Source organism: Leifsonia sp. NPDC077715, from assembly GCF_040686855.1.
Lineage (GTDB): Bacteria > Actinomycetota > Actinomycetes > Actinomycetales > Microbacteriaceae > Leifsonia.
On the sequence record NZ_JBFBOG010000003.1, the window covers coordinates 549,245 to 606,915 of the forward strand.

Below are 57,671 nucleotides of genomic sequence, written 5' to 3' on the forward strand. Positions count from 1 at the left end.
GGGTGGGGCGGGAGCGGGCCGGCCCCACCCCCCCCCCCGCGGGCAGCGCCCGGCCCGCCCCCCCCCCCCCCCCCCCCCCCGGGCGCCGGGGGCCCCCCCCCCCCCCCCCCCCCCCCCCCCCCCCCACGAATCTTCGCGGGTCAGGAGTCGCGTCGCGGGATCCCGAGCGGGTTGCCGTCGCGGAGCTCGAGGGGGAGGACCGCCTCGGGTGCATCCTGGTACGCGATCGGGGTGAGCCAGCGGCGGATCGCCGTGGCGCCGACCGACGTATGCACGCTCGCGGTGGTCGACGGCCAGCCGCCGCCGTGATGCTGCGCCCAGCCGATCGCGACGCCCGTCGGCCAACCGTCGAAGAGGAGGCGGCCGGCGACAGCGGTCAGTCGCTCGGCGAGCGCGGAGACGTCCTCGTCGGCTCCGCGGTGGATCGTCGCCGTGAGCGACGGTTCGAGGGTGTCGAGCATCGCATCGAGCTCGCCGTCGGCGTAGCGCACCAGCACGGTGACCGGGCCGAAGCACTCTGCGAGGAAGGCGTCCGGCTCCGCCCGGAACGCAGCGCTGTCGACCACGAGCACCGTCGGCGTCGACTCTCCGTCGGCGGCCGATCCGGTCAGCACCTCCGCGGAGAGCGACGACCGCTCCGCGACGCCGCTCACGAAGCCGTCCGCCATGGCGGGGGTGAGCTGCCTGCTCGGCGGGGCGTCCGCGAGGGCGTCGCGCACGGCGTCCTCGATCCCGTGACCCTGCGGTGCGAACACCAGGCCCGGCTTGGTGCAGTACTGGCCGGCGTCCCGCGTGAAGGATGCGACCAGACCGGCGCCGATCGCCGCCGAACGCTCGGCCGCCGCTGCGCGGGTGATCACGACGGGGTTGATGCTGCCGAGCTCCCCGTAGAACGGGATGGGGTCGGGACGCGAGACCGCCTGGTCGAACAACGCCCGCCCGCCGCGCACCGAGCCGGTGAATCCGGCCGCGCGGATGCCGGGATGCCGCACCAGCTCGACGCCGGCCTCCATCCCCTCGACCAGCCCGAACCATCCCTCGGGCAGCACCGCCTGCGCGAGGGCCGCGGTGCGCCGGGAGAGTTCGGGATGCCCGGGATGCGCCTTCACGACCACCGGGCATCCGGCGGCGAGCGCCGACGCGGTGTCGTTACCGAGCACGGAGAACGCGAAGGGGAAGTTGGAGGCCGTGTACACGGCGACGGGTCCCAGCGGCCGGAGCATCCTGCGGAGGTCGGGGCGCGGCGGAACGAGAGTCGCGTCGGGCGCCTCGACCACCGCCTCCAGGTAGCCGCCCTCGCGGACCACGCCCGCGAAGAAGCGGAGCTGCGACGCCGTCCGGGTGACCTCGCCGTCGAGCCGTGCGGTCGCGAGGTGCGTCTCCTCGTGGGCGAGGGCGTCGAGCGCGTCCCGGTCGGCGTCGAGCGCGTCGGCCAGCTCCTCCAGCCAGCCGGCCCGCTGGTCGCGGGTCGTCGGCGTCCGCGCGGCGCGGTCGGCAGCGGCGACCGCCGCGTCCACCTGGGACCCGCTCATGCGAACGCCGCCAGCCCGGTCAGCGCGCGACCCAGCACCAGCGTGTGGATCTCGTCCGTGCCCTCGTAGGTCCGCACCGACTCCAGATTCGCCATGTGACGCATCACCGGAAATGCGCTGGTGATGCCGTCGCCGCCGAGGATGGTGCGGGCCTCGCGCGCGATGGCCAGCGCCTCGCGGACGCTGTTGAGCTTTCCGACGCTGATCTGCGTCGGGGTGAGGCGGCCGGCCTCCTTCAGGCGGCCGAGGTGCAGCGCGAGCAGCGTCCCTTTCTCATACTCGACCAGCATGTTCGCCAGCTTCTCCTGGATGAGCTGGGTCGCGCCGATCGGGCGGCCGAACACCTCGCGCGTCGTCGCGCGCGCGATCGAGACCTCGAGGCAGTCGCGCGCGGCGCCCATCGCACCCCAGACGATCCCGTACCGCGCCTCGTTGAGGCAGGAGAAGGGCCCCGACAGTCCACGCGCGCCCGGCAGCTGAGCGTCGGCCGGGACGCGGACGTCGTCGAGCACGATGTCGCACTGGATGGACGCGCGCATCGAGAGCTTGCCGTCGATGGCCGTCGCCGTGAAGCCGGGGGTGGTCGTCGGGACGAGGAAACCGCGCACGCCGTCGTCGGTGGCGGCCCAGACGACGGCGACGTCGGCGATGGCGGCCAGGCCGATCCAGCGCTTGGCGCCGGTGATCACCCAGTCGTCGCCGTCACGCCGCGCCCGGGTGCGCATCGCGGCGGGATCGCTGCCGCCGTCCGGCTCGGTCAGGGCGAAGCAGCCGATCCGCTCGCCGCGCGCCATGGGCGGCAGCCACTCGGCCTTCTGCTCGTCGGAGCCGAACTTCGAGATCGCGCTCATCGCGAGCGAACCCTGCACGGAGACGAAGGTGCGCCAGCCGCTGTCCGCCGCCTCCAGCTCGTGACAGACGAGGCCGTACGCGACGGCGCCGGCGCCCGCGCATCCCTCGTCCTTCAGGTGCATGCCGAGGACGCCGAGCGCGCCGAGCTCCGGTACCAGCTCACGGCGGAAGTGCTTGTCCTCGAAGTCCTGCTCGATCACCGGACGGATGCGCTCGGTCGCGAAGGCGCGCGCCTTGTCGCGCCAGCCGCGCTCCTCGTCGGTGAGCAGGTGGTCGATGCTGAACGCCTCGTCGAGCGTCGTCGTCACGGTCGGTCCTCTCGGTCGGTCTCGTCGGCCCAGCGGGCGTCGTGCGCGCCGAGCAGCGGGGGCGGGGTGCGGTGCACGGCGGGGGCCGTGTCCAGGTGGATGGGCGTTGCCGGCTGGCGGGAGCGGCGTCCGGTGGCGTGGTCGGTCGTCTCGACCACCGCGGCGAGGCCGAGCGATTCGGCGAACTCGAAGGCCTCCGCGACGCCGTTGACGAGCCCGGCGGGCACGCGCGCGGCGGTGAGGGTGTCGACCCAGTCGGCAGCCGGAAGGGCGGCGAGAAGCGGCGCGAGCTCGCCGCGCAGGGTGTCGCGGTGCGCGACCCGGGCCTCGTTCGTCGCGAAGCGCTCATCCTCGGCGAGCTCCGGCCGGCCCAGCACGGCGGCGAACGCGGCGAATTGCCGGTCGTTGCCCACCGCCACGACCAGCTCGCGGTCCGCGGCCGCGAACAGCTCGTACGGGGCGATCGAGGGATGCGCGTTCCCGAGCCGGGCGGGGGAGCGGCCGGTGGCGAGCGTCCCGGAGGCCTGGTTGGTCAGGGCGGCGAGCAGCGAACCGAGGAGTTCGACGTCGACCCGCGAGCCGTGGCCGGTGGCGTCCCGCTTGCGCAGGGCGAGGAGGATGCCGGAGAACGCGTTGAGGCCGGTGAGCACGTCGACCAGGGCGACGCCGACCTTGCTCGGCTCGCCGTCCGGGGCGCCGGTGATGCTCATCAGCCCGCCGACCGCCTGTACGAGGAGGTCATAGCCGGGCAGTGCGGCGCCCGCGTCGCGTCCGAAGCCGGTGATGGAGCAGTAGACGAGGCGCGGATTCGCGGCGCGGAGGGTCCGCTCGTAGAGGCCGAAGCGCTCCATGACGCCGGGGCGGAAGTTCTCGACCACGACGTCCGCGGTCTCGGCGAGGCGCGTGGCGGTGTTCAGCCCCTCGGGGGTCGTCAGGTCGCAGACGACCGAACGCTTGTTGCGGTTCACGGCACCGAAGTACGTGGACTCGCCGGCCTCGTCCACCGGCGGTCGCCACGCGCGGGTGTCGTCGCCGTGCGGAGGCTCGATCTTGATCACGTCGGCGCCGAAGTCGGCGAGCATCATCGTGGCGTAGGGCCCCGCGAGGACGCGGGAGAAGTCGGCGACGCGGAGCCCGCTCAGGACGCCCGGGGTGCCCTCCGGGAGGACGTCGACCATGCTCGCTCCTTCGCTCACGCGAATTCATCCTATAGCGAATGATTCGGGCGGGATATCGTGGGAGGCGTGACCGCGTCCTCCGCCCCCGCCCCGCGCACGACCCGGGCCGCTCCCGGCGCGCGCGACGCGGTGTTCGCCCAGCTCGCCGACGCCGGCCGGGCCGAGCAGGTCGCCCGCCGGCTCGCCGACGCCATCGTGCTCGGGGTGCTGGCGCCCGGGGAGCGCCTACCTAGCGAGGCCGAGCTCGCGCGCCGCTTCGGCGTGGCCCTGGTGACCACGCGAGAAGGGCTCGGGATGCTGCGCCAGGCGGGTCTGGTCGAGACCCGCCGCGGACGCGACGGCGGCAGCTTCGTCGTGCAGCCCGGCGACCCGGACGACGCCCTGCTGACCACCCGGTTGCGCGGCCTGTCGCAGGTCGAGCTGAGCGACCTCGCCGTCTACGTGACGACGATCGCCGCCGGCTGCGCGGACCGCGCCGCGGAGCGCTCCACGCCCGAGGACGACGAGCGCCTGCGCCGCTGGCTGGACGCGGCCGACTTCTCGGCCGCCGCGGAGGCGCGGCGCAATGCGGGCGGCTTCCTGCTGGAGCTGGCCGTGCTCAGCCAGTCGACCCGCCTGGTGCGGGAGCAGTTGCGGCTGCAGGCCGAGTTCGGGCCGCTGCTGTGGCTCGGGATGCGCGACGAGGCGCTGCGGGCGGCGGCGGCGGCGAGCGCTGCGCGGATCGCCGATGCGGTGGCCGGCCGGGACGGCGCGACCGCGCGCGCCGAGGTGAGCCGCCTGATCGACGCGGTCTCCCGCTGGCTGCTGCAGGCGAAGGCCAGGGTCGAGGTGGGCGGGTCGATCGATGGGTGAGAGCGCGATTCTCCGTCCGCAGGTCGATGCGGAGGCCGTGGCGGACCGGGTGTCGGAGCTGTTCGGGGGTATCCACGACCTGATCGCCGGGTGGCGGACGTCGATCCTCGAGGTGGTCGCCGAGGACGGACCGACCGATCCCGGCTCACTCGACGAGCGCATCGCGGGGCTGGTGCTCCCGGAGCTGGAGGCGGACGACCCGCTGCTCATCGGCGCCGGCTTCATCGCCGCGCCGGAGACCACCCGCACCGGCGGCCTCCACTTCGCCTGGTGGTTGGGGGCGCTGGACGACAACCCGGTGTTCGGAGCGACCGCGGGCCCCTCGCGGCTGGACCTGGCCTCTCGCGCCTATGCCGAGTATCTGCGCGACTTCCCCTCGCTGGAGTGGTACCGCGTCCCCTCGTCGACGCATCGGACGCACGTCACCGGTCCGTACGTCGACCACCTGTGCGCGTGCGACTACATCGTGACGGTGACGTCCCCCGTCGAACGCGGAGGCGCCGTGCTCGGGGTCGTCGGCGTCGACGTCTACGTGAAGCGCCTGGAGCGGGAGCTGCTGCCGGTGCTGCTGACGGCGGGCGAACCGCTTGCGGTGCTGAACGCCACGGGCCGGGTGCTCGTCTCGGGCGATCCGGCGGTCGTCGCGGGGTCGGTGGTGACGGTGCCGGACGACGGTGTGGTCTCCGCGGGGACGCCGTTCGTGGTCGTGCGGCCGGAGCGCCCGTCGGCGTGACGCGGACAGGTACACTCGCATCGAACCCCCACCCCGGCACGATCAGGAGGAGCCGACGATGACGAGCGGCTTCATCCGGTACGCCCCCACGTCCGGACCGTCGCGCTGGCTGCTCATCGCCGGCCGCCGGTTCGTCGCGGCGGTCGAGAGCACGGTCTCGGACGCGATCGTCGACCAGGTGTTCTGGCTCGCCGACTCGGAGCTCGCGACGATCGAGTCCGTCGTCGGCGCGTTCCCGCTCGCCGGGACGGACAGTGTCCGGTCCTTCGCGGTCGCCGAACTGGCGGAGCCCAACGCGGCCGGTGAGGTGACCGTGACCGCCGTCGTCCGCGGCTCCGCGGCGATCGACGTGTTCTCGGTCGGCGGGTCGCGCCGGTTCTCCGCGGGCGGAGTCCAGCCGTGGGTGCTCGCCGAATTCCGTTCCGTCACCGGTCTCGTGCTGCAGGGGGACGACGCGCAGACCGGTCCGGTCGCCCGGCTCTCGATCGGGTCGCTGCCGCTCGGGATCGGCGTCGCCGACGGCGAGCTGCTGACCTGGTCGCTGCAGCCCATCGAGCGCGCGGAGCGGAGCGCGTCTGCGGCTCCGGAGCCGGCCGCGGTGACGGCCGAGGCGCCGGACGGACCGGCCGCCGACGAGACGATCATCCGCGAGCGCGGCCGCAGCTCCAGCCTGTTCGGCCACGGCGCGGAGCCGGTCGTCGCCGACCCGGAGCAGGTGCCTCCCGCGGCACGCCCCGCAGCGCACGAACTGCCGGGCGCCGTCGACATCGAGGAGCCGGAACCGTCGCGCGACACGCCCGTGATCCCCGCTGGGCCGCTGACCCTGCCGTCCGCCGACGCGTTCCCGCCGACCGAGCCGGTCGTCCTTCCACCGCCTCCTGCCGCCTTCGCCGCGCGCCTGCCATCGGGGGACACGCTCACCCTCGATGCGCCCCTCCTCGTCGGTCGCCGTCCGACGTCGCAGCGGGTCGAGTCGGGCATCACGCCGCGGCTCGTGACCGTGGCCTCGCCGACGCAGGAGGTCTCGTCGACCCACGCCCGCATCGAGCAGTCGGGGGACGCCGTCGTCGTCACCGACCTCCGCTCGACGAACGGGACGGTGGTGACGGGTCCCGCGGGCAGCCGGCGACTGCGACCGGGGGAGTCGGTCGTGGTCCTCGCCGGGGCGAGGGTGGAGATCGGCGACGGTAATATCATCGAGATCACCGCCCGCCGAGGAGAAGGACGCGAGTGACCCAGATCGGTCGCAGCAGCAGACGCCACACCGTGGCCGTGCCCGGCGATCCCGACGCGCGCATCAGCCTCTCGTGGGCGGCGCTCAGCGACACGGGCTACCGGCGGAGCGTGAACGAGGACAGCCTCCTCGCCCGTTCGCCGATCTTCGCCGTCGCCGACGGGATGGGCGGCCACACCGCGGGCGACTTCGCCAGCACCGCGGTCGTCACCCGGCTCGCCGAGAAGGTGAAGGCCGACTACGTGAACGAGCTCGCGCTCACCGACGCGCTGCGCTCCGCGGTCGACGACATGAGCCGCGGCGTCGGCCAGACCGACCTCGGCACGGGCACGACGGTGACCGGCATCGCGCTGACGCTGGTCGACGGCGCGCCCTACTGGCTGGTGTTCAACATCGGCGACTCCCGCGTCTACAGCTACCGCGACGGGACGCTCGAGCAGCTGACCGTCGACCACTCGATCGTCCAGGAATTGCTGGACGCCGGCGCGATCACCCCGGCGGAGGCCGAGGTCCACCCGCACAGCAACGTCATCACCCGCGCCGTCGGATTCAACGAGGACCCGGTCCCGGACTACTTCCTCCTGCCGATCGTCGCGGGCTCCCGGCTGCTGGTGTGCTCCGACGGCCTCACCAAGGAGCTCACCGAGCACGGCATCCGCTACTTCCTGGGCGAGGGATCGTCCCCGCTCGACGCCGCGCAGCAGCTGATGGACGCGGCCCTCGGCAACGGGGGACGCGACAACGTCACGGTCGTCGTGGTCGACGTGCTGGCGACGCCGGAGTCCGGCTCGCACCGCGACGGCGAGTCCCGACGGGCGGCCCGCCGCCACTGACGTTGTCCCCCGAGTTGGGGGTCATCGAGTTATCCCCAGTACGGGTCCCGGCCAGGCCAGGCTCAGGGGCCGCTGCCTACAATTGTCAGACGCTTTTCGCACTCTGCGCGCTGCGTTTTCGCCGACGAACGGGAGGGATCCGATGGCCCGGCGTTTGCCGTCCCAGCCGCCCAACCTCCCCGGCTTCTCGTACGTCCGGGTGCTCGGTTCGGGCGGTTTCGCCGACGTGTTCCTGTACGAGCAGAACATGCCCCGCCGGCAGGTCGCGGTCAAGGTGATGCTGGCCGAGGTGGTCACCAGCCAGGTCAAGCAGATGTTCCAGGCCGAGGCCAACCTCATGGCTCAACTGAGCACGCACCCCTCGATCCTCACCGTGTACCAGGCGAGCGTGTCCTCCGACGGCCGCCCCTACCTCGTGATGGAGCTGTGCTCGGCGGCGATCGGCCAGCGGTACCGCAGCGACCCGCTGCCGGTCCTCGAGGTGCTGAGCATCGGCGTGCGCATCGCGAGCGCGGTCGAGACGGCGCACCGCGCCGGCGTGCTGCATCGCGACATCAAGCCGTCGAACATCCTGAGCACCGCCTACGGGCATCCGGTGCTGAGCGACTTCGGCATCGCCGCGACGCTGAGCGAGGCCGATGTGACCGAGGCGATCGGCCTGTCCATCCCGTGGTCGGCGCCCGAGGTGCTGCTCGACGAGACGAGTGGCACGATCGCCAGCGAGGTCTGGTCTCTCGGCGCGACCATGTACTCGCTGCTCGCCGGCCGCTCGCCCTTCGAGGTGCCGGGCAAGGAGAACACCGCCGCCGAGCTCATCCAGCGCATCACCAAGAGCCGGCCGCTGCCGATCGGCCGTGCCGACGTTCCGCCGCGGCTCGAGCAGGTGCTGCTCAAGGCGATGTCGCGCAAGCCGTCGCAGCGGCAGCGCAGCGCTCTGGAGTTCATCCGCGAGCTGCAGGCGGTCGAAGCGGAGCTGGGTCTCCCGCAGACGCCGATCGAGGTCGCGATGGACGACTGGGCGCTCGCCACCGCCGGCGACCCGGAGGACCGCACCCGGGTCAAGGGCGTCATGGCGGTCGACCCCGGCGCCCGCCGCCGGCGCCGTCGCGCCGCGCCCGCGTCCGCGACGGTGACGCGCGCACCCACCCACACGGTCGTGCGCGAGAGCGCGGGCAGCGCACAGACCCCGCAGCAGGCGCCCCCGTCGAAGACGCCGCGCGCCCTCGTCATCGCGCTGATCGCGTGCGCGACGCTGGTGGTCGTGCTCGGGATCACCGCGTCCCTCGTGCTGGTGCGGGCGGGATCCAGCAGCGACATCCCGACCGTCCGCGACCTCAGCGGCCGCGTCACCGGCAGCACGATCGTGTTCAGCTGGAGCGACCCGGGCCTCCAGGACGGCGACACCTACCAGGTGGCGGTGCAGGACCAGCCGCCGAGCAGCCAGCATGCGACCGAGTTCCGGGTGGATGCGAAGCCCGGCCAGACCGTCTGCGTCACCGTGACCGTCAACCGCGACGGCCGGACCGGCACGCCCAGCGGACAGAAGTGCGTCGAGAGGGCGGCAGGGACGTGAGCCGCGCCGCCGCGTTCTGGTCCTGGCTGACCGCCCACAAGTCGGTCGCCGCGACGGCCGTCAGCGGGACGGCCGTCGCAGCCCTGGTGACCACGCTCGCGGTCGTCTCGGGCGGGTACAGCGCCCAGCATCTCCAGCTGAACGACGCCGCGGTGTGGGTGGCCAGCGATGCCAAGAAGTCGCTCGGGCGCGCGAACACGGAGATCGACAAGCTCAACTCGGTCGTTGCAGGCACCGGCGAATCCCTCGACGTCGTGCAGGACGGCACCGACGTCCTGCTGATCGACCGCGAGGCGAACACGGTCGCGGTCGTCGATCCGGCCACCGCCGAGGCGGGGAAGTCGGTCGCGCTGCCGCCTCGCTCGCCGCAGGTCTCGCTCGCCGGCGGCCACGTGGCGCTGATGTCGCGCACGACGGGACAGCTGTGGCTGACGTCCGTGAAGCAGCTGGACACGTTCAACTCGGGTTCGGCCGCGACGGTCGATCTGGGCGGCCGCGCGGTCTTCGCGATGGACCCGTCGGGCGTGCTGTTCGCCTACCAGCCCTCGACCCGGACGCTCGTGCGCGCCGACCTCAACGCCGCCGAGCCGTCCACCACGACGACCGACGTCGCCACCAAGGGCGACGGTGCGAACGTGTCGCTGACCTCGGTCGGCGGCCACTGGGCGCTGCTCGACCCCGACGAGCGGACGCTGTGGGTGGACGGACGCGCGGTCGATCTCAGCGGCGTCCTCCCGGAGGGGGCGGAGCCGGTGCTGCAGCAGCCCTCATCCGGCGGCGGGGCGGTGTGGATCGCCTCCGGCACCGGTCTCGTGCGGGTGCCCCTCGACGGCGGCAGGCCCACGCGTCCCGTGACCCAGGGCGGTGGGGCGGCCGCGGCTCCCGTCACGGTCGCCGGGTGCACCTACGCCGCCTGGAGCGGTGGGAGCACGTGGCGCTCGTGCGGTGCCTCCGGCGCGGGGGAGCGGTCGACGCTGAAGGACGTCCCGTCAGGGGCCACCCTCGACTTCCGGGTCAACGGCTCCCGGGTCGTGCTCAACGACGGTCGTTCGGGTGTGGCCTGGGCGGTCCAGAGCGGGAACACGCGCATCGACAACTGGGACGAGCTGGTCTCCAAGAAGACGACGCAGGAGCTCGTCAACCAGACCAAGCAGGACACCGCGCCGCAGTACGAGAAGCAGGAGCAGCCTCCCGTCGCCGTCGACGACTCGTTCGGCGCCCGGCCGGGTCGCGTGACGCCCCTGCCGGTGCTGCTCAACGACTACGACCCGAACGGCGACGTGCTGACGATCGACTCGTTCACCGGTGTGCCGGCGTCGCAGGGCACGCTCGAGCTCACCAACGCCGACCAGCAGCTGCAGATCTCGCTGCCGGACACGGCGACCGGCTCCATCGCGTTCGACTACACGATCTCCGACGGGCGTGGTGGAACGGCGACGGCGCACGTCGTCGTGGCCGTGCGGACGGCGGGGGAGAACGCGCCACCCGTCTGCGTCCGGAACGCCAAGGCCGTCGTCCAGGCGGGAGGGCGCGTCTCGGCTCCGGTGCTCGGCGACTGCTACGACCCGGACGGCGATTCCTTCTACCTGTCCGCCGCCTCCATCCCGTCGCCCGATACCGTGACCTTCACCCCGCAGGGGCAGGTCGCGTACTCCGACCACGGCGACGGCGCGGGCGTCAAGGATGTGGCGCTGACGCTCTCCGACGGCCGCGCCGAGTCCGCCGGGCTGCTCGCCGTCACCGTCCGTCCGCCCGGGCAGGTTCCGATCATCGCCGACCCGTTCGCGGTGCTCGCCTACCAGGGCCAGGAGGTCACGGTCTCGCCGCTCGACCACGTGCGCGGAGGCAACGGCGTCGTGCGCCTCAGCACCGTGCCGACGAAGGCCGACGCGACCATCACGCCGGACTACCAGGGCGGCACGTTCCGTTTCGAGTCCGACCAGGCTGGCACGCACAACATCGAGTACTCGGTGACCGATGGCGTGATCACCGCCACCGGCGTCGTCCGGGTCGAGGTCAAGGCGCCGCCCGGGGCGAAGACCGCTCCGATCGCCGTTCCGCACACCGCGTTCATCCGCGAGCAGTCGACGCAGGACGTGGACGTCCTCTCCACCGACATCGACCCCTCCGGCGGCGTGCTGCTGGTCACCGGGGTCACCGATCCGGAGGCGTCGACGGGCGTGCGCGTGCAGGTCCTGCAGCAGCGCACGCTACGCGTCACGCTGAGCCGCCCGCTCGAGGGCCCGGTCGACTTCCATTACCGGCTGAGCAACGGGCTGGCCGACACGGTCGGCACGGTGACCGTGGTGCAGCTCCCGCCGCTCACGGTCCACCAGCCGCCGATCGCCGCACCGGACTCGGTGTCGGTGCGCGTTCGCGACGTGGTCGACATCCCGGTGCTGGCCAACGACGTCCAGCCGGACGGCGACAAGCTGACTCTCGACCCGACCCTGGCGACGCCGCTTCCGAGCGGCGCCGGCCTGCTGTTCGCCAGCGGCGACCACCTGCGCTACCTCGCGCCGTCGAAGCCCGGCAACTACACCGCCGCCTACCGCGTGTCCGGCGAGGACGGGCAGTGGGCGACCGCCGAGGTCACCATCGCCGTGCGCGAGCGGGATGCGGCGACCAACAACCCGCCGGTCCCGAAGACCGTCACCGCGCGCGTGCTCGCGGGCGACACCGTGCGCATCACCGTGCCGCTCTCGGGCATCGACCCGGATGGCGACTCGGTGCAGTTCATCGGCCAGGAGACCAACCCCCAGAAGGGCGCGGTGATCGCCTCCGGCCCCGACTGGATGGACTTCCAGGCGGGCGAGTACGCGGCGGGCACGGACACCTTCACCTACGCGGTCGTCGATGCGCTCGGGGCCCGCGCGACGGGGACCGTGCGGGTGGGCATCGCCGCGCGGGTCGAGGGCGCGCGGAACCCGATCGCGGTCGAGGACGACGTGACGGCGAAGCCAGGCCGCACCCTCGGGGTTCAGGTGCTCGCCAACGACAGCGACCCCGACGGGAGCCCGCTGAGCGTCACCGCCGTGACGTCGCTCGACGGGAAGGCCAAGGCGAAGATCAGCGGCGACGTCGTCACCGTGACCGCGCCGAAGACTCCCGGCGCCTACGGCTTCCTGTACACGATCCAGAACGACCGGGGCGGGACGAGCCAGGCGTTCCTCCGCCTCACCGTCGACGAGAAGGCGCCTCCCGCGCGTCCGGTGGTCTCCGACACGACGCTCGGCCTCTCCGACATCCTCGGCAAGCAACGGGTCGACGTGAACGTCTTGGCGAACGTGTTCTTCGCCGACGGCCCGGTGTCGAGCCTCAAGCTCTCGCTGGTGCCCGGGTACAACGCGGACGCGCAGGTGACCGCCGCCAAGCGGCTGCGGGTCACGATCGGCGCCAAGAGCCAGATCGTGCCGTTCAAGGTGGCCAACCCCGAGGACGAGTCGGTCGTCGCGAACGGCTTCGTGCACGTCCCGGGCTACGACGACGCGCTTCCGCAAGTGAAGCGCGGGGCGCCGAAGCTGACGGTGGTGAGTGAGAAGACGCTGACCATCCACCTGAACGACTACATCGTCGCGGTCGGCAACCGGAAGGTGCGGCTGACGGACGCCGCGACCGTGCGGGCGACGCACGCCAACGGCGACGACCTCGTGGTCGGCAACGACACCCTGCAGTTCACCTCGTCGCCGCGCTACTTCGGCCCGGCGTCCATCTCGTTCCAGGTCACCGACGGGTCGAGCGCGACGGATCCGGACGGCAACGTCGCGACGATCGTGCTCCCGATCGAGGTGACACCGCGCGAGAACCAGCCCCCGGTGTTCACGGGCGCGCTCATCGACTTCGAGCCGGGGCAGACCAAGACCATCGACCTGACCAAGGTGACCAGCTACCCCTACGCCAAGGACCAGAACGAGCTGGTGTACTCCATCCAGAACCCGCGGCCGAGCGGCGTCACCGCGACCATCGACGGGCAGAAGCTGACCGTGACCGTGGCCACCGGCACGCCGAAGGGCACCACGCCGTCGCTCTCGATCGGCGTGAAGGATGCGGTCAACGCCGGTCAGGCGGGGCGCATCGACATCCAGGTGGTGCCCTCCACCCGCCCGCTGGCGAGCCCGCAGCCCGACCGCGTCATCGCGCCGCGCGGCCAGACGACCACCGTCGACGTGCTCGCGAACGACGGCGCCACCAACCCGTTCCCGGACAAGCCCCTCCGCGTGATCGCGGTGCGCGGCCTGGGCAGCGGCCTGCCCGACGGTCTCAGCATCACGCCGAGCGCCGACAACTCCGAACTGCAGATCTCGGTCTCGCCCACCGCGGCGCCGGCCGACACCACGCTGCAGTACGAGGTGGCGGACGCCACGGGCGATGCCGACCGGTACACCTGGGGCACGGTCACCGTGTCGGTCCAGGACCGGCCGGCTCCCGTCTCCAACGTCCAGATCGGCACGATCGCCAACCGCAGCCTGACGCTCAGCTGGATCCCCGGTGCCTTCAACAACTCGCCGATCACCGGCTTCCAGGTGACGATGGCGAACGCCGCGACCGGGCAGGTGATCTCCACCACTCCGTGTGCGACGACGACCTGCGCGATCACCACGCCGGGCAACGGCCCGTCGAACGCGGTGACGCTGACGGTGCGCGCGCAGAACGCCCTCGGCCTCTCCGATCCCACCTCGTACGCCGAGCCGGTGTGGTCCGACGTGATCCCGAACGCGCCGTCCGCCGTGTCGTCGACACCGCTCGATCACGGGCTCCGCATCACCTGGACCAAGCCGGCCGACGCACCCGGCGCCAGCCCGATCACCTCGTACCTGGTGTCGCTGGGCGGCGTGACCAACGCCCTGCAGGTCTCGGGCTCCGATCCGGTGGGCACCGGCTACGCGCTCAACGTCACCGACCCCGGGATCGCGAACGGCGCGGCCATCGGGTTCACGGTCGCTTCGCGCAACGAGTTCTACCAGGGCCGCACGACCTGGAATCAGACGCAGGGGAGCGGCGTGCCCGCCGGGGCGCCGACGACCACCGGTGTCGCACCGGTCGCGACGCCGGACACCCAGGCGGGCACCAGCGCGACGCTGAGCTGGTCCGGCGTCTTCGGCGACAACGGCAAGACGATCACCGACTACTGGGTGGCGGCGTTCCAGGGCCGCAACCCGACGTCCTGTCAGGTCACGGGGGTGGATTCCGGACAGCCGTCGTTGTCGACGAACGGCTTGCGGCGTGTGCAGGGTGGCAGCACGGTCATCACCGGGCTCAGCCCGAACCAGACCTACGACTTCATCGTCTACGCCTACAACGGCCAGGGCTGCACGCCGGCGGCGATCGTCAGCGCGACCCCGCGGCAGTCGCCGGGCGACGTGACCGGGATCGCCGTGGTGTCCCGCGTCCTGAACCAGAGCGCGCGGACCGCCGACTTCAACGTCACCGTGTCGTACCGCGCAGGCGGCGGATCCAACCCGCGGTTCGACTACCAGCTGCTCAGCGGCGGCGCGGTCGTCGACTCGGGCACGCTCAGCGGCACGAGCGGCGTGCTGGACGCCTCCGGCGCGAACCACTACGGCGTCCCGCTGACCGTGCGGATCACCCGGGTCTGCGAGGGCTACCCCGACGGCTCGTCGCTCTGCACGGCCCAGAGCGCGACCCAGGACCTGGGGGTCGCGGTTGATCTCAAGATCGGCGGCGCCCGGTACGACCCCGCGAGCCAGGTGTTCACCTGGACGAGCTGGCCGACGGGCGCCTACGACGCCGTCACCTACAGCTGCGACGGCACGACGCAGCTGCCGATGCCGGCCGCGGGCGAGACGGCGTCCTGCACCGCGCCGGCGAACGACCCGGCCCCGACCCTGACCGTGACCGTCGTGTCCGGTGGCGACACGTTCTCCACCGACTATCCGGGATCGACGTTGCCATGATCCGCGGACGGCATACTGTCTTCAGCCGCACCGCGCGGCGCACACCCCCTTCCCTGCGGCCTCTCGCGCCGCGCCCCGAACCGAAAGAGGCCGGAGCATGACGATGACCCCCGAGCAGGCCGGCTGGTTCTCCGGAGTGTTCGAGCGCCTCGTCGCGAACATCGACAAGGTCCTGCTCGGCAAGTCCCACGTGATCCGGCTCGCCCTGACCGCGCTGTTCAGCGAGGGGCACCTGCTGCTCGAGGACTACCCGGGCACCGGCAAGACGTCGCTCGCGCGCGCGATCGCCGAGAGCGTCCGCGGCTCGACCAACCGCGTCCAATTCACCCCGGACCTCCTGCCCGGCGACATCACCGGCGTCAACGTCTACGACCAGCGTTCGGGCGCGTTCGAGTTCCACCGCGGCCCGGTGTTCGCGAACATCGTGCTCGCCGACGAGATCAACCGCGCGAGCCCGAAGACGCAGTCCGCCCTCCTGGAGGTGATGGAGGAGCAGCAGGTCACCGTCGACGGTGTGCGGCACTCGGTCGGAGCGCCGTTCATGGTCATCGCCACCCAGAACCCGATCGAGCAGGCGGGCACCTACCGCCTCCCCGAGGCGCAGCTCGACCGGTTCCTGATGAAGGCGTCGATCGGCTACCCGGACCACGAGGCGACGCTGCGCATCCTCGAGGGGAGCGAGCGCAAGGCGCACGAGGTCGTCGTGCCGGAGGTCATCTCCGCGGCGACCGTCGTCGAGATGGCCACGATCGCGCGCGGGGTGCACGTCGACCCCACGATCAACGACTACGTGTCACGTCTGGTCGAGGCCAGCCGTACCGCCGACGAGATCCGTCTGGGCGTCAGCGTGCGCGGCGCCCTCGCGCTGCTGCGCGCCGCCAAGACGCTCGCCGCCGCGTCCGGCCGCTACTACGTGACGCCCGACGACGTGAAGGCCCTCGCCGAGCCGGTGCTCGCCCACCGCCTCGTGCTCGACCCCGAGGCGGAGTTCGAGGGCGTCAGCGCCTCCAGCATCGTCGGCCAGCTGCTCATCGAGACGCCGCCGCCGAGCGATCGGGCCGCCGTGTGACCACCGTCACCCGTTCGCAGACCGAGCTCACCAACGCGCGCGCCCGCATCGTCGGCGAGCGCGAAGGGTTCCTCGCGGACGCGATCGTGTGGGTCGTGCGCAGCTCCGCCACCGCCGGCCGGGCGGTCGCGACGCTGGCGCGCCGGGTCGGCTCCGTGGTGACGGCGCTCGGCTGGTCGATGCTGCTGCTCGCGGTGCTTGCCCTCACAGCCGGCTACGTCTGGGGGTGGGTAGAGGCGGTCGTCGCCGGCTGGGCGGCCGTGGTGATCCTGGTCGTCGCCTCCGGCTACCTGATCGGGCGCACCGCGTACGACGTCGGGCTCTCCCTCCCGGCGAACCGCGTCGTCGTCGGCGATCGGGCCCCCGGCGAGGTGTCGGTGCGCAATCCGCTGCGGCGGAGGCTCCCCGGTGTGCGCGTCGAGGTGCCCGTCGGTCACGGGCTCGCCGAGTTCGCGGCTCCCTCGCTCGCCCCGGCCGAGGAGCACTCGGACGTCTTCGTGGTGCCGACCAGCCGCCGCGGGATCGTGCCCATCGGCCCGGTGCGCACCGTCCGCGCCGACCCGATCGGGCTGCTGCGGCGCGAGGTGGTCTGGGCGGACTCCCTCGACCTGTTCGTGCACCCGCGCACCATCGCCATCCCGAGCATGAGCACCGGCTTCGTCCGCGACCTCGAGGGGTCGCCGACCCGCGACCTCACCGCGAGCGACATCGCCTTCCACGCGCTGCGCGAGTACGTCCCCGGGGACGAGCGCCGCTTCATCCACTGGAAGTCGACGGCCAAGACCGGCAGCTACATGGTCCGACAGTTCGAGGAGACCCGGCGCAGCCATCTGCTGGTGGCACTGAGCCTGTCGGCGGCCGACTACGCGACCGACGAGGAGTTCGAGCTCGCGGTCAGCGCCACCGGCTCGCTCGGGGTGCGGGCGATGCTCGACTCCCGCACGGTCTCCGTGGTCGCCTCCGCCGCGACACCCGACTTCGCCAAGCGGATGCTGTTCACCGTCCGCCGTCTGAGCACGGTGAATCGCGGCCGGCTGCTGGACGACCTCGCCGGGGTCGAGACCGCCGACGCGGCACTCCGGCTGCCGGAGCTCGCGCAGGTCGCCTCGGACGACGCAGCCGGCATCTCGATCGCGTTCCTCATCTGCGGGTCGACGCCCACCGCCACGCAGCTGCGCGCGGCCGCGGCGCACTTCCCGCTCGGGGTGGATGTGGTCGCGATCGTCTGCGACGAGGGTGCGGTGCCGTCGCTCCGGCGCGTGGCCGACCTCAGCGTCCTCACCATCGGCTACCTGGAGGACCTTCAGCGCAGCCTCGCGAAACGGCTGGCCACCTGATGCCCGCCCGTCGTTCCCCCCGTGCGCTCGTGGACGTGCTCTTCGCCGTCGTCGCCGTCGCGCTGGGCGCGTGGTCGTTCTGGCCCGTGTACCAGTCGAGCGCGTTCATCGTGATGCTGGTGGCGACCCTCCTGCTCGGCACCGCAGTCGCCGTCGCCGGATGGGCGTGGCGCCTGCCGAGCATCGCGGTCGTCGGCCTCATCCTGGTGGTCTACCTGGGCGCGGGCGTGCAGCTCGCCGTACCGTCCGAGGCGGCCGCCGGGGGACTGCTGCCGAGCCCGGAGGGCTTCATCGACCTCATCCAGGGCACATGGCTGAGCTGGAAGCAGCTCGTGACGATCAGCGTCCCGGTGGGCTCGTATCAGGCGCTGCTGGTGCCCGCGTTCCTGCTGACGCTGCTGGCGACGGTGCTGACGGTCACCATCGCGTTGCGGTCGTCCCGCCCCGAGCTCGCCGCCATCCCGCCGGTGCTGCTCGTCGTCGCCGGCATCCTGCTGGGGTCGTCGGTGGCGTCCGTTCCGTTGCTGCTGCTCTTCGCGCTGTTCGTCGTCCTCCTCGCGTGGCTGATCCGGTTCCGGCTGTCGCGGCGCTCCGCCGCCGTGCGGACGCTGCGCGAGCAGAGCGGCCAGCTCGTCGAGAGCAGGAGCGAGCGCGTCTCGACCGCCGCGCTCACCGCGGCCGGGGCGACGGTCATGGTGGTCGCCGCGGCCGCGGGCGGCATCGCGGCCGCCGCACTGCTGCCCCCGTCGGGTGACCGGCAGGTCGTGCGCACGGCGGTCGAGCAGCCGTTCGATCCGCGCGAGTACCCGAGCCCGCTGAGCGGCTTCCGGTCCTACCTGGAGCCCGCGAAGGCGGACCAGAACATGCTGACGGTCGATGGCCTGCCGTCGGACGGGCGTCTGCGGATCGCGACACTCGACACCTACGACGGCGTGACCTACTCGGTCGGGAGCGCGGAATCGACCAGCGCGTCCGGATCCTTCACGCGCGTCCCCTACCGGCTCGACCAGGGCGCAACCAACGGCAAGCGCACCACCACCACCGTCGTGGTGAACGACTACCGCGGTCCCTGGCTCCCCGGCAGCGGGCAGCTTGAGCAGGTCCAGTTCGGAGGGTCGCGCGCCTCCACGCTCGCGGGCGCGTTCTTCTACAACGACGTCACCGGCACCGGTGCGGTCACCACGGCGCTGCGGAACGGCGACACCTACACCGAGCAGTCGGTCGTCAAGCCGCTCCTGACCGCTGCGCAGCTCCAGAAGGTGCAGCCGGGCTCGGACTCGGTGCCGCGTCCGGCCGTCATCCCCGACGAGCTGCAGTCCGCGCTGCAGAAGTACACTGCCGGGGTCAGCGGTGCCGGACCCAAGCTGGCCGCGGCACTACGGGGTCTCGCGCAGGACGGCTACATCAGCCACGGGATCGGCGCGAACGAGCCCCCGAGCCGATCCGGTCACGGCGCTGACCGCATCACCGAACTGCTCACCGACGTGCCGATGCTCGGCGACCAGGAGCAGTACGCGGTGACCGCTGCGCTCATGGCGCGGCAGCTCGGCTTCCCGGCCCGCGTGGTGGTCGGCTTCGTCGCGCCGGAGGGGGTCACGGGCGACGCGGTCACCTTCAACGGCTCCGACATCTCGGCGTGGATCGAGGTGCAGACGACGGACGGCTGGGTCACCGTGGATCCGACGCCGCCGATCCGCCCCGTGCCGCCGAAGCAGCCCGACCAGCCGACGCAGATCTCTCGTCCGCAGACCAACGTCCAGCCGCCTGTGGACGACAATCCGCAGCAGAACGACGAGCCGCCGCAGGCGCAGGTCGATCCGTCGAACCAGCCGAAACCCGATCCAGCGCTCGAGACGCTGCTCACCGTGCTGGTGATCGTCGGCTGGACGCTGCTCATCCTCGCCCTCATCGCGTCCCCGTTCCTCGCGGTGCTCGCGGCCAAGTGGCGACGACGCACCCTCCGCCGCCGTGCCCCGACCGCACGCGAGCGCATCGTCGGCGGCTGGCGCGAGTTCGCCGACGCGGCGGTCGATCACGGCTACGACCCGCCGCCCGCCGCCACCCGCGTCGAGTTCGCCGACACCATCGGCGGCTCCCGTGCCAACGCCCTGGCGAAGGTCGCCGATCGCGCGACCTACAGCGGCATCGCGCCCACCCCGGCCGAGGCGGAATCGGTGTGGAAAGCCGTCGACGACCTGCGGGGTCAGCTCGCGAAGCGCGACACGCGCTGGAAGAGGCTGCTCGCGGCGGTCTCGCTGCGTTCGCTCGGCTACCGTGGGAGGGGAAGCGGAAAGGGACAGAGCCGATGAAGTGTCGAGTGTGCGGGACCGAGCTGGCTGAGGGGACGCTGTTCTGCCCCATGTGCGGCAGCTCGGTGACCTCGTCGCGGCTGCGTCCGCCGGAGGTGGCCGACTCGCGACCCTCCGACACGTCGATCATCTCCGACCGCGTCGCCGAGCGCCCGCCCGCGCCCGCCGTCGCCGGTCGCTTCCCGGGCGAGCTCGAACTGGATGAGGACGGCCTTCCCCCGACGCAGGCGATGACCATTGTCTCGGTCGAGGATGCGCCGCCCGCGCGTCCGACGGTCCAGCGCAGTTTCACGCTCAGCTTCTCGACCGGCGACGTGGTCGAGGTCTCCGGCTCCGGCCTGGTGGGCCGGCGCCCGATCACGCAGCCGGGGGAGCACATCGACCAGCTGGTGGTCCTCTCCGACCCGACCCGCAGCGTCTCGAAGACGCACCTCGAGTTCGGCCTCGAGGGCGACGAGCTCTGGATCTGCGACCGCTACTCCGGCAACGGCACGGTCGCTCATCCGCTCGGCGGCGTCGCCCGGCAGTGCGAGGCCGGCCGCCGCTACCGCGTCACCCGCGGCACCCGCGTCGAAATCGGCGACCAGTGGTTCGACGTCTCCTGACCCCGCGCACCCGCCATCGAATACACGAAAAGTGCACGCCAGACCGGGTCTGAGCGTGCACTTTTCGTGTACTCGATGGTGGGCGTGGGCCGGCTAGGCGAGGGCGGACTCGACGGAGGTCGCCTCGATGCCGTGGGCGGAGGCGACGCCCTCGTTGGTGACCCGGCCCGCGTGGACGTTGAGGCCGAGCGCCAGGCTCGCGTCGGCGCGAAGCGCCTCCTGCCAGCCGCGGTTCGCGATCGCACGCGCGTACGGGAGGGTCGCGTTCGTCAGCGCGTACGTGGAGGTGTGGGGGACCGCACCGGGCATGTTGGCGACGCAGTAGAACACCGACTGGTGCACCGTGAACGTCGGGTCGGCGTGCGTGGTCGGGTGCGAGTCCTCGAAGCATCCGCCCTGGTCGACCGCGATGTCGACGAGCACGCTGCCGGCCTTCATCCGGGACACCATCTCGTTGGTCACGAGCTTCGGCGCCTTCGCCCCGGGCACCAGCACCGAGCCGATCACGAGGTCGGACGCGACGACCGCCTTGTCGATCTCGAAGCTGTTGGACGCGATGGTCTTGATGCGGCCCGCGTACAGGGCGTCGAGCTCGCGGAGGCGCTGGATGTTCGTGTCGAGCACGGTGACCTCCGCGCCGAGTCCGACGGCGACCGAGATGGCGTTCGTGCCCGCAACGCCACCGCCGAGAACGGTCACGACCGCGGGGTGGGTGCCGGGAACGCCGGGGACGAGCAGCCCCGGTCCGCCGTTCGGCTTCAGCATCGTGTTCGCGCCCACGATCGGCGCGAGCCGACCGGCGACTTCGCTCATCGGGGCCAGCAGCGGGAGCGCACGCGTCGGCAGCTGCACCGTCTCGTACGCGATCGCCGTCACCTCGCTGGCGACCAGCGCTCGGGTCAGCGCCTCGTCGGCCGCGAGGTGCAAGTAGGTGAACAGCACCAGACCGGGGCGGAAGTAGCCGTACTCGCTCTCGATCGGCTCCTTCACCTTCAGGATGAGGTCGCCGGCCGCCCAGGTCGCCGCCGCGTCGGGCAGGATGGTCGCCCCGGCGCCCGCGTACAGGTCGTCGGGGATGGAGGAGCCGACGCCCGCGCCCGTCTCGACGAACACCTCGTGGCCCGCGCCGACCAGATCGTGCACGCCGGCCGGCGTGATCGCCACCCGGAACTCGTTGTTCTTGATCTCGCGGGGGATCGCGACCTTCATGGGGCTCCTTCGACACTCGACATGGGGTTCGCTCTCACCATAGCGAGGTTCACGGAGGATTTCGACGTATTTTTCGAGCCAAGCGTGCTGATTTCGCGCCAACAGGCAGTGTGAGCAGACGTTTTCCGCAGCGGGCGCCGTGGAGAGAGCGGTTCGTCCAACGGCCGCCGCTCCCTGTCGTGAGCGGGTGGACCGGCCCGTCTGCGGTTTCCCGGGCGTTTCGACCGATCCAGCACGGATTTCGTAAAGATTGTGTTTCCAAATGGAGGATCAGAGCACTTTCTGATGCGGATCGCGACGGTTGTATGTCAGGATCGGTCCACCGCGACGGCACGAGGGCGTGCCGCCGAAGCGCCGTCGCCCGTGGTCCGTGTTCGATCCCCCCAAGGAGCACCGCAGTGAAACCGAGCAACCTCCCGCAAGACCCGATGATCCGCCAGCTCGTCCAGTCGGCGCGCGCCTCCCAGCTCACGCGCCGCGGACTCCTCGCCGGTGCGGGAGCCGGCGCCGCCGCCCTCGCGCTGGCCGCCTGCTCCACCGGGGGAGCATCCTCCAAGCCCACCGCGGCGAAGGACCAGTCCGCCACCGACAAGACGCTCACCTGGGCGAACTGGCAGGCCTACCTCGATCAGGACGACGCGGGCAAGTACCCGACTCTCGAGGCGTTCGAGAAGCAGAGCGGGATCAAGGTCAAGTACGACGTCGCCGTCGACGACAACAACACCTACTACGCCAAGGTCAAGGACCAGCTCGCGCTGGGCAAGGACATCGGCGCCGACACCGTCTGTCTCACGGACTGGATGATCGCCCGGTGGATCCGCCTCGGCTACGTGCAGCCGTTCGACGAGGCGAAGATCCCGAACAAGAAGAACCTCGTCTCGAACCTGAAGGACGTGGACTTCGACCCGGGTCGCAAGAAGTCCCTCCCGTGGCAGAGCGGCTTCGCCGGCATCTGCTGGAACAAAGAAAAGCTGCCGAACGGCCTCAAGTCGATCGACGACCTCTGGAAGTCGGACCTCAAAGGCAAGGTCGGCGTGCTCAGCGAGATGCGCGACACCATGGGCCTCCTGCTCCTGCAGCAGGGCGTCGACATCTCGAAGAACTTCAGCGACGACGACTTCAACAAGGCCATCGACAAGCTGACGAAGGAGGTGAACGACGGTCAGATCCGCAACATCAAGGGCAACTCCTACCTCAACGACCTCAAGTCCGGCGACACCCTCGCCGCGATCTGCTGGTCGGGTGACATCACCCAGCTCAACGCCGAGGCCGGCGACAACTGGCAGTTCGCCATCCCGGAGGCCGGCGGCACCCTGTGGAGCGACAACTTCGTCATCCCGATCGGCTCGACCCGCAAGGCGAACGCCGAGAAGCTGATCGACTACTACTACCAGCCCGAGGTCGCCGCCGAGGTGGCCGCGTGGGTCAACTACATCACGCCGGTGCAGGGGGCGAAGGAGGCGGCGACCAAGATCGACCCGTCGCTCGCCGACAACCAGCTCATCTTCCCCGACGAGGAGACGCTGTCCAAGGTCAAGGTCTTCCGCACGCTCAGCCCTGCGGAGGAGCAGAAGTACCAGGCCGCGTTCCAGAAGGTGATCCTGGGGGCCTGATGGCGAAGGGAGTATTCGCCGAGTCCGGCGCGGACCTGCGCCTGGACGGCATCAAGAAGCGTTTCCCCGGGTTCACCGCCATCGAGCACCTTGACCTCACCATCCCGGCCGGGTCGTTCTTCGCCCTGCTCGGCCCGAGCGGATGCGGCAAGACGACGACGCTCCGCCTCGTCGCAGGCCTCGAGGAGCCGACCGAGGGCCACATCGTCATCGGCGGTCAGGATGTGACGCGCACCAAGCCGTTCCAGCGTCCGGTCAACACGGTGTTCCAGAGCTACGCGCTGTTCCCGCACATGACGATCCTCGAGAACGTCGCGTTCGGACTGCGCCGCCGCAAGATCGGCGACCCGATCGCGAAGGCGCACGAGGCGCTGCGGCTCGTGGAGCTCGACCACCTGGCGGCGCGCCGGCCCGCCCAGCTGTCGGGCGGCCAGCAGCAGCGCGTCGCGCTCGCCCGCGCCGTGGTGAACCGCCCCGCGCTTCTCCTGCTCGACGAACCGCTCGGCGCGCTGGATCTCAAGCTGCGCCGGCAGATGCAGCTGGAGCTCAAGAGCATCCAGACCGAAGTCGGCCTGACCTTCGTGCACGTCACGCACGATCAGGAGGAGGCCATGACCATGGCCGACACCGTCGCGGTGATGAACAAGGGGCGGATCGAGCAGATGGGCTCGCCCGAGATCCTGTACGAGCTGCCGTCGACGGTGTTCGTCGCGAACTTCCTCGGCCAGTCGAACCTGTTCGCCGGTCCGGTGAAGGATGCAGGAGCCGAAACGCTCGGCGTCGACGTCGGGGGAGAGCGCATCCAGGTGCCCCGCGCGCGGGCGCAGCGGACGAGCGGCTACGTCACCGTCGGCGTCCGCCCGGAGAAGCTGACCCTGCACGCCGACCCCGCCGGGATCCCGTCGGGCGCGAACCGGCTCGGGCCGGGACGCGTGACCGACGTGTCGTTCAGCGGCGTCAGCACGCAGTACCTCGTGGACGTGCCGGGGATCGGCACCGTGGTGGTGTTCGCGCAGAACACGACCAGCGGACCCGTCGCCGGGCTCGGCGCCGAGGTCTGGGTGGCCTGGGACCCGGCGCACACGTTCGTCCTCGCCGACGAGCCGCCGGCGGACGGCCGCTTCGTCGACGACGCCGACACGCAGGCGCTGGCGGCGCAGGCCCGGGAGCGGATGCTGACGGAGCTGGAGGAGGCCTGATGGCCCTCGCCGCGTTCACGGGCGCGCCGCCGACGCAGGATCAGGAGCCCGCAGTCCGCCGCAAGAGCGGCATCGCGCTCGTCCTGCTGCTTCCCGGCGTGCTCTACCTCGTCCTGTTCTTCCTCACGCCGCTCATCTCGCTGATCATCACGTCGTTCCAGGCGCCGGTGGTCGACGGCGACATCGGGCAGTACCAGACGGCGTTCCAGTGGCAGAACTACGTGGACTCGTTCTCGGAGTACTGGCCGCAGATCCTGCGCTCGTTCGTCTACGCGCTCATCGCGACCGCGGCGGCGCTGGTGATCAGCTACCCGCTGGCGTACTTCATCGGCGTGAAGATGCGCGGCCGGCCGGTCGCGCAGAACCTGCTGATGACCCTGGTGATCGCGCCGTTCTTCATCAGCTTCCTGCTCCGGACGCTGGCCTGGAAGGCGATCCTCAGCGACGACGGCTGGATCGCCAGCTCGTTGAAGGCGATCTCGGTGCTGCCGCCCGACGCCCACATCACCGGTACGCCGTTCTCGGTCATCTTCGGTCTGACCTACAACTTCATCCCGTTCATGTGCCTCCCGCTCTACTCGACATTGGAGCGGCTGGACACGCGTCTGCTGGAGGCGGGACAGGATCTGTACGCAAGCCCGTGGACGACGTTCCGCAAGGTGACCATCCCGCTGTCGATGCCCGGCATCGTCTCGGGGACCCTGCTGACCTTCATCCCCGCGGCCGGCGACTACATCAATGCCTCGCAAGACTTCCTGGGGGCGGCCGACACTTCCATGATGGGAAACGTCATCGAGAGCAACTTCCTGGTGCTGCAGAACTATCCGACCGCAGCGTCGATGTCCGTCATCCTGATGGCCGTCATCCTCGTCATCGTCGGGTTCTACGTGCGACGGAGCGGGACGGAGGAGCTGCTGTGACCGAGATGACCACGATCACCGACACCACCACGCCGCCGAGCGCAGCGCGCGGGCGGCGGCGCTTCAAGGGCTTCGGACTCGGCGTCTACGCGTTCCTGGCGCTCGCCTTCCTCCTCATCCCGATCGTCTACACGTTCGTGTTCTCGTTCAACGACGCGATCAAGAACAACATCGCCTGGCGCGGCTTCACGCTGCGCAACTGGACGAACGTCTGCGACGCCGCCGGGATCTGCGACGCCTTCATGGCGAGCATCATCATCGGCGTCATCTCGACGGTCATCGCGACGGCGCTCGGCACCATGATCGCGATCGCGCTGATGCGCTATCGCTTCCGTTTCCGGTCGCAGACCAGCCTGCTGCTGTTCCTGCCGATGGCGAGCCCGGAGGTCGTGCTCGGTGCGGGTCTCGCCGCCCAGTTCCTGAGCCTCGGCGTGAACAAGGGCTTCCTGACGATCATCATCGCCCACGTGATGTTCTGCATCAGCTTCGTGGTGGTGACGGTGAAGGCGCGCGTCGCGTCGCTCGACCCGGCGCTGGAGGAGGCGGGACGCGACCTGTACGGCTCGCCGAACGCGGTCTTCTGGCGCATCACCTTCCCGCTGCTGCTCCCGGGCATCCTGTCGGCGGCGCTGCTGTCGTTCTCGCTCAGCTTCGACGACTTCATCATCACGAACTTCAACGCCGGTGCGGTGACCACGTTCCCGATGTACATCTACATCGCGGCGTCGCGCGGCATCCCGGCCCAGGCGAACGTGATCGCGAGCGCGGTCTTCATCCTGACCCTGCTCGTGGTGCTGATCTCGCAGCTGACCGCCGCGGCCCGGGCCAAGCGCCTCGCCCGCCAGTAGTCCCACCGTCGAGTACACAAAGAGTGCACGTTTTCAGCGCGAAAACGTGCACTCTTTGTGTACTCGGTAGAGGGCGTCAGGCGTAGGAGGCGCGGATCTCGCCGACGGGCTCTCCGCGGCCGAGGACGGCCAGGTCGAGGAGCGGGGCCACGCGGTCGACGTCCTCGTGGGTGAGGGCCCCGGTGTCGGCCAGCAGTCGCAGGGCGACGATGGAGGCGGCGCGCAGGCTGCCGTCCAGGATCTTCAGCGTGACGGTGGTGCCGTCGGGCGCGGCCATGACCATGACGCCCTCGGCGCCGCCCTTCGCGAAGACGCCGAGCTCGTCGATGACGACCGTGTTCGCGCGGCCGGGTCCGTCGATCGCCCAGCCGTCCGCGAGGACCGCGTTCTTCAGCAGCGCCGCGTTGCGGAACAGCGCGAACGGCGACCCGTCCGAGGCCGTGGCGATGCGCTGGATGCCACGGGCGAGCGCGACGAGCGACATCGCGTGGACCGGCGCGCCGCATCCGTCGACGCCGGTCGCGACGACCTTCTCGCCGGTCAGCCGCTCGATCGTGTCGCGGATGTGCTGCTGCACGGGATGCGTCGGGTCGAGGTAGCTCTCGGTCGGCCAGCCGTTGACGCGGCAGGCGAGCAGCATCGCGGCGTGCTTGCCGGAGCAGTTCATGTAGACCGGGTGCTTGTGCTCGCCCGCACGCACGAGCTCGTCACGGGACGGGCCGTCGAGGGGCCAGTCCGGCGGGCAGCGGAGCGCATCCTCCGCGAGCTGGCCCTGCGCGAGCAGCTTGCGCACGACGGACAGGTGCGCCGGCGTGCCCGCGTGGCTGGCGGTCGCCAGCGCGGCGCTCGCACCCTCCAGCGGGACTCCGGCTCCCATGACCGCCACGGCCTGGAACGGCTTCATGCTCGACCGCGGGAACACCGGGCGCTCGGGGGCGCCGAGCGTCCGGACGATCGCGCCGTCCGGCCCCAGCACCACGGCTGAGCCGGCGTGGCGCGACTCCACGAAGCCGCTGCGCTCGACGACCGCCAGCTCGACGGCCTCGTCGACCGAGAAGACCTCTGCCGCCACCGCGCTCACAGCCCGGCGATGGCGTCGTCGATGACCGACACCGCGTCGGCGATGAGCTCGTCGGACACCGCGAGGCTCGGCAGGAAGCGCAGGACGTTGCCCCACGTTCCCGCGTTGAGGAACAGGATGCCCTGCTGTGCCGCCGCCGCGACGATCGCATTGACCGCCTCCGGGTTCGGCTCCTTCGTGGTCTGCGCGGTTCCGGGCTTGACGAGCTCGACGGCGATCATCGCACCGACGCCGCGGACGTCGCCGATGATGTCGTACTTCTGCTGCAGCTTCTCGAGTGCGGGCTTGAGCGCCTTCTCGATGCGCTGCCCTTCGGCGAGCAGATCGTTGCGCTCGATGGTCTCGAACACCGCGATCGCGGCGGCCGCTGCGACCGGGTTGCCGCCGAACGTGCCGCCGAGGCCGCCCGGCTGAGCGGAGTCCATGATCTCGGCGCGGCCGGTGACGGCGGCGAGCGGCAGACCGCCCGCGATGCCCTTGGCGCTCAGCACGAGGTCGGGGACGACGCCGAAGTGCTCGCTTGCGTAGAACGCGCCGGTGCGCGCCATCCCGGACTGGATCTCGTCTGCGATGAAGACGACGCCGTTGGCGGTGCACCACTCCTGGAGCGCCGCGAGGTAGCCCTCGGCCGGGACGATGAAGCCGCCCTCGCCCTGGATCGGCTCGGCGACGAGGCAGGCGAGGTCGGACGCGCCGACGACCTTCTCGAGGTAGGCGATGGTGCGCGCGGCCGCCTCGGCGCCCGTGAGCCCGTCGCGGTACGGGTAGGAGTTGGGCGCGTGGTAGACGTCGCCGGCGAACGGGCCGAAGCCCGTGGCGTACGGCATGGCCTTGTAGTTCATGGCCATCGTGAGGTTGGTGCGGCCGTGGTAAGCGTGGTCGAGCACGGCGACGGCGCGACGTCCGGTGAACTTGCGGGCGATCTTCACGCCGTTCTCGACGGCCTCGGCGCCGGAGTTGACCAGCACGGTCTTCTTGGCGTGGTCGCCGGGGGTGTGCTCGGCGAGGAGTTCGGCGACGCGGACGTACTCCTCGTACGGGGTGATCGTGAACAGCGTGTGGATGACGTCCTGCAGCTGCCCGGCCGCGGCCTCCACGACTGCCGTCTCGGTGTGGCCGACCGTGGTCACGCCGATGCCGGCGCCGAAGTCGACGAACTGGTTGCCGTCCACATCCACGAGGATCGCGCCGTTCGCCTTCGCGATGTACACCGGCAGGGCGGACGACACGCCGGTCGGCACGACCGCGAGGCGGCGCTGGTGCAGCTCCTGCGACTTCGGGCCGGGGACGGCGGTGACGATGCGGCGCTCTTGTGGAACGGAGAAGACGGGCGCGGGGGTGCTCACGGTGTCAGTCATGGTGAATCGAGTCTACCGGCGGTGCGAGAATCGGACCATGAAGCTGGAGCACGGGTACGCGATCGATCTGCAGTGGACGGGCAACCGGGGGACGGGCACCAGCGGATACAAGGACTACGGGCGCGACCACGTCGTGTCCGCCGCGGGCAAGCACTCCATCGAGGGGTCGGCCGACCGCGTGTTCTTCGGCGACCGCGACCGGTGGAACCCGGAGGAGCTGCTGCTGGCGGCCCTCTCGCAGTGCCACATGCTCAGCTACCTCGCCGAGGCGGCGCGCGCTGGTGTCGTCGTCGTGGGCTACACGGATGCGGCGACCGGCACCATGGAGCAGACCGGCAACGGCGGCGGCCACTTCACCGAGGCGACCCTGCGCCCCCGGGTGACGATCGCCGACCCGGCCCAGGCCGAGCTGGCCGCGTCCCTGCACGCTCCCGCGTCGGAGAAGTGCTTCATCGCCGCGAGCGTCAACTTCCCCGTTCACCACGCCCCCGAACTCCTCACCCTCGCGTAGCCCTCCGCCCCAGCATCGAGTCCGCGAAGAGTGCACGCTCGTACGGCGTGTCGCGTGCACTCTGTGCGGACTCGATGGAGGGGCGGGAGGGTCAGACGCAACCGAGGCGCGGGGCGCGGGGATCTGCGGGGGCTCGGCGGCGGCCCAGCGCTGGATGGCGGCACGCCAGCGGTCGTCGCGCGTGAGCGGCGGATGCTGCTCGGTGCCGGAGTCGCGCTGCGCCCGGAGCAGCGCCTCCTCGCGCTGGCGCTCGGTCAGGTCGTTCACGGAGACGGACCAGAAGAACAGCGGATGCATGATAACCACCTATCAGCGTTGAGTAGTTACACCGTACCGTAACCCGCTATTGAGTTACAATGGTTACATGCGTACGAATGCGACCCCCGAGCTCGGTGCAGACCTGCTCGTGTCGTTCCTCAACACCCTCGACGTCGAAGACGACGTCGACCAGCTTGCCGACGACGCCAGCGCCGCCCGGTGGGCCGCCGAGAACGGCCTGGAGCCGGGGGATCGCGCAGAGGCCCAGCGGGTTCGCGACGCGCTCCGCGCGATCGTCGACGGCGAAGAGGCGCCCCTGCCGTCCCTCGCCCTGCCGGTCGCCCCGCAGCCCGGATCCGTCGCACTGACCGCCCGCACCGCCGCAGAGGCGGCCGTGGCAAGCGCCGTCGTCCTCGGCATCCAGGGCAAGCTCGGCCGCGTGAAGCTCTGCGGGGGAGAGGACTGCCGCTGGGCGTTCTACGACGCCTCCCGCAACGGCTCCCGCCAGTGGTGCAGCATGGAGGTCTGCGGCAACCGGCAGAAGGCGCGCACCTACCGCGCCAAGGAGAAGGACGCCTAGAAGCGCTCGGGCCGCAGCGCTCGCTTCACCCTCTCCACGGTGCTCGCGGGTGGCGCCTCGTTGTAGACGCCGGCGAGCTCCTGACCGGTGAGGGAGTGGATGGCCGCCATGATCGCGTCCGTCGCCTGACGGCGTGCGCGGCCCGACTCGGCGGGCCCGAAGTGCGACAGGTCCAGCGGCTCGCCGAAACGCACGGTGATCCGGTGCGGCTTCGGGAACTTGGCGCCGACCGGTTGCATCTCGTCGGTGCCGATCAGCCCGACCGGAACGACGACCGCGCCTGTGGTGAGGGCGAGCCAGCCGATCCCGGTCCGGCCCTTGTAGAGGCGGCCGTCGAGCGAGCGGGTGCCCTCGGGGTAGAGCGCGAACGCGGCGCCGGTGTCGATGATCCGGCGCGACTGGTCCAGCGCCTCCTGAGCGGCAGCCCCCGCGCCGCGCTTGACGCCGACCGCGCCGATCGCGGTGAAGAAGGCGCGCGAGATGCGCCCCTTCAGACCCGTGCCCTCGAAGTAGCTGGACTTCGCCAGGAACTGGACGCGCCGAGGCGCCGTCATCGGGATGACGACCGAGTCGATGAACGACAGATGGTTGCTGGCGAGGATGACCTTGCCGTGCTTCGGGACGTTCCGCTTGCCGATCACGTGCGGCCGATAGACGAGCTTGAGCAGCGGGGCCATCAGGATGCGACCGGCGTAGTACGTCGCGCCGGGCTTCTGTACCTCGGCGACACCCTCGTCGGTCTGGTCGCTGCTCATCCTTACGAGATTATGCGCGCGCGTATGCCGTGAGCGGTATGCGAACCGGTCACGGCTTCAGCGGCGTGCCCATCCGGCAGCCGAAGCCGTCCGTGTAGACCAGGCAGCCGTCGACGAAGCCGGTGTACCGCAGCGCCAGCGGAGACCCGAACCACGAGGCGTAGAGGCGCGAGAAGTTCAGGTTGCCGTACGCCGAGCACGCGCCTCCCTGCCCCTTCTTCGCTTTCAGCGTCTCGTCGTTCGGCTGGTACGGCGTGTAGTTGTAGAGGTTCGCGGTGGCCTGGTTCAGGATCGTCACCTCAGCCGACCCGCACGCCGGATCCGGGTGGTACTGGATGCGGTTCTCGCCCACCTTGTAGCGCCAGTCGCCGGGATGGACGGTGTACTCCCGGAATTGCCACGCGGCCCGGTACACCTGGTTGAAGAACCCGAAGTAGCGTGTGTCGCACGCCGCCGTGTCCGGGCAGGCGTATCCGGTCGCCTTCTGGTAGCCGGACGCGCTCGGCGCGGTGAGGAGCGACTGCTCCTTCTGCAGCAGGACGAGCAGCACGCGCGGGCTGACGGTGCAGGCCTTGGCGACCCGCGCGATGATGCTGCTGGCAGCCTCCTTCTTCCGTGCGGGCATGGCCGCGCAGCGCTCCGCCGATGCGGGCTGGGCGGGGGAGTTCATCCGGAAGTCGGCGAGGCAGGGGACGCCGTCCTTCGGATGGCAGGACCGGTCCTCCAGGAAGTCCTGGATCTGCCCAGCCGTCATCGCATCCGGGTTGTAGAAGCTGTCGTCGCTGATGATGTAGCCCGGGTAGAACGGAGCGGGCGACTCCGCGAGCGCGGCGGCGGGCACCAGGGCGAGGCCCGCCGCGACGGCGGACGCCGCGGCGATCAGGCGCAGGCGGGGGAGCCGCACGGGCTGCCTAGCGGGACGTCTTCAGGATGTCGATCACGAACACCATCGTGTCCGTGGCCTTGATCTCGCCCGAGCCGGCCGAGCCGTAGCCGTCGACGGGCGGGACGATCGCGATGACCTGCGAGCCGACCTTCTGGCCCTCGAGCGCCTTCTTGAAGCCGGGGACGACGCCCGTGGTCTGGAACGACGCAGGAGTTCCGCGGCTCCACGACGAGTCGAACATCTCGCCGTTGCGCCACAGGACGCCCTTGTACTGGACGGTCACGGTGTCGCCGGGCTGCACGGTCTCGCCGTCGCCCTCCTTGAGAAGCGCGATCTTCGTCTCCGTCGGCGGGTCGGCCTTCGGGATGGTGATGCTCGGCTCGCCGGTCTTGGCGTTGAGCTTGACGGTCGGGAAGCCGGCGGTCGGCGCGACGTCCTTGCCGTCCGCGCGCGTCGGCGGGATGTCGACCACATCGGCGACGAAGACGACGCTGTCCTTCTCGGTGAGGCTCAGCTGGGAGAGGTCCTGGTTGCCGAAGGCGTCCTTCGCCGGAGCCGTCAGCACGACGCGCGACCCGATCGTCAGGCACTCGACCGCGCGCACGAGGCCCGGCACGTACGCCTTGTCGTCCAGCTGGACGGTCGCGGCGGCCTGGCCGTCGAAGCCCTGGGCGGCGGTCAGCTCCTTGCCGGTGGTGCCGTTGTAGGCGGCGAGCGCGATGTCGACCGTCGAGCCCTCCTTCGCCTCCTCGCCGTCGCCCTTGGTGATCACAGTGCGCTCCACGCCGGTCGCCTTGAGCGGCGTCTCGAACGTGACCTTGGGGGTCTTCTGGTAGTCGCCGCTGACCTTCACCGAATCGGAGGTCGAGCCCGACTTCACGTTCTGGCAGGCGGCGGCGCCCGGCGTCGCGCTGGAGGAGGGCTCGGACGAGCTGCTGCTGCACGCCGCGAGACCGGCGACGAGGAGGGCCGCGGTCGCGGAGGCGGTCAGGGCCTTGAGAGAGGTACGCACGGTCGTCCATCCTGCCCTATCCGCCTCCGCCGAAGCTGACAAGAGGTCATGGGTGCGCTGGACGCGCCGCCTACGATGGAAGGCATGACCCGCGAATTCTCCGTGCCCCAGTCCCGCCATCTCGTCACAGAACTGCCCGGCCCGCGCTCCGTCGAGCTGCAGCAGCGGCGGGTGGCGTCGGTGAGCCGTGGCGCGGGGACGCTCGCGAACATCTACATGGAGTCGGGCTCCGGCGCGATCCTGGTGGACGTGGACGGCAACCGCCTGATCGACCTCGGTTGCGGCATCGGCGTGACGACCATCGGCCATGCGCATCCCGCCGTCGCCGCGGCCGCCGCGGAGCAGGCGTCCAAGCTGACGCACACGCTGTTCACGGTCACCCCCTACGAGAACTATGTCGCGGTCGCCGAGAAGCTGCAGCAGATCACCCCGGGCGACGTCGAGAAGCACAGCATCCTGGTGAACTCGGGCGCCGAGGCGGTCGAGAACGCGGTCAAGATCGCCCGCAAGTACACGGGCCGCCGCGCCATCGCGACGCTCGACCACGCCTTCCACGGCCGCACGAACCTGACCATGGCGATGACCTACCGCCCCTGGCCGGAGCGCGCGGGAATGGGGCCGTTCCCGGGCGAGATCTACAGCCTCCCGATCAGCTACCCGTTCCGGGACCCGGAGGGGATGACCGGCGAGGAGGCAGCGGAGCGCACCATCGACTACATCCGCACGCACATCGGCGCGACGGAGCTCGCCGCGCTGTTCGTGGAGCCCATCCAGGGCGACGGCGGCATCATCATCCCGGCGCCGGGTTACTTCGCGCGGCTGGCGGAGTTCTGCGCCGAGAACGGCATCGTGTTCGTCGCCGACGAGATCCAGGCCGGCATCGGCCGCACCGGCATGTGGTACTCCATCGAGCACCACGGCGTCGTGCCCGACCTCATCACCAGCGCCAAGGGCATCGCCGGCGGCTTCCCGCTCGCGGCGGTGACGGGCCGCGCCGAGATCATGGACGCGGTCCAGCCCGGCGGCATCGGCGGCACCTTCGGCGGCAACCCGGTCTCGACGGCCGCTGCGCTCGCCACCCTGCAGGCGATCGAGGACGAAGACCTCCTCGGCGAGGCGCGCCGCGTCGAGCAGGCCCTGTGGGCGCGGATCGGCGACTGGGCGGAGCGGTTCCCCGTCGTCGGCGAGGTGCGCGGCAAGGGCGCGATGTTCGGCGTCGAGCTGGTGAAGCCGGGCACGAAGACCCCCAACCCGGAGGCCCTGCAGGCCGTGCTCGCCCACGCGACCCGCAACGGCGTCATCCCGCTGGACGCGGGCAGCTGGGACAGCGTCCTGCGCCTGCTGCCGACGGTCGTCATCAGCGAAGAGTTGATCGACGACGCAGCCACCGTGCTCGAGGAGGCCCTGGGCCGCCTCGGCTGACTCCGGTCTTGGGCTGATCCGGTCCTGGGCTGATCCGGTCCTGGGCTGACTCCGCTCCTGGGCTGACGCGCCACCTTACTCGCCACATCCGAAACGGAGGAGTCCGGGATCGCCGTCGGCCCCGGACTCCTCTTTTTCGCGTCGTGGCACGGCGTGTCGACGGGAATCTCCTCCGTTTCTCGCACCGCCATTTCGTGGTACCCACGGTGTGAAATGGAGGACTTCCGGCGCGACACGCCGGTGGATGTCGCAAAAGGGAGGATGGGCGGGCCCCGGCCGGCTGCGGCGTCCTCCGTTCCGAACGCACTGCGTACGATGGCAGCGTGCGCAGAGTCATCATCCTCGGGTCCACCGGTTCGATCGGCACCCAGGCGCTCGACGTCGTCGCGGCGAACCCGGACCGGTTCCGCGTCGTCGGACTGAGCGCCGGCCACAACGCCGCCGAACTCGCCGCGCAGGCGGAGCGCTTCGGGGTGGTGGACACCGCCCTCGGGGCCGACGACTCCGAGCTGCTGGTGCGTTCGGTCGAGGCGGATGTGGTGCTCAACGGCATCACCGGCTCGGTCGGACTCGGGCCGACGCTCGCCGCGCTGGAGGTCGGCGCCATGCTGGCGCTCGCCAACAAGGAGTCGCTGATCGTCGGCGGCGGGCTGGTGAAGCGGGCCGCAGCGCCCGGGCAGATCGTCCCGGTCGACTCCGAGCACTCCGCCATCGCGCAGGCGCTGCGCTCGGGCTCCCGCGACGAGGTGCGACGGCTGGTGCTGACCGCATCGGGTGGCCCCTTCCGCGGCCGGTCGCGGGAGTCGCTGCGCGACGTGACGCCGCAGCAAGCGCTCGCGCATCCCACCTGGGACATGGGGCTCGTGGTCACCACCAACTCCTCGACGCTGGTCAACAAGGGTCTCGAGGTCATCGAGGCGCACCTGCTGTTCGACGTGCCCTACGACCGGATCGACGTCACCGTGCATCCGCAGTCCGTCATCCACTCCATGGTGGAGTTCGTGGATGGGTCGACGATCGCGCAGGCCTCGCCGCCGGACATGCGCCTCCCGATCTCGCTCGGCCTCGGCTGGCCCGACCGCGTCCCGGACGTCGGCGCGCCGCTCGACTGGACCACCGCGCACACCTGGACGTTCGAACCGCTCGACGACGACGCCTTCCCGGCGGTCGCGCTGGCGAAACGGGTCGGCATGGCCGCCGGGACGTATCCGGCCGTCTTCAACGCCGCGAACGAGCAGGCCGTGTCCGCGTTCCACGCCGGCGCGATCGGGTACCTCGACATCCTGGGCACGGTCGAGCGGGTCGTGGACGCGCATGTGCCCGCGGGCGAGCTGACCCGGGAGTCGCTGGCCGAGTCGGAGCGCTGGGCTCGGGCGAAGGCCGACGCACTGATCGCCGGACGCTGACAGCGGCCGCATAGCCCGCACCGAGCCGCTTCGCGGCCTCCTCCAAGGCGCCCACCGCTACCCTGAAGCCGTGGAATCCGTGCTCCTGTTCGTGCTGGGCGTCGTCATCATCCTGATCGGCGTCGCCCTGTCGATCGCGCTGCATGAAGTCGGGCACCTGGTTCCCGCGAAGCTATTCGGCGTCAAGGTCACGCAGTACATGATCGGGTTCGGCAAGACGCTGTTCTCGTTCAAGAGGGGCGAGACCGAGTACGGCGTGAAGGCCATCCCGCTCGGCGGCTACATCTCGATGATCGGGATGTTCCCGCCCGGCAAGGACGGCGGCCGGGGTCGGAATGCCACCACCGGGTTCATGCAGCAGATGGTGCAGGACGCGCGCACGGCGAGCTCGGAGACCGTCGCGGTCGGCGAGGAGGAGCGCACCTTCTACCGCCTGCCGGTGTGGAAGCGCATCGTCATCATGTTCGGCGGCCCGTTCATGAACCTCGTGATCGGGGTCGTGCTGTTCGGCGTGCTGCTCATGGGATTCGGAGCGCCGCAGAGCTCGACCACCGTCGCGACGGTGAGCCAGTGCGTGCTGCCCGCAGGCAGCACCTCGCAGACGTGCCCGTCGGACGCGACCCAGGGACCTGCGGCCGCCGCAGGCCTCAAGCCCGGCGACACCATCGTCAGCATCGACGGGCAGAAGATCAGCAGCTGGGACCAGTCCACGGCGATCATCCGGAAGTCGGCCGGGCAGTCCCTCACCGTCGTTCTCAGCCGTGACGGCGAGCAGCGGACGGTGCAGCTCACCCCCGTGGTCAACAAGGTCGCGAAGACGGACGCGAACGGCGCCGTGGTCAAGAACGCCGCGGGCGGCATCGAGACGCTGACCGTCGGATTCGTCGGCATCGGTCCGGTGACCAAACTCGTTCCCCAGCCTCCGACGGCGGTGCTCCCGGCGGTCGGCGCCCAGACCGCCGCGGTGGCCAACGTCTTCGTGCACCTCCCGCAGCGGATGGTCGACGTGTGGAACGCGGCCTTCGGCTCCGCCGAGCGCGACCCGAACGGCCCGATCAGCGTCGTCGGCATCGGCCGCGCCGCCGGTGAGCTCACGGCGCTCGACGGCGTCCCGGTCGTGGACAAGGTCTACACGATGATCGGAATGCTCGCCTCGCTGAACATCGCGCTGTTCGTGTTCAACCTCGTCCCGCTGCTCCCACTCGACGGCGGTCACATCGCGGGGGCGCTGTGGGAGGGCTTCCGGCGCACGATAGCCAGGATCTTCCGCCGCCGCGACCCGGGTCCCGTGGACATGGCCAAGCTCATGCCGCTCACCTTCGCCGTGGTCATCGTGCTCGGCGGGATGAGCGTCCTGCTGATGTACGCGGACATCGTCAAGCCGGTCAACCTGTTCGGCTGACCGCCTTCCGGCCGCTTTCGGCCGCCATCCAGCCCGCTCCCACTCCGCTGCGTAGGATGGGGACGTGGCAGCAATCAATCTGGGGATGCCCAAGGTCCCCGAAACCCTCGCCCCTCGTCGCAAGTCCCGCCAGATCCGGGTGGGCAAAGTCCTGGTCGGCGGCGACGCGCCGATCAGCGTCCAGTCGATGACCACGACGCCGACGACCAACATCAACGCCACGCTCCAGCAGATCGCCGAGTTGACGGCCTCCGGCTGCGACATCGTCCGCGTGGCCGTGCCGAGCCGCGACGACGCGGAGGCGCTGCCGATCATCGCCAAGAAGAGCCAGATCCCGGTGATCGCCGACATCCACTTCCAGCCGAACTACGTCTACGCGGCGATCGACGCCGGGTGTGCGGCGGTCCGCGTCAACCCGGGCAACATCCGCAAGTTCGACGACCAGGTCGGCGAGATCGCCCGGCGCGCGAAGGAGGCGGGCGTCTCGCTCCGCATCGGCGTGAACGCCGGCTCGCTCGACCGCCGCCTGCTCGAGAAGTACGGCAAGGCGACCCCGGAGGCCCTGGTCGAGTCGGCCGTCTGGGAGGCGAGCCTGTTCGAGGAGCACGACTTCCACGACTTCAAGATCTCGGTCAAGCACAACGACCCGATCGTCATGGTGAAGGCGTACCGGATGCTCGCCGAGCGCGGCGACTGGCCGCTCCACCTCGGCGTCACCGAGGCGGGTCCGGCGTTCCAGGGCACGATCAAGTCGGCGACCGCGTTCGGCATCCTGCTCGGCGAGGGCATCGGCGACACCATCCGCGTCTCGCTGTCGGCCCCACCGGCCGAGGAGGTCAAGGTGGGCCTGCAGATCCTGCAGTCGCTCAACCTGCGCGAGCGCAAGCTCGAGATCGTCTCGTGCCCGAGCTGCGGCCGCGCCCAGGTCGATGTGTACTCGCTGGCCGACAGCGTGACCGAGGGCCTGCAGGGCATGAGCGTGCCGCTGCGCGTCGCGGTCATGGGCTGCGTCGTGAACGGTCCGGGCGAGGCCCGCGAGGCCGATCTCGGCGTCGCGAGCGGCAACGGCAAGGGCCAGATCTTCGTCAAGGGCGAGGTCATCAAGACCGTGCCGGAGTCCGAGATCGTCCAGACCCTGATCGCCGAGGCGAACCGCCTGGCCGACGAGATGGGCGACCGCCCGTCCGGCGAGCCGAGTGTCACCGTCGGCGCGCACTGACGCGTCCGCCGTCCGAAACGGAGGAGGTCCGGCTGCCGCGGCGGCCGGACCTCCTCCGTTTTCGGCGGTAGCCGGTTGCGACCGCGCTCGCGCGCTCACAAGGGAGGAGTTCTGCCGCACCCGCCGGCCGAAGCTCCTCCCTTTCGCGTCGACACGCCGTGCGGCCGCGTGCGACTCCTCCGTTCCCGTCAGCCGACGGGCTCGAACGCGACCTTTCCCGTCGCGATGTCGGCGGCCGTGACGCGGAGCCGCACACGGTCGCCCGGGGCGACACCGTCGGCCCGCGGCGCGGACGCGCTCACGGCCGGGTCGTCCAGCTGGACCAGGACGGTGCCGTTGCGCACCGCCAGCACGGTCGCATCCAAGATGTCGCCGATCCGCGAGCTGAGCAGCGCCGCCTCCACCCGATCCACCGCGCCCGCATCGACCTGCGCGGCCAGCCGAGAGGACGCGCCCATGATGGAGGGGAGCTCGCCGAGCGAGTCGCGTGCCCACGCGGGAACCGGACGGCCGGCGCACAACGCCTCGCAGATCACGAGCGCCCACCGGTCCGCGAGGCGGCGCAGCGGCGCGGTGACGTGCGCGTAGGGCGCGGCGATCGCCGCCTGCTGCGGATCGGCGGGCGCGGTGCCGTCCATCACGACGTAGCCGGCACCGCGGAACAGCGCGGTGGCCGCCTGCAGCACGGCCGCCGCGCGCGGGTGGGCGGGGTCCAGTGTCCGCAGGTACTCGCCGTACGGCAGCCCCTCCTGCCACGGCAGCCCGAGAGCGACGGTCTGCGCGCGGAATCCGCGGAACGCCTCCTCGTCGGGAGCGGGCATGGTGCGCAGGATGCCGATGCGCGCGTCGAGCATCAGCCGGGCCGCAGCCATGCCGGTGAGCAGGGAGAGCTGTGCGTTCCAGTCCTCGACCGGGAGGGTGGCGCGGCGCTGTAGCGTGTAGGCGCCGTCGCGGACCACGATCTCCTCGTCGGGCGTGTTCAGGCTCGCGCCGCCGCGCTCGCGCTCACAGACGATGCGCGCCTCGCCGACCTCGCGGAGGAGTGCGAGCTCGGGTGGCGCGGTGCCGTCGTCGAGCGCCGACTGGGCCTCCTCGTAGCTCCACTGGCGTCGGGACCGGATGCGCGCCCGCGTCACCTCCGCCCGGGTCTCGTGACCGCTCGCGTCCAGGGCGATGTCCCACACGAACGCGCCGCGGACCACACCGGGCAGCAGGGACCCGGCGTCCTCGCCGATAGCGGCGGGGTGCAGCGGGACGCGACCATCCGGCGCGTAGATGGTCTGCCCGCGGCGTCGTGCCTCCGCATCCACGGCGCCGCCGGGAGCGACCAGGGCGGGGACGTCCGCGATCGCGTAGCGGACCCGGAAGCCGTCGGCGCTGCGTTCCAGATGCATCGCCTGGTCGAGGTCGGTCGACCCGGCCGGGTCGATGGTCAGGAACGGCACGTCGGTGAGGTCCGTCTCCGGGAGCGGATGCCGTGCGGCGACAGCCCGCGCTTCCGCTTCCGCCTCCACGGGGAACGCGTCCGGCAGCTTCAACTCGCGGCGCAGGGCCTGGAGCGACGCGGCCAGGGGAGCGGCGGCGGGGGTCGGGGCGACGCGGGTCCGGCGGTCGGGCATGCCGCCACCCTAGCCCCGGGCGTCCGGCCCGCGGCGGCCGGCCCCGTCCTCCCCATAAACTGGGTTGGTGCCTACACGCCTCAGCAACTACTTCCTCCGCACTCTCCGTGAAGACCCCTCCGACGCCGAGGTCACCAGCCACCGGCTGCTGGTCCGCGCCGGCTACATCCGCCGTCAGGCGCCGGGGATCTTCGCGTGGCTGCCGCTGGGGCTGCGCGTGAAGGAGAAGATCGAGCGCATCATCCGCGAGGAGATGGCGGCCGCAGGCGCGCACGAGGTGCACTTCCCCGCGCTGCTTCCGCGCGAGCCCTACGAGGCGACCGGCCGGTGGGAGGAGTACGGAGACGGTCTCTTCCGCCTGCAGGACCGCAAGGGCGCCGACTACCTGCTCGCGCCCACGCACGAGGAGGTCTTCACGCTGCTGGTGAAGGACCTCTACTCGTCGTACAAGGACCTGCCGCTGACGATCTTCCAGATCCAGGACAAGTACCGCGACGAGGCGCGTCCGCGCGCCGGCCTGCTGCGCGGCCGCGAGTTCACGATGAAGGACGCGTACTCGTTCGACGCGACCGACGAAGGCCTCGACGCGAGCTACATGGCGCAGCGCGACGCGTACGAGCGCATCTTCACCCGGCTCGGCCTGTCGTACGTGATCGTGCAGGCCGACGCAGGCGCCATGGGCGGTTCGCGGTCGGAGGAGTTCCTGCACCCGACCCCCGTCGGCGAGGACACCTTCGTGCGCTCGCCCGGCGGCTACGCGGCGAACGTCGAGGCGTTCACCACGACCGCGCCCCCGGCACGCTCCTACGAGAAGCTGACTCCGCAGGAGGTGCTGGACACGCCCGGCACCCCGACCATCCAGACACTCGTCGACCTGGCCAACGAGAAGCACCCGCGCCCCGACGGCCGTGCGTGGACCGCTGCCGACACCCTCAAGAACGTCGTGCTCGCGCTCACCCACCTGGACGGCACGCGCGAACTCGTCGTCGTCGGACTGCCCGGCGACCGCGAGGTCGACCTGAAGCGCGCCGAGGTGGCGTTCGCACCTGCCGAGGTGGACGCGGCGACCGACGACGACTTCCGCGCTCACCCGGGACTGGTCAAGGGCTACATCGGGCCCTGGTCGGCCGAGGGTCCTGTGCTCGGCGAGGAGTCGGCCACCGGCATACGCTACGTCGTCGACCCGCGCGTGGTCGACGGCTCGGGATGGATCACCGGCGCGAACGTCGACGGCAAGCACGTCTTCGGTCTGGTCGCCGGCCGCGACTTCTCGTGGGACGGGGTGGTCGAGGTCGCGGAGGTCAAGCCCGGCGACCCGGCACCCGACGGTTCCGGACCGGTGGAGCTCGCGCGCGGCATGGAGATCGGTCACGTCTTCCAGCTCGGCCGCAAGTACGCCGAGGCGCTGGGACTCAAGGTTCTGGACGAGAACGGCAAGCTGGTCACGGTCACCATGGGGTCGTACGGGATCGGCGTCACCCGAATCCTGGCGATCATCGCCGAGGAGAACAACGACGACCGCGGTCTGGTCTGGCCGGAGTCGGTCGCGCCGTTCGACGTGCACGTGGTCGCCACCGGGCGCGACGCGGCGGCGTACGAGCTGGCCGAGGAGGTCATCGCGCAGCTCGAGGACGCCCGTCTCGACGTGCTCTACGACGACCGCCCGAAGGTGTCGCCCGGCGTCAAGTTCGGCGACGCCGAGCTGATCGGCGTCCCGCGGGTGCTCGTCGTGGGCCGCGGCGCGGCGCAGGGCGAGGTCGAGCTGTGGAACCGCCGCACCGGCGACCGCCGCACGTTGCCGGTCGCCGAGGCCGTCGCGGAGCTCACCGCGTAGCCCGACACCGTGCTTAGGGTCGCCGAACCTTGCTGGCGGCCGGTGCGACGGCTTCCTAGGCTGGGCGGCATGAGCGAGATGGCAGAGGGCGCAAGCAACGGCGCCCACGCGGACGAGCCGCACCGCGCCGGGCTGGCGCAGCGCCTCAACTGGCTGCGCGCGGGCGTGCTCGGCGCGAATGACGGCATCGTGTCGGTCGCGGCGGTCGTCGTCGGTGTGGCGGGCGCGACGACGTCCGTCCCGGCGATCGTGACAGCCGGTCTCGCCGCCCTCGTCGGCGGCGCGATCTCGATGGCGCTGGGCGAGTACGTGTCGGTGAGCAGCCAGCGCGACAGCGAGCGGTCGCTGATCGCGAAGGAGAAGCGCGAACTGGCCGAGATGCCGGAGGAGGAGCTGGAAGAGCTCACCGGTCTGTACGAGGCGAAGGGCCTGTCGCCCGCGACGGCACGCCAGGTGGCGATCGAGCTCACCGAGCACGACGCGCTCTCGGCTCACCTCTCGGCCGAGCTCGGGATCGACCAGGACGACGTCGTCAGCCCGTGGCACGCGGCGATCGCGTCGGCGGTCGCGTTCACGTGCGGCGCGGTCCTCCCGATGCTGACGATCCTGCTGCCGGAGGCGGTGCGCATCCCCGTCACGTTCGTGGCGGTGCTCCTCGCGCTCGCGATCACCGGGTACATCGCCGCGTGGATCGGCGGCAGCTCCCGTGGGCGCGCCATGATCCGCGTGGTCGTCGGCGGCGCGCTGGCCCTCGCGGCGACGTTCCTGGTGGGGTCGCTCCTCGGAACGTCCGTCGCCGGGTAGCGTACGAGCAACGGCGCATCGGCGCCCGAGAGGAGAGTCCCGGCCGTGGTGGATGCGGAGAACACGATCGACACGACGCCCGCTCCCTCCGAGCACGCGATGCGCGACAAGGCGGGGATCGTCCACGACTGGCTGCCGCGCTACACCGGGACTCCCGTCGAGGAGTTCGGCGAGTACATCCTGCTGACGAACTTCGCCGACTACGTGCAGCGCTTCGCCGAGTGGTACGAGACGGACGTGCGCGGACTCGACCGGTCGATGCCCAACGCGACCGCGGACGGCATCACGATGATCGACTTCGGCATGGGCAGCCCGAACGCGGCGACGGTGATGGACCTGCTGTCGGCGGTGTGCCCCAAGGCGGCGCTCTTCCTCGGCAAGTGCGGCGGGATCAAGCCGAAGAGCCGGGTCGGCGACCTGGTTCTGCCGATCGCGGCGATCCGGGGAGAGGGCACGTCGAACGACTACCTGCCTCCCGAGGTGCCCGCGCTGCCGGCGTTCCAGCTGCAGCGTGCCGTGTCGTCGACGATCCGTGACTTCAAACAGGACTACTGGACCGGTACCGTCTACACGACCAACCGGCGTGTGTGGGAGCACGACGACACGTTCAAGGACTACCTGCGCCGGACGCGCTGCATGGCGGTTGACATGGAGACGGCGACGGTGTTCGCCGCCGGGTTCGCCAACCGCATCCCGAGCGGCGCGCTGCTGCTGGTGTCGGACCAGCCGATGACGCCCGAGGGCGTGAAAACGTCCGAGAGCGACGCCGGGGTCACCCGCGACTACGTCGAGCGGCACATCCGGATCGGGGTGGAGGCGCTGCGGCTGGTTCGCCGCAACGGCCGCAGCGTGCGGCATCTGCGCTTCGACGAGTAGCGCTCGGCGCCGGACGTCGCTCTTCACCGGAAGTCCCGCGAGACCGTGCGGATGCCGGTGTCGAGCGCTTCGAGCTTGTCGGCGACGATGTTGACGACGCCTTCCTCGCTGCGCTCCAGGATGCCGCGGACGATCATCGCCGGTGCCTGCCTCGCCACCCGGCGGTAGCGGTTCCAGACGCCGACCGGGCAGATGACGTTGACCATCCCGGTCTCATCCTCGATGTTGAGGAAGGTGACCCCGGCCGCCGTCGCCGGCCGCTGCCGGTGGGTGACCACGCCGCCGACCTCGATGCGGCGGCCCGACTCGCCGTGGATCAGCGTGTCGGCCGGGTAGACGCCTCGCGCGGAGAGCGCCGGGCGCAGGAACCGGATGGGATGGTCGTCCGTCGAGATGCCGGTCGACCAGAGGTCGCTGGCCAGCTGCTCGGCAGGGGAGAGCAGGGGCAGCAGCGGCGGCTGCACGGTGATCGCGGTGCCGGCCAGGTACTCGGGACGCTCCTGCGCGGCGTTGCCCGCCTCCCAGATCGCCTGGCGACGGCTCAGGTCGAAACCCTCGAACGCTCCGGCCGCGGCGAGCGCCTCGAGCTGGGCGGTGTTGAGCCCGGTCCGGCGGGCGAGGTCGGAGAGGTCGCGGTACGGGCCGTACGCCTCGCGCTCGGCGACGATGTGCTCAGCGAGCTTCTCTCCGATGGAGGTGACGCCCGCAAGTCCCAGCCGGACGGCATGGCCGCCGTCGCGGCGGTGGGCGGCGAAGTCGAGCGGCACCCGCGGGTCGAAGGGGTCGATCGGCGGCTGCTCGGTGTCGAGGCAGGCGTCGGATCCGGTCGGCCCCGGGCGCGTCTCGTCGAGCGGTTCGAGCAGGGGGAAGACGCCGGAGCGCTGGATGTCCGGCCGCTGCACCACGACGCCGTGCCTGCGGGCGTCGGCGGTGAGCGTGCGCGGCGAGTAGAAGCCCATCGGCTGGGCCCGCAGCAGCCCGGCGAGGAACGCGCCGGGGTAGTGCAGCTTCATCCACGAGCTGACGTAGACGAGCAGGGCGAAGCTGATCGCGTGGCTCTCGGCGAAGCCGAAGCTCGCGAACGCCTCGATCTTGCCGTAGATGGCGTCGGCGTCGTCGCCCGTGATGCCGTTGTGCGCCATCCCCTCGTAGAGCTTGGCCTTGAGGGCGTCGATCTTCTCGACTCCGCGCTTGGAGCCCATCGCGCGGCGCAGCTGATCGGCGTCCTCGGCCGTGCAGTCTCCGACCGCGACGGCCATCTGCATCAGCTGCTCCTGGAACAGCGGGACCCCCATCGTGCGCTCCAGCACCGGCACCAGCGCCGGATGCAGGTAGGTGACCTCCTCTTTGCCGAGCTTGCGGCGGATGTAGGGGTGCACCGCGCCGCCCTGGATGGGGCCGGGGCGGATGAGCGCGATCTCGATCACGAGGTCGTAGAACCGGCGCGGCTGGAGCCGCGGCAGCGTGCCGATCTGGGCGCGGCTCTCGACCTGGAACACGCCGATGGAATCGGCCCGGCAGAGCATGTCGTACACGCCCGCCTCTTCTTTCGGGATGGTCTCGAGCGTCCACTTCTCACCGAGCGACGCCTCGATCGTGCGCATCGAGTAGTCGAGTGCCGACAGCATCCCGAGGCCCAGGAGATCGAACTTGACCAGGCCCATCCAGGCGCAGTCGTCCTTGTCCCACTGCAGCACCGTGCGGCCCTCCATGCGGGCGTGCTCGATCGGGCACACCTCGCCGACGGGCCGGTCGGTCAGCACCATGCCGCCGGAGTGGATGCCGAGGTGCCGCGGGAACTTCAGCACCTGCTGCGCGAGCCCGACAACGTCGTCCGGGATGTCGTGGTCGTCACTGGTCTGCACGCTGCCCCAGGAGTCGATCTGCTTGCTCCAGGCGTCCTGCTGACCGGTGGAGTAGCCGAGGGCCTTCGCCATGTCGCGCACGGCGTTCTTGGGCCGGTAGGTGATGACGTTGGCGACCTGGGCGGCGTTGTGCCGGCCGTACTTCGCGTAGACGTACTGGATGACCTCCTCCCGCCGGTCGGAGTCGAAGTCGACGTCGATGTCGGGCTCCTCCTCGCGCATGCTGGAGAGGAACCGCTCGAACGGCAGGTCGTACTTGATCGAGTCGACCGCCGTGATGCCGAGCAGGTAGACCACCGCGGAGTTCGCCGCGGAGCCCCGGCCCTGGCAGAGGATGCCGCGGCTGCGGGCGAACCGGACGATGTCGTGGACGATGAGGAAGTAGCCGGGGAAGTCCTTGGCCTCGATCACGTCGAGCTCGCGTTCGATGCGCTCCCGCTTGGCGGGGTCGCGGTCGAGATCGGGGTAGCGCTCGGCGGCGCCGCGCCAGGTGAGCTCGCGCAGCCAGCTCATCGGCGTGTGCCCCTCCGGGACCTCCTGCTTCGGCAGCCGGGGCCGGGCGCTCCGCAGCCGGAAGGCGAGGTCGTCGGCGATCCCGACCGTGCGCTCGACCGCGCCGGGGTAGCGGGCGAAACGGCGCGCCATCTCGGCGCCGCTGCGCAGGTGCGCCGCGCCGGCCGCCGGCAGCCAGCCGTCGAGCTCGTCCAGGCTGCGCCGGGCGCGCACGGCCGAGACCGCGGTCGCCAGCGGGTACTGCCGCGGGCTGGCGTAGTGGACGTTGTTGGTCGCGACCGTCGGCAGGCCGAGGCGTCCGGCGATCCTGGTCAGGATGTCGTTGTCCGTGGAGTCGCGCGGGCCGCTCTGGTCGATCAACTCGACGAGCACGTTGTCGTGCCCGAACAGCTCGGCCAGCCGGGCCACCTCGCGCTCCGCGGCCCGCTCGCCGTGCTCGGCCAGGGCGAGGCGCACGTCGCCCTTGCGGCAGCCGGTCAGCACCATCCACTCGCCGGCCGCACGATCGGACAGCTCGTCGAGCCGGTACACCGGGCGCCCCTTCTCGTCTCCCGCGAGCTGTCCGTCGGTGATCGCGGCGGCGAGCCGGTGGTAGCCCTCCTGCCGCCGGGCCAGCAGGACGAGGTGGCTCCCCTCCGGGTCGGGCTCGCCGTTCTGCGGCTTGCTGAGGGAGAGGGAGAGCTCTGCACCGAACACCGTCTTGACGCGGTCGTAGGCCTCCGCCGCCTCGGCCAGGTGCACGACGCCGTACAGGCCGTCGTGATCGGTCAGCGCGAGCGCGTGCAGGTTCAGGCGCGTCGCCTCTTCGAGCAGTTCCTCCGGCGAGGAGGCGCCGTCGAGGAAGCTGAAATTGCTGTGCGCGTGCAGCTCGGCGTACGGCACGGCGCCCTCGGCGGGCTCCTCCGGGATGGGCTGGGGGACGTACTTCTGCCGTTTGCGCGACGACGGCCGCTCGTCGGTCTGCTGGCTCGTGCGCCGACCGGAGAGCCGTCGCTCGAACTCGGCCCAGGGGATGGGCGGGTTGTCGAATCCCATCAGTCGTACCTCGCCTCTGCGAACCAGGCCTCGCCGGAGAGGGCGAGCAGCCACGCGGTGCCGTCGGCGTCGACCAGCTGAAAGCGGTGCAGCGCGCGGGCGAGGGAGGCGTCCCACCACCGCTCCTTCACCGGCCAGGGTCCCGCCCACGAGTCGACCGGACGTGCATCCGCGGGCCGGCCGGTGGGGGAGAAGCGGGCGATCGGAGCCGTCACGTCGCCACGATCGGTCACCTCGACCGTCGTGCCCTCTTCGGTCAGGACGGCGACGGGCCGGGGCACCTCGAACACGGTGGACGGCGCCGGCGCGGGCAGCGACCCGGGCCACGGGCGGTCGGCGCGGGCGACGCCCACCGGCCGGTCGCCCCACGGCACCAGCACCTGCCGCTCGGCGGGCGCCCGGCCGCCCGCGATCGTGGCCGTGACGACCGCCTCGTGCCCGAGCATGCTCTGCACACGGGTGAGCCCGTGGTGGATGCGCTCGTCGGCTCCGCCGCCCCACAGCCCGTCTTCGTGATGCCCGATGTCGTCGACCGTCTGGGGTTCGAGGACGACGCGGGCGATCGGCGACGAGAGGCCGGAGTCGATCGCGCCGGCCCCCTGCAGCTGCCAGCGCACACGGTCGACCACGTCGGGCGCCGAGAACAGCCGGGGATGCAGCCAGGTGCGCTCGCTCACCCGGCCGGACTCGTCGGTCACCTCGACCCGCAGCGATGTGCACACCAGCCCGGCTTTGGTGAGGCCGGCGATGAACTGCTCCGCGGTGCCGCGGACGGCGAAGGTCACCTGATCGACCCGGTCGAGGGGAGGCTCGAACTCGATGGCGCGCTCGAGCTGCGTCGGCGGGGTGCGGGGCACCACGGCGGCGCCGTCGAGCCCGCTGGCGAGCGTGTGGGCGTGCTCGCCCCGCTCGCCGAAACGCTCGCGCATGTCGGTGCGCGAGAGCGCGGCGATGTCGCCGAGGGCGTGCAGGCCCAGCCGGCGCAGCAGCGGCGTCAGATCGGCGAGGCCCAGCTGGGACACCGGCAGCGGCGCCAGGAACGCGGGGGAGCCGCCCGCCGGGATGATGCGCACCCGGCCGCGGCCGGTCGAGCGGGCGGCCTGCTCCGCGGCGAACGGACCGTCGGCGACGCCGACGCGCGCATCCGGCAGCCCCAGGCCCTCGAGGCAGCGCAGCAGCTCGGCGGCCGCCTCGTCTTCTCCGCCGTAGTAGCGGGCCGGCCCGCGCGCGCGGAGGACGCAGGTGCCGGGACGCACCGGCTGGACTCCGGGGGTAATCTCCTCGATCGCGGCGAGCACGGGCTCGAACGCGCGCGCATCCTGCACCGGGTCGTAGGGGACGACCTCCAGCTGCGGGCAGCGGGCCTGCGCCTCGCGCATCCGGAGACCGCGCTTGACGCCGTCGGCACGGGCCGCGTCGGAGCAGGCGAACACCAGGCCCTTGTCGACAAGCGCCAGCGGCAGGTCGGCGGCGAGGTCGAGCACCTGCCGCGCGGCGATCACCGGCCAGTCCGGGCACCACAGCACGATGGCGCGGGTGACGGCGGGGTCGTGCACGCCGGTCATTCAGCTCACCGCCTCGAGTCGCGTGGGGGCGGAGACGCGGAAGCTCTCGTCGACCGCCGGCAGCCACAGGTCGGCGGTGCGTCGCGGGCCGGAACCACCACGCGGGGCGGATTCCACCGTCACCCGCCGCGAGGAGAGGTAGCCGTCGCCCGCGCCGAGGCCGGCCCATCCGCTGCGTGCGACGGTGAGCGTCGCCTCGACCTGCGGCCAGTCGCCCGCGACGATGAGGGTGGCCTCGCGCTGCCGCAGCCGGGCGGTGAGCCGGGCGACGTCGCCGTCGCGCGCGCGGGACGGCGGCGCGACCACCACCACGCTGAGCACGTCGACCACCGCCGCGGTCACGGTCAGCCAGTCGTCGCCGGGATGCGGCACCAGCACCAACCGCTCGAGGTCGATGCCGAACCGACCGGCCGCCTCGGCGCCGAAGTCGGGCATGCCGACCACCCCGCACCAGGCGCCGGCGGCACTCGGGCCGGCCAGCATGGCCATCAGCAGGGTGGTCGACCCGTGGACCGAGTACGCCGCCCCCGCCTTGAGCGCTCCGCCGGGAAGCAGTGCGGAGAGCGCGGGATGCGTCTGCAGCGTGCGGCTCTCGAGCTTGGTGGCCTGCATCTGCCGGATGCGGGTCTGCAGCTCGTGCACCTGCGCCCGGTCGACGACCGGTTCGCTGAGGTGCTGGGCTGCGAGTGACACCCTTCTATTTTCGAACGTATGTTCGAATAGTGCAAACGGAATCTGCTGCTCTTGTGGAGAACTGCGGTGGGAACGGAGGCCGCGCACGAACCCTACGCCGAGCCGCCGACACCGCTCCGCGAGCGTGCGCCGATCACGCCGCTCGGCGACGTCGGATCAGCTGCCAGACGGCGAACCCGGCCGCGAGGACCAGCGCGCCGCCACCGGCCAGCTGCAGGTGATCGGCCCCCAGACCACCGGTCAGCGGGAGGAGCGGGACCGGCAGCTGCCGGTTCACCACGTCGGGGAGGGTGACCGTGGTCGACGCAACGGCGATGGTCACGGGGATCGGCGTCGGATCGATCCGGTAGCCCACCGGCGCCTGCGTCTCCGTCAGCCGGTAGGAGCCCACGCCGAGGTCCGCCACCCGGAACGCGCCGCCCAGGGGATCGAGGTCGGCCCCGGCGCAGGCGGCGGCGGACGCCGCAACGCAGTCGGCCACCTTCAGCGGAGTTCCGGTCGGCGCGCCCGACCCGTCCACCCTGCTGAGCGCCCATTCGGCCCCGGCGAGGATGTTGCGCGCGGCCGTCTCATCGACCTTCCGCCAGACGAGCTCGGGCAGTGTGCATTGTGCGGCCGTCGGCGCGATCGAGAACGACGCGGGCCCGGTCGTGTTGCCCGGGGAGTCCGTCGAACCCGCATAGCTCGTCACCGCCGTCGCGGCATTCGTGATCGTCGCGGCCGCGGCGTCGCACTGCGTGGTCGGCACCGTCGTCTGGAAGCACATCTCGGGCGGTGCCCCCTGCCAGGCGATCCGCACCGCGCCGGCGGTCACCCCTGACGGCGTCGTCACCCCGTTGACCCGGACGGACGCCGTGATGGAGCTCACGGAGGACGCGATCGAGGAGAGGTCCAAACCCGCCGCGGGAACGACCACGTCGTTGAAGCCGCTGACGGTCGCTCCACTCCGGTCCTTCACCGTCACCGTCACATTCCGGTACGTGCCCGCCGTGAGTCCGGCGACCGTCAGCAGCTTCCATGCCGCGAACGACGTCGCCCCGCTGCCGCAGTAGCTCGCCGTGGGATCCACCCGGAGGTCGACGGTCGATGTGGCGGTGCAGGTGCCGCCGGTCACGGCGTCGAAGAACCGGATCTGCCCCGTGTCGCCGGTGGCCACCAGGCAGTCCGCCGCGATCCCGGGGACCTCGCGGACCGTGTAGTTGATGGTGTTGCCGACGTTGGCGAACCCCGAGCACGCGGGGACCGCGCCGGAGCCCGACCAGGCCGCGAAGTCGCGGCACATGACCTGGTTGCCGTTGGAGAGGTATACCTTCGTGCCGCGGACGAGCACGTCTCCCGTGCCATTGCCCCCGGCGATGTACTGGGCCGAGGTGCCCGAATACGCGTTGCCCACCGCCGTGCCGCTCAGGTTCCAGCAGTTCGAGGACGAGTTCGGGCCGTTGACGATGGTGCAGACACCCGTCAGCACGCCGGTGGTCGAGAGCAGGGGCGCGAACGGCGTGCCGACACCCACGATCGAGCCGCCGGCGGACGAGTCCCGGGGCCAGGCTCCGGAGCAGAGCGTCCCCGTCTTGGTGTCGAAGCAGAAGGTCTGCCACGTGCTGAAGTTGTTCTGCCCGAGGCTGGCGAAGACGTAGTCGCCGAAGGCGGCGGAGGTGTACGAGAACTCGTTGGTGACCCCGGAGACGTAGAAGGTCGCTCCCGTGCACGACGTGTTCGTCGGGGTGAGGCAGAGGAGGACGGCCTTGCTTCCGCTCACCGCCGCGAAATACCGGTTGCCGTCGGCTGCCGGCAATCCCGTGCCTCCGATCTGCGCCGACCAGCTGTTGTTGTTGTTCGACTGGGCTGTGAGGGCGGTGTAGCCGCAACTGACGGGCGGGGTGACCGCGAGGTCGAGACAGGCCATTCCGTTGCTCGAGCTGTCGGTGGGAGCGGCCAGCCAATACAGGCGGTCGCCGACGAGCCAGGTCCCACCCTGGATCGCCGTCCTCCCCGGGAACGACGGCCCGGTTCCGATGGCGGCTCCGATGGTCGCCGACCAGTACTGCACGGTGCCTCCGGCCGGCCACCCCGGGCAGACGCCGCCGTCGAGCCGTGTGCAGAAGACCACGGGGCCGGTGCGATGGTGGAAGATCGTGTAGATCAGGCGGTCGTGCTCCAGCACGCTGTAGCCGTCGCCGCCGGTGAGGGCGAGCGCGCCGACGGACGGCGGTGTCGGGAAGCTCGGCGACCGCTGCTCAGTTCCCGACGGCATGAGGGTTGCCCGGTACCCGATGCCGGTGGGGGTGCTTCCCGCGGGCGGCGTGCCGGTCGTCCACGCGCCGGTCGTCTTGTACTGCGGCACCACGCTGCCGGCACCACCGCTGCGATCCGGGGGGAGAACGAGAGAGCCGGCCACATAGGCGCCGGCGGAGGCCAGCCCGTCGGTGAGGTCGACCGAAGCGTCTTTCCCGGTCTCGTTCTGGTAGGACACCACCCAATTCACCGTGTCGCCCGGTGCCGCTGTTCCGGTGAGTGCGCCGCCGGGGGCGCCCGGTGAGGCCGCCCGCGAGCCGTTCCCGGTATCGGAGCCGGTGGTGTGGACGGTGGAGAACGCGGTGGTGGCCGCGTGCACCGACGACGGAGGCACGATGGAGGACGCGAGCAGCACCCCCGCCGCGACACCGGGGAACCATCCGTTGCGCATCGCCGAAGCCTCCCGTCGTCTGAAGTCGGTGAGGAGGCGATCGCCTCCACCCTTCTAGACGAGGCGGGAGAGCGGTGTCTGACGGCCGCGGGGAGCCAATGAGGTCATTGCCGTGCGTTCACGCCTCGGTGACGAAGTCGATCAGCTGCTCGACCCTGCCGAGCAGCTCCGACTCGAGGTCGGAGTATGTCCGCACCTGGCCGAGGATGCGCTTCCACGCCCGTGCGATGTCGGCCTGCGTCTCGTGCGGGAGGCCGAGCGCGGCGCAGATCCCGTGCTTCCAGGGCACCGATCGGGGGATCGCCGGCCAGGCCTTCAACCCGACACGCGCCGGTTTGACCGCCTGCCAGATGTCGACATAGGGGTGTCCGACCACGAGGACATGCTGCCCGTACGGTCCGCGGGCGACCTGCTCGGCGATCCGGGACTCCTTCGAGTTCGGCACCAGGTGGTCGACCAGCACCCCGATGCGCCGCCCGCGGTCGGGTCGGAACTCCTTCACGATGGCGTCCAGGTCGTCCACGCCCTCCAGGTACTCCACCACCACGCCTTCGATGCGCAGGTCGTCGCCCCAGACACGCTCGACGAGTTCGGCGTCGTGCCGTCCCTCGACGAAGATGCGGCTCGCGCGCGCCACCCGGGCCTTCTGCTCGCCGACGCTGAACGAGCCGGAGGCGGTGCGGGTGCGGCCCGCGGGGGCCTTCGAGGGCGCGACCAGGCGCACGGGCTCGCCGTCGATCAAGAAGGATCCGCTCAGCGGGAACACCCGCTTCTTGCCGAAGTAGTCCTCCAGCTCGACGGTCTGCGCCTCGAGTCGCGTGACGGCCCCGCAGAACCCGGTCGCGGCCTCCTCGATCACCAGATCGCGCACCGCTTCGACGGTCGGGACGGGCTTGCGCCCTGCGTTCCTCCAGTCGCCGGCCAGCACATCGGATCCGTAGCGGTCGTCCATCACCCGATGGAGGCTATGCGAACGGATGCGCGCCGCGAGGGTGCCACGCGGAGAGCGACCACACCCTCAGTCGAAGACCCGCACCAGCCGCCACGACCGATCGGCCGCGTCGTGCCGCACGTCGAACACCAACGCAGAACCGTCTTCGCTGGTGCCCTGGAAGCGCCAGCCCCCGATCTCACGCGGGAGGCTTCCCACGGCGTACAGGTTGCCGCCGAACGGCCGCCACCAGGCGCACACCTCTGCCCAGACCGTCGGCGTGTCGGAGACCCGGTACCGCGTCGCCCGCCAGACGAGCCTCGTCGGCACCCCGTCGTCGGTCGTCCACACGGCGACCGCCTCGTCGATCTCGGTCATGCAGCTCACCTCATCCATCGAACATATGTTCGAATCCGAGTGTAGCCGCGACCCGCCGACATCGCACCCCTTGCGTCGCGCCGCACTGCCATACTGACCTCTATGGCCGACTTCACCGATCCCTCGAGCGCATCCCTCCGCCTCAGCAACGACGAGCGGGAGCGGGCGGTCGCGGCGCTGCAGTCCGAGGCCGCGCAGGGGCGGCTGACCGCCGAGGAGGTCGAGGCCCGCACGGCTGCGGCTCGATCGGCCGTCACCCGCGGCGACCTGGGTCCGCTGTTCGCCGACCTGCCCGGAGGCCTCCAGCTCGACCCGCACACCCCGGCTCAGCCGCAAGCGACCTCCCCCGCGCAGCAGGCGTACCCGGCACAGCCGGACGCGCACGCGTGGGGCGGGAACGGAGGCGCCGGACGGGAGCCCGCCGGCCGCTGGGGGCTGCTCGCGGTCTCCATCATCCCGTTCGTGTCGATCATCCTGTTCTTCGTCACCGGGATGGTGTGGGGCTACCAGTACAGCTGGCTCTGGTTCCTGCTCATCCCGCTCGTGGGAGCGATCACTTACGGGACGGACACCGGCCGCCGCCGCTAGGGCGGCGCATCAGCCGACGGTCGCGCCGAACAGCAGCCCCAGGAGGTACGTGGCCCCGGCCGCGCCGTAGCCGATCAACAGCTGGCGGATCGCGCGCTTCAGCGGGGACGCCCCGGACAGGAGGCCGACGACGGCGCCCGTGCCGAGCAGCACGATGCCGACGAGCAGCGCCGAGACGATGATCGCGACCGTGCCCGTGAGCCCGAACAGGAACGGCAGGATCGGGATGAGGGCGCCCGACGCGAAGAAGCAGAAGCTCGAGAGCGCCGCGCTCCAGCCGGTGCCGATCGCCTCGTGCTCGTCGTCGCCGTTCGTCGGCTGGATCGGGATGGGCGACGTCACCGCCTGGAGGCTGGAGAGCACGTCCCGCGCGTGCGCCTCCGCCTCTTCGGCGGACATGCCGCGGGCGCGGTAGACCAGGGTGAGCTCGTTCGCATCCACGTCAAGGTGGGGGAGCGCGGAGCCGGTTGCCGGGTTGGGTGTCGTCGCCTCGAGGAGTTCGCGCTGCGAGCGCACCGAGACGTACTCGCCAGCGCCCATCGAGAGCGCACCGGCGAGCAGGCCGGAGATGCCGGTGAGGAGGACAACGTGGGTGGGGACGCCGCTCGCGCTGATGCCGAGGACCAGCGCCAGGTTGCTGACCAGGCCGTCGTTCGCGCCGAAGACCGCCGCGCGGAAGGTGCCGGAGAGCCGCTGCCTGCCGCGGGCTGCGAGCGCGCGCACGACCTCCTCGTGCACCTGCTCGTCGGCGGCCATCTGCGGTGTGGCGTCGCTGTCGTCGGAGTACGGGGAGCGGGCCTCGGCCCGCTGGGCCAGCGCGAGCACGAAGACGGAGCCGAAGCGGCGGGCGAGCCAGCCGAGCAGCCGCGTACGGACGTCTCCGCGCAGGGGCTTGCCCGCCTGCTCGCCGAGGAGGTCGATCCAGTGCTGTTCGTGGCGGCGCTCCGCCTCGGCCAGGGCAAGAAGGATCTCGCGCTCCTCGCCCTCGCGGCGACTGGCGAGATCGCGGTAGACCGCGGCCTCTGCACGCTCGTCGGCGAGGTAGCGTCGCCACCTCTTGATGTCGGCGGGGCTCGGGGTGCGGGCTGCGATCGTCATCGCATCCAGTCTACCGAGGTTCCGGGAGCTGGACTTCGGCGGAGCCGTCGATTCCCAGCTCGGCGGCCGACCGCGTGAAGCGCTCGCCCCAGTCGGCCGCGGCCACCACGGCCTCTTCCGGTCCGGAGATCCGGAAGGGCGCATCCACCGCCGCCAGCCCGAAGAGCGCCCACTCGGCGCTGTCGGCGGTGATCCGGACGGCGCACGTGCCGTCGCCGTTGTCCTCGACCGTCGCCCAGCGGCCGAGCACGTCGACCACACGGTCGTGCGAGGCCTCGATCACCGCCTCGACGATGAGCGGTTCGATGGCCGTGTGCAGCGACGCGCGCACGTACTCGGCCGCATCCTCCGCCGGGAGTGCACGCGGCCGGAAGCGGTGTCCGGTGGGCTTGGGGTCCGCGATGCGGTCGAGCCGGAAGCTGCGCCAGTCGAACCGGGTGAGGTCGTAGGCGACGAGGTACCAGCGGCGTTCGATGGAGACCAGGCGATGGGGCTCCACGGTGCGGGTGGAGGCCTGGCCGTCGCGTGCGACGTAGGCGAAGTCGATCCGCTCCTCGTCCCGGCAGGCCTGGGCGAGCACGGTCAGGATCCCCGCATCCGCCGTGGGTCCCGGGCCGAGCGCCGTCGTGAGGGTGGTCATGCGGAGGGCGTCGACCCGTCTGCGCAGTCGCGGCGGCATCACCTGCACGACTTTGGCGAGGGCGCGGACCGAGGCCTCGTCGACGCCGGCGATGCCGCTCTGGGCGGCGGTGCGCAGGCCGACCGCGAGCGCCACGGCTTCGTCGTCGTCGACCACCAAAGGAGGGAGGGAGGCGCCGGCGGCCAGCTGGTAGCCGCCCGCGACCCCGCGCGTGGCGTCGACCGGGTAGCCGAGGTCGCGCAGGCGCTCGACGTCGCGGCGGAGTGTCCGCGGGGAGATGCCGAGGCGGTCCGCGAGCTCGTGGCCGGGCCAGTAGCGGTGGTTCTGCAGGAGCGACAGGAGCTGGAGTGCTCGGGATCCGGTGCTTGCCATGGATCCATTGTGCCGGGAATGCGGTCGAGTCCTGACCGCTATGGCCGCAATACCGGCGTCAGGGCACGGACGCCGGTACCAGCGCCGCCGCGCCCGGACGCGACAGCGTCAGCACCGCCTCGGTGATCCACGGCGACTCCTCCAGCGCCGCCTCGACGTCCCGCAGGTCGACCGCGACGTCGGCTTCGCGGTCGTTCCCGCGCAGGTCGATCGCGGCCACCAGGTAGAACCGCTCCGGCCCCACGTACTCGAGGTGGAGGTAGGTGACCTTCTCGACCTCGGGATGCTCGAGGAGGGCGGTGAGAGCGGCCTCCCAGGCACGGTCGGACCCGGGCTGGCCGACGAGGAACCGCCGGTTGCGCTCGATGAGGACGAAGGCGACGATCGCCAGCAGGACACCGACCAGGATGGAGCCCAGCGCATCCCAGAAGGGGTTGCCGGTCAGCTCGTGCAGCAGCAGGCCGAGGAACGCGATCACGAGGCCGACCAGCGCCGCCGAATCCTCCGCGAAGACGGCACGCAGCGTCGGGTTCGAGGTGCGGAGGACGTGCTCGAACGTGTTGGTGCCCGCATCCGACGCCTTGGCGTGCGCCTGCCGGTACGACTGGATGAACGAGATGCCCTCGAAGACGAAGGCCGCGGCCAGCACGATGTAGCCGATGAGGTAGTCCGTGTCCTCCTCTTCGGCGGAGAGCGCCGAGACGCCGTGCATGATCGACACGACGGCGCCCGCGGTGAACAGCCCGACGGCGGCGAACAGGCTCCACACGTACGCGTCGCGGCCGTACCCGCCGGGATGGGAGTCGTCCCGGGGCCTCGCGGCGGCCCGCTCCGCCTGGATCAGGAAGATCTCGTTGCCCGCGTCCGCCCAGGAGTGCGCCGCCTCGGCGACGAGCGACGCGGAGCCGGTGATCACGGCGGCGACGGTCTTCGCGATGGCGACGAGGATGTTGGCGCCGAAGGCGAGCAGCACCGTGAACAGGCTGGACGACGATCGCTTCTCACCGGGCACAGCGACACCATAGCCCTGCTCCGGGAACGCGGAAGGCCCCGGTCGTGCGACCGGGGCCTTCGTCTGTGTCCGAGGGGGGACTTGAACCCCCACGCCCTATACGGGCACTAGCACCTCAAGCTAGCGCGTCTGCCATTTCCGCCACCCGGACAGGTGTTCTCGGCCTCCGGATCACTCCGGCTGCCGAAGAAAGACGATAGCACGGTTTTCACCCGCCCTTTCACTCCTCTACACACCCCGGGCGTGGCGGGACAGCGCTGCGCGGCGCCCGGTAGCGTAAAGGGATGACCGACGAACTCCGCACCGCAGAGACCGAGCTCGACGAGACAGCGATCATCGCGCGCGACCTGATCCGATTCGACACCACGAACTTCGGCGAGGGCCGTTCGAACGGCGAGACCGAGGCGGCGGAGTACGTCGAGGCGAAGCTGGCGGCCCTCGGTCTCGCGCCCCAGGTGTTCGAGTCCGACCCCGGACGCGCGAGCGTCGTCGCCCGCGTGGAGGGCGCCGACCCCGGCAAGCCGGCCCTCGTCGTGCACGGGCACCTCGACGTCGTCCCCGCCGACGCCCGCACCTGGACCGTCGACCCGTTCGGCGGTGAGATCAAGGACGGCCTGCTCTGGGGTCGCGGCGCGGTCGACATGAAGAACATGGACGCGATGATCCTGACCGCGGTCGGCGACATCCTGAACGCGGGGGAGCGGCCCGCACGCGACCTCGTCGTGGCCTTCTTCGCCGACGAGGAGGACGGCGGCCGCCGCGGGTCGCACCACCTGGTCGACAACCACCCCGAGCTGTTCGCGGGTGCGACCGAGGCGATCAGCGAGGTCGGCGGCTACTCCATCGACCTCGCGGGCCGGCGCGCCTACCTGCTGCAGACCGGCGAGAAGTCGCTGGTCTGGATCAAGCTGATCGCGCGCGGCCGCGCGGCGCACGGCTCGCGCCTCATCCGCGACAACGCGATCACGAAGCTCGCGGAGGCCGTCGTGACCATCGGCCGCGAGGACTGGCCCATCCAGCTCACCGCGACGACCACCCGCCTCATCGGCGAGCTCGGCCGTCTGCTCGACGTCGACCCGCAGCGCATCGGGCCGGACGAGGTCGTGATCCGCACGGGCACGGCCGCAGGGTTCATCCTCGCCACGCTCCGGAC

General features: G+C 71.2%; 44 protein-coding genes and 1 tRNA gene (1 of these 45 cut by a window edge). 25 read left to right on the plus strand and 20 right to left on the minus strand.

Annotated elements, in window-relative coordinates; all coding sequences use genetic code 11:
• Positions 1 to 140: 140 nt before the first annotated feature.
• From AB0P25_RS16495 to AB0P25_RS16505, 3 genes are read right to left on the minus strand one after another with little or no spacing between them, the layout of a single operon-like run.
• Complete coding sequence (locus AB0P25_RS16495) at positions 141 to 1,532, minus strand: aldehyde dehydrogenase family protein (RefSeq protein ID WP_363808789.1); 1,392 nt, start codon at positions 1,530 to 1,532, stop codon at positions 141 to 143.
• On the minus strand, positions 1,529 to 2,692 hold the full coding sequence (locus AB0P25_RS16500; protein ID WP_363808791.1) for an acyl-CoA dehydrogenase family protein: 1,164 nt from the start codon (positions 2,690 to 2,692) through the stop codon (positions 1,529 to 1,531). The genes AB0P25_RS16495 and AB0P25_RS16500 overlap by 4 nt, the downstream gene beginning before the upstream one ends.
• Positions 2,689 to 3,870: a CoA transferase gene (locus tag AB0P25_RS16505; protein ID WP_363809330.1), complete on the minus strand. Its 1,182-nt coding sequence runs from the start codon at positions 3,868 to 3,870 to the stop codon at positions 2,689 to 2,691. Before AB0P25_RS16505 ends, AB0P25_RS16500 begins: the two co-directional genes overlap by 4 nt.
• A 66-nt stretch (positions 3,871 to 3,936) precedes the next feature.
• Between AB0P25_RS16505 and AB0P25_RS16510 the strand changes: the two genes are divergently transcribed.
• The 10 genes from AB0P25_RS16510 (at position 3,937) to AB0P25_RS16555 (ending at position 20,330) form a co-directional block, all read left to right on the plus strand.
• Complete coding sequence (locus AB0P25_RS16510; RefSeq protein WP_363808793.1) at positions 3,937 to 4,722, plus strand: GntR family transcriptional regulator; 786 nt, start codon at positions 3,937 to 3,939, stop codon at positions 4,720 to 4,722.
• Positions 4,715 to 5,455: a hypothetical protein gene (locus AB0P25_RS16515; RefSeq protein WP_363808796.1), complete on the plus strand. Its 741-nt coding sequence runs from the start codon at positions 4,715 to 4,717 to the stop codon at positions 5,453 to 5,455. The genes AB0P25_RS16510 and AB0P25_RS16515 overlap by 8 nt, the downstream gene beginning before the upstream one ends.
• A gap of 58 nt (positions 5,456 to 5,513) precedes the next feature.
• Complete coding sequence (locus AB0P25_RS16520) at positions 5,514 to 6,689, plus strand: FHA domain-containing protein (RefSeq protein ID WP_363808798.1); 1,176 nt, start codon at positions 5,514 to 5,516, stop codon at positions 6,687 to 6,689.
• Entirely contained in the window at positions 6,686 to 7,522 is an 837-nt protein-coding gene (locus tag AB0P25_RS16525; RefSeq protein ID WP_363808801.1) for a protein phosphatase 2C domain-containing protein, read from the plus strand. Before AB0P25_RS16520 ends, AB0P25_RS16525 begins: the two co-directional genes overlap by 4 nt.
• A 142-nt stretch (positions 7,523 to 7,664) precedes the next feature.
• Complete coding sequence (locus AB0P25_RS16530; RefSeq protein WP_363808803.1) at positions 7,665 to 9,095, plus strand: serine/threonine-protein kinase; 1,431 nt, start codon at positions 7,665 to 7,667, stop codon at positions 9,093 to 9,095.
• On the plus strand, positions 9,092 to 15,010 hold the full coding sequence (locus AB0P25_RS16535; RefSeq protein ID WP_363808806.1) for an Ig-like domain-containing protein: 5,919 nt from the start codon (positions 9,092 to 9,094) through the stop codon (positions 15,008 to 15,010). The genes AB0P25_RS16530 and AB0P25_RS16535 overlap by 4 nt, the downstream gene beginning before the upstream one ends.
• A gap of 97 nt (positions 15,011 to 15,107) precedes the next feature.
• Entirely contained in the window at positions 15,108 to 16,079 is a 972-nt protein-coding gene (locus tag AB0P25_RS16540) for a MoxR family ATPase (protein WP_363808808.1), read from the plus strand.
• Positions 16,076 to 17,416, plus strand: coding sequence for a DUF58 domain-containing protein (locus AB0P25_RS16545; RefSeq protein ID WP_363808810.1), 1,341 nt, complete (start codon positions 16,076 to 16,078; stop codon positions 17,414 to 17,416). Before AB0P25_RS16540 ends, AB0P25_RS16545 begins: the two co-directional genes overlap by 4 nt.
• Positions 17,416 to 19,725 (plus strand): transglutaminase-like domain-containing protein, encoded by a 2,310-nt coding sequence (locus AB0P25_RS16550; protein WP_363808812.1) that lies wholly within the window; start codon positions 17,416 to 17,418, stop codon positions 19,723 to 19,725. Before AB0P25_RS16545 ends, AB0P25_RS16550 begins: the two co-directional genes overlap by 1 nt.
• The gene (locus AB0P25_RS16555; RefSeq protein WP_363808814.1) at positions 19,722 to 20,330 is read left to right on the plus strand and encodes a zinc-ribbon domain-containing protein; all 609 of its coding nucleotides are present in this window, start codon (positions 19,722 to 19,724) and stop codon (positions 20,328 to 20,330) included. Before AB0P25_RS16550 ends, AB0P25_RS16555 begins: the two co-directional genes overlap by 4 nt.
• Before the next feature lie 93 nt (positions 20,331 to 20,423).
• Here the strand turns inward: AB0P25_RS16555 and ald are convergent, their stop codons facing one another.
• The gene (gene ald, locus AB0P25_RS16560) at positions 20,424 to 21,539 is read right to left on the minus strand and encodes an alanine dehydrogenase (RefSeq protein ID WP_363808816.1); all 1,116 of its coding nucleotides are present in this window, start codon (positions 21,537 to 21,539) and stop codon (positions 20,424 to 20,426) included.
• Positions 21,540 to 21,937: 398 nt separating this feature from the next.
• Here ald and AB0P25_RS16565 point away from each other — a divergent pair, with 398 nt between their 5' ends.
• The 4 genes from AB0P25_RS16565 to AB0P25_RS16580 are packed head-to-tail and all read left to right on the plus strand — an operon-like array spanning position 21,938 to position 26,119.
• Positions 21,938 to 23,152, plus strand: coding sequence for a spermidine/putrescine ABC transporter substrate-binding protein (locus AB0P25_RS16565; protein WP_363808817.1), 1,215 nt, complete (start codon positions 21,938 to 21,940; stop codon positions 23,150 to 23,152).
• Positions 23,152 to 24,351 (plus strand): ABC transporter ATP-binding protein, encoded by a 1,200-nt coding sequence (locus tag AB0P25_RS16570; protein WP_363808818.1) that lies wholly within the window; start codon positions 23,152 to 23,154, stop codon positions 24,349 to 24,351. The genes AB0P25_RS16565 and AB0P25_RS16570 overlap by 1 nt, the downstream gene beginning before the upstream one ends.
• Complete coding sequence (locus tag AB0P25_RS16575) at positions 24,351 to 25,271, plus strand: ABC transporter permease (protein ID WP_363808820.1); 921 nt, start codon at positions 24,351 to 24,353, stop codon at positions 25,269 to 25,271. The genes AB0P25_RS16570 and AB0P25_RS16575 overlap by 1 nt, the downstream gene beginning before the upstream one ends.
• Positions 25,268 to 26,119 carry an ABC transporter permease gene (locus AB0P25_RS16580; RefSeq protein WP_363808823.1) on the plus strand — a complete coding sequence of 284 codons (852 nt, stop codon included), beginning with the start codon at positions 25,268 to 25,270 and terminating at the stop codon, positions 26,117 to 26,119. Before AB0P25_RS16575 ends, AB0P25_RS16580 begins: the two co-directional genes overlap by 4 nt.
• Positions 26,120 to 26,195: 76 nt before the next feature.
• Here AB0P25_RS16580 and AB0P25_RS16585 read toward each other — a convergent pair whose 3' ends face one another.
• Both AB0P25_RS16585 and gabT read right to left on the minus strand, forming a co-directional pair.
• Positions 26,196 to 27,200, minus strand: coding sequence for an asparaginase (locus tag AB0P25_RS16585; RefSeq protein ID WP_363808825.1), 1,005 nt, complete (start codon positions 27,198 to 27,200; stop codon positions 26,196 to 26,198).
• A complete protein-coding gene (gene gabT, locus AB0P25_RS16590; RefSeq protein WP_363808826.1) occupies positions 27,197 to 28,558 on the minus strand; it encodes a 4-aminobutyrate--2-oxoglutarate transaminase in 1,362 nt (453 codons plus the stop codon). The genes AB0P25_RS16585 and gabT overlap by 4 nt, the downstream gene beginning before the upstream one ends.
• Positions 28,559 to 28,595: 37 nt before the next feature.
• Between gabT and AB0P25_RS16595 the strand changes: the two genes are divergently transcribed.
• Positions 28,596 to 29,069 carry an OsmC family protein gene (locus tag AB0P25_RS16595; RefSeq protein WP_363808828.1) on the plus strand — a complete coding sequence of 158 codons (474 nt, stop codon included), beginning with the start codon at positions 28,596 to 28,598 and terminating at the stop codon, positions 29,067 to 29,069.
• A gap of 364 nt (positions 29,070 to 29,433) precedes the next feature.
• Positions 29,434 to 29,907, plus strand: a complete 474-nt coding sequence (locus tag AB0P25_RS16600; protein WP_363808829.1) for a CGNR zinc finger domain-containing protein — start codon at positions 29,434 to 29,436, stop codon at positions 29,905 to 29,907.
• Here AB0P25_RS16600 and AB0P25_RS16605 read toward each other — a convergent pair.
• Genes AB0P25_RS16605 through AB0P25_RS16615 form a run of 3 tightly spaced genes read right to left on the minus strand, consistent with a single transcriptional unit; the run spans position 29,904 to position 32,560 of the window.
• Positions 29,904 to 30,662: a lysophospholipid acyltransferase family protein gene (locus AB0P25_RS16605; protein ID WP_363808831.1), complete on the minus strand. Its 759-nt coding sequence runs from the start codon at positions 30,660 to 30,662 to the stop codon at positions 29,904 to 29,906. The genes AB0P25_RS16600 and AB0P25_RS16605 overlap by 4 nt on opposite strands.
• Positions 30,663 to 30,711: 49 nt before the next feature.
• A complete protein-coding gene (locus AB0P25_RS16610; RefSeq protein WP_363808834.1) occupies positions 30,712 to 31,566 on the minus strand; it encodes a hypothetical protein in 855 nt (284 codons plus the stop codon).
• 7 nt (positions 31,567 to 31,573) lie between these two features.
• Positions 31,574 to 32,560: an FKBP-type peptidyl-prolyl cis-trans isomerase gene (locus tag AB0P25_RS16615; protein ID WP_363808835.1), complete on the minus strand. Its 987-nt coding sequence runs from the start codon at positions 32,558 to 32,560 to the stop codon at positions 31,574 to 31,576.
• A 75-nt stretch (positions 32,561 to 32,635) separates the two neighbouring features.
• Between AB0P25_RS16615 and AB0P25_RS16620 the strand changes: the two genes are divergently transcribed.
• From AB0P25_RS16620 to ispG, 4 genes are all read left to right on the plus strand, one after another.
• Positions 32,636 to 33,982, plus strand: a complete 1,347-nt coding sequence (locus AB0P25_RS16620) for an aminotransferase class III-fold pyridoxal phosphate-dependent enzyme (RefSeq protein ID WP_363808837.1) — start codon at positions 32,636 to 32,638, stop codon at positions 33,980 to 33,982.
• A gap of 323 nt (positions 33,983 to 34,305) precedes the next feature.
• Positions 34,306 to 35,388, plus strand: a complete 1,083-nt coding sequence (locus tag AB0P25_RS16625) for a 1-deoxy-D-xylulose-5-phosphate reductoisomerase (protein ID WP_363808839.1) — start codon at positions 34,306 to 34,308, stop codon at positions 35,386 to 35,388.
• A 79-nt stretch (positions 35,389 to 35,467) separates the two neighbouring features.
• Positions 35,468 to 36,790 (plus strand): site-2 protease family protein, encoded by a 1,323-nt coding sequence (locus AB0P25_RS16630; RefSeq protein ID WP_363809332.1) that lies wholly within the window; start codon positions 35,468 to 35,470, stop codon positions 36,788 to 36,790.
• 85 nt (positions 36,791 to 36,875) lie between these two features.
• Complete coding sequence (ispG, locus tag AB0P25_RS16635; protein WP_363809334.1) at positions 36,876 to 38,009, plus strand: flavodoxin-dependent (E)-4-hydroxy-3-methylbut-2-enyl-diphosphate synthase; 1,134 nt, start codon at positions 36,876 to 36,878, stop codon at positions 38,007 to 38,009.
• A gap of 188 nt (positions 38,010 to 38,197) precedes the next feature.
• Here ispG and AB0P25_RS16640 read toward each other — a convergent pair whose 3' ends face one another.
• Entirely contained in the window at positions 38,198 to 39,628 is a 1,431-nt protein-coding gene (locus AB0P25_RS16640; RefSeq protein ID WP_363808842.1) for an RNB domain-containing ribonuclease, read from the minus strand.
• 67 nt (positions 39,629 to 39,695) lie between these two features.
• Between AB0P25_RS16640 and AB0P25_RS16645 the strand changes: the two genes are divergently transcribed.
• The 3 genes from AB0P25_RS16645 to AB0P25_RS16655 all read left to right on the plus strand — a co-directional run bounded on the left by AB0P25_RS16645 (position 39,696) and on the right by AB0P25_RS16655 (position 43,142).
• Positions 39,696 to 41,462 (plus strand): proline--tRNA ligase, encoded by a 1,767-nt coding sequence (locus tag AB0P25_RS16645; protein ID WP_363808843.1) that lies wholly within the window; start codon positions 39,696 to 39,698, stop codon positions 41,460 to 41,462.
• 78 nt (positions 41,463 to 41,540) lie between these two features.
• Positions 41,541 to 42,266 carry a VIT family protein gene (locus tag AB0P25_RS16650; RefSeq protein WP_363809335.1) on the plus strand — a complete coding sequence of 242 codons (726 nt, stop codon included), beginning with the start codon at positions 41,541 to 41,543 and terminating at the stop codon, positions 42,264 to 42,266.
• 45 nt (positions 42,267 to 42,311) lie between these two features.
• The gene (locus AB0P25_RS16655; protein ID WP_363808844.1) at positions 42,312 to 43,142 is read left to right on the plus strand and encodes an AMP nucleosidase; all 831 of its coding nucleotides are present in this window, start codon (positions 42,312 to 42,314) and stop codon (positions 43,140 to 43,142) included.
• Positions 43,143 to 43,165: 23 nt separating this feature from the next.
• Here the strand turns inward: AB0P25_RS16655 and AB0P25_RS16660 are convergent, their stop codons facing one another.
• From AB0P25_RS16660 to AB0P25_RS16685, 6 genes are all read right to left on the minus strand, one after another.
• Positions 43,166 to 46,555 (minus strand): error-prone DNA polymerase, encoded by a 3,390-nt coding sequence (locus tag AB0P25_RS16660; RefSeq protein WP_363808845.1) that lies wholly within the window; start codon positions 46,553 to 46,555, stop codon positions 43,166 to 43,168.
• The gene (locus tag AB0P25_RS16665) at positions 46,555 to 48,120 is read right to left on the minus strand and encodes a DNA polymerase Y family protein (protein WP_363808846.1); all 1,566 of its coding nucleotides are present in this window, start codon (positions 48,118 to 48,120) and stop codon (positions 46,555 to 46,557) included. Before AB0P25_RS16665 ends, AB0P25_RS16660 begins: the two co-directional genes overlap by 1 nt.
• On the minus strand, positions 48,121 to 48,813 hold the full coding sequence (locus tag AB0P25_RS16670) for a hypothetical protein (RefSeq protein WP_363808848.1): 693 nt from the start codon (positions 48,811 to 48,813) through the stop codon (positions 48,121 to 48,123).
• Between the two features lie 133 nt (positions 48,814 to 48,946).
• The gene (locus AB0P25_RS16675) at positions 48,947 to 51,499 is read right to left on the minus strand and encodes a prealbumin-like fold domain-containing protein (protein WP_363808849.1); all 2,553 of its coding nucleotides are present in this window, start codon (positions 51,497 to 51,499) and stop codon (positions 48,947 to 48,949) included.
• A gap of 118 nt (positions 51,500 to 51,617) precedes the next feature.
• Positions 51,618 to 52,451, minus strand: coding sequence for a DUF3097 domain-containing protein (locus AB0P25_RS16680; protein WP_363809337.1), 834 nt, complete (start codon positions 52,449 to 52,451; stop codon positions 51,618 to 51,620).
• 66 nt (positions 52,452 to 52,517) lie between these two features.
• Positions 52,518 to 52,808, minus strand: a complete 291-nt coding sequence (locus AB0P25_RS16685; RefSeq protein WP_363808850.1) for a DUF6504 family protein — start codon at positions 52,806 to 52,808, stop codon at positions 52,518 to 52,520.
• 102 nt (positions 52,809 to 52,910) lie between these two features.
• Between AB0P25_RS16685 and AB0P25_RS16690 the strand changes: the two genes are divergently transcribed.
• A complete protein-coding gene (locus tag AB0P25_RS16690; protein ID WP_363808851.1) occupies positions 52,911 to 53,396 on the plus strand; it encodes a DUF1707 domain-containing protein in 486 nt (161 codons plus the stop codon).
• Between the two features lie 9 nt (positions 53,397 to 53,405).
• On the opposite strand, the gene AB0P25_RS16695 is transcribed toward AB0P25_RS16690, so the two are convergent.
• The 4 genes from AB0P25_RS16695 to AB0P25_RS16710 all read right to left on the minus strand — a co-directional run bounded on the left by AB0P25_RS16695 (position 53,406) and on the right by AB0P25_RS16710 (position 56,669).
• Positions 53,406 to 54,494 carry a VIT1/CCC1 transporter family protein gene (locus AB0P25_RS16695; RefSeq protein WP_363808852.1) on the minus strand — a complete coding sequence of 363 codons (1,089 nt, stop codon included), beginning with the start codon at positions 54,492 to 54,494 and terminating at the stop codon, positions 53,406 to 53,408.
• 10 nt (positions 54,495 to 54,504) lie between these two features.
• Complete coding sequence (locus AB0P25_RS16700; protein ID WP_363808853.1) at positions 54,505 to 55,506, minus strand: YafY family protein; 1,002 nt, start codon at positions 55,504 to 55,506, stop codon at positions 54,505 to 54,507.
• 58 nt (positions 55,507 to 55,564) lie between these two features.
• A complete protein-coding gene (locus AB0P25_RS16705) occupies positions 55,565 to 56,518 on the minus strand; it encodes a cation diffusion facilitator family transporter (protein WP_363808854.1) in 954 nt (317 codons plus the stop codon).
• Positions 56,519 to 56,584: 66 nt separating this feature from the next.
• Positions 56,585 to 56,669: transfer RNA gene (locus tag AB0P25_RS16710), tRNA-Leu, on the minus strand.
• A 133-nt stretch (positions 56,670 to 56,802) separates the two neighbouring features.
• On the opposite strand from AB0P25_RS16710, the gene AB0P25_RS16715 reads away from it, so the two are divergent.
• Positions 56,803 to 57,671, plus strand: the 5' portion of a protein-coding gene (locus tag AB0P25_RS16715; protein WP_363808855.1) for a M20/M25/M40 family metallo-hydrolase. Its footprint extends 451 nt past the window's final position; 869 of the gene's 1,320 nt are visible here — the first part of the coding sequence; it begins with the start codon at positions 56,803 to 56,805; its stop codon lies beyond the right edge, outside the window.

What these genes read in the sequence shown, in the direction of transcription:
- AB0P25_RS16495 (WP_363808789.1), bottom strand. Translation starts at nt 1,532, where the DNA reads ATGAGCGGGTCCCAGGTGGACGCGGCGGTCGCCGCTGCCGACCGCGCC.
- AB0P25_RS16505 (WP_363809330.1), bottom strand. Translation starts at nt 3,870, where the DNA reads ATGGTCGACGTCCTCCCGGAGGGCACCCCGGGCGTCCTGAGCGGGCTC.
- AB0P25_RS16515 (WP_363808796.1), top strand. Translation starts at nt 4,715, where the DNA reads ATGGGTGAGAGCGCGATTCTCCGTCCGCAGGTCGATGCGGAGGCCGTG.
- AB0P25_RS16520 (WP_363808798.1), top strand. Translation starts at nt 5,514, where the DNA reads ATGACGAGCGGCTTCATCCGGTACGCCCCCACGTCCGGACCGTCGCGC.
- AB0P25_RS16530 (WP_363808803.1), top strand. Translation starts at nt 7,665, where the DNA reads ATGGCCCGGCGTTTGCCGTCCCAGCCGCCCAACCTCCCCGGCTTCTCG.
- AB0P25_RS16540 (WP_363808808.1), top strand. Translation starts at nt 15,108, where the DNA reads ATGACGATGACCCCCGAGCAGGCCGGCTGGTTCTCCGGAGTGTTCGAG.
- AB0P25_RS16550 (WP_363808812.1), top strand. Translation starts at nt 17,416, where the DNA reads ATGCCCGCCCGTCGTTCCCCCCGTGCGCTCGTGGACGTGCTCTTCGCC.
- AB0P25_RS16555 (WP_363808814.1), top strand. Translation starts at nt 19,722, where the DNA reads ATGAAGTGTCGAGTGTGCGGGACCGAGCTGGCTGAGGGGACGCTGTTC.
- ald (WP_363808816.1), bottom strand. Translation starts at nt 21,539, where the DNA reads ATGAAGGTCGCGATCCCCCGCGAGATCAAGAACAACGAGTTCCGGGTG.
- AB0P25_RS16570 (WP_363808818.1), top strand. Translation starts at nt 23,152, where the DNA reads ATGGCGAAGGGAGTATTCGCCGAGTCCGGCGCGGACCTGCGCCTGGAC.
- AB0P25_RS16575 (WP_363808820.1), top strand. Translation starts at nt 24,351, where the DNA reads ATGGCCCTCGCCGCGTTCACGGGCGCGCCGCCGACGCAGGATCAGGAG.
- gabT (WP_363808826.1), bottom strand. Translation starts at nt 28,558, where the DNA reads ATGACTGACACCGTGAGCACCCCCGCGCCCGTCTTCTCCGTTCCACAA.
- AB0P25_RS16595 (WP_363808828.1), top strand. Translation starts at nt 28,596, where the DNA reads ATGAAGCTGGAGCACGGGTACGCGATCGATCTGCAGTGGACGGGCAAC.
- AB0P25_RS16600 (WP_363808829.1), top strand. Translation starts at nt 29,434, where the DNA reads ATGCGTACGAATGCGACCCCCGAGCTCGGTGCAGACCTGCTCGTGTCG.
- AB0P25_RS16605 (WP_363808831.1), bottom strand. Translation starts at nt 30,662, where the DNA reads ATGAGCAGCGACCAGACCGACGAGGGTGTCGCCGAGGTACAGAAGCCC.
- AB0P25_RS16620 (WP_363808837.1), top strand. Translation starts at nt 32,636, where the DNA reads ATGGAAGGCATGACCCGCGAATTCTCCGTGCCCCAGTCCCGCCATCTC.
- ispG (WP_363809334.1), top strand. Translation starts at nt 36,876, where the DNA reads ATGCCCAAGGTCCCCGAAACCCTCGCCCCTCGTCGCAAGTCCCGCCAG.
- AB0P25_RS16640 (WP_363808842.1), bottom strand. Translation starts at nt 39,628, where the DNA reads ATGCCCGACCGCCGGACCCGCGTCGCCCCGACCCCCGCCGCCGCTCCC.
- AB0P25_RS16650 (WP_363809335.1), top strand. Translation starts at nt 41,541, where the DNA reads ATGGCAGAGGGCGCAAGCAACGGCGCCCACGCGGACGAGCCGCACCGC.
- AB0P25_RS16660 (WP_363808845.1), bottom strand. Translation starts at nt 46,555, where the DNA reads ATGGGATTCGACAACCCGCCCATCCCCTGGGCCGAGTTCGAGCGACGG.
- AB0P25_RS16665 (WP_363808846.1), bottom strand. Translation starts at nt 48,120, where the DNA reads ATGACCGGCGTGCACGACCCCGCCGTCACCCGCGCCATCGTGCTGTGG.
- AB0P25_RS16675 (WP_363808849.1), bottom strand. Translation starts at nt 51,499, where the DNA reads ATGCGCAACGGATGGTTCCCCGGTGTCGCGGCGGGGGTGCTGCTCGCG.
- AB0P25_RS16680 (WP_363809337.1), bottom strand. Translation starts at nt 52,451, where the DNA reads ATGGACGACCGCTACGGATCCGATGTGCTGGCCGGCGACTGGAGGAAC.
- AB0P25_RS16685 (WP_363808850.1), bottom strand. Translation starts at nt 52,808, where the DNA reads ATGACCGAGATCGACGAGGCGGTCGCCGTGTGGACGACCGACGACGGG.
- AB0P25_RS16690 (WP_363808851.1), top strand. Translation starts at nt 52,911, where the DNA reads ATGGCCGACTTCACCGATCCCTCGAGCGCATCCCTCCGCCTCAGCAAC.
- AB0P25_RS16695 (WP_363808852.1), bottom strand. Translation starts at nt 54,494, where the DNA reads ATGACGATCGCAGCCCGCACCCCGAGCCCCGCCGACATCAAGAGGTGG.
- AB0P25_RS16700 (WP_363808853.1), bottom strand. Translation starts at nt 55,506, where the DNA reads ATGGCAAGCACCGGATCCCGAGCACTCCAGCTCCTGTCGCTCCTGCAG.